At 61.6% G+C, this 51,109-nt stretch carries 39 protein-coding genes, 1 tRNA gene, 1 pseudogene and 3 riboswitches (1 of these 44 cut by a window edge); of the genes and pseudogenes, 11 read left to right on the top strand and 30 right to left on the bottom strand.

Features of this window, described 5'->3' with window-relative positions; genetic code table 11:
- From HHL24_RS19230 to HHL24_RS19190, 9 genes are all read right to left on the bottom strand, one after another.
- Positions 1-1,548: OTU domain-containing protein (locus tag HHL24_RS19230; protein ID WP_169487008.1), on the bottom strand; the 1,548-nt coding region annotated here is incomplete at its 3' end.
- 402 nt (positions 1,549-1,950) lie between these two features.
- Positions 1,951-3,666 carry a thiamine pyrophosphate-binding protein gene (locus tag HHL24_RS19225; RefSeq protein WP_169487007.1) on the bottom strand — a complete coding sequence of 572 codons (1,716 nt, stop codon included), beginning with the start codon at positions 3,664-3,666 and terminating at the stop codon, positions 1,951-1,953.
- A 58-nt stretch (positions 3,667-3,724) separates the two neighbouring features.
- The gene (locus tag HHL24_RS19220) at positions 3,725-5,113 is read right to left on the bottom strand and encodes an L-serine ammonia-lyase (RefSeq protein ID WP_169487006.1); all 1,389 of its coding nucleotides are present in this window, start codon (positions 5,111-5,113) and stop codon (positions 3,725-3,727) included.
- 28 nt (positions 5,114-5,141) lie between these two features.
- On the bottom strand, positions 5,142-6,272 hold the full coding sequence (locus HHL24_RS19215; RefSeq protein ID WP_169487005.1) for an alginate lyase family protein: 1,131 nt from the start codon (positions 6,270-6,272) through the stop codon (positions 5,142-5,144).
- Between the two features lie 116 nt (positions 6,273-6,388).
- A complete protein-coding gene (gene gcvP, locus HHL24_RS19210; RefSeq protein WP_169487004.1) occupies positions 6,389-9,319 on the bottom strand; it encodes an aminomethyl-transferring glycine dehydrogenase in 2,931 nt (976 codons plus the stop codon).
- Positions 9,320-9,413: 94 nt separating this feature from the next.
- Positions 9,414-9,794 (bottom strand): glycine cleavage system protein GcvH, encoded by a 381-nt coding sequence (gene gcvH, locus HHL24_RS19205; RefSeq protein ID WP_169487003.1) that lies wholly within the window; start codon positions 9,792-9,794, stop codon positions 9,414-9,416.
- 174 nt (positions 9,795-9,968) lie between these two features.
- Positions 9,969-11,087: a glycine cleavage system aminomethyltransferase GcvT gene (gene gcvT, locus HHL24_RS19200; RefSeq protein ID WP_169487002.1), complete on the bottom strand. Its 1,119-nt coding sequence runs from the start codon at positions 11,085-11,087 to the stop codon at positions 9,969-9,971.
- An 80-nt stretch (positions 11,088-11,167) separates the two neighbouring features.
- Positions 11,168-11,339: riboswitch (glycine riboswitch) on the bottom strand.
- 34 nt (positions 11,340-11,373) lie between these two features.
- Positions 11,374-11,474: riboswitch (glycine riboswitch) on the bottom strand.
- Positions 11,475-11,616: 142 nt separating this feature from the next.
- Positions 11,617-11,970: a hypothetical protein gene (locus HHL24_RS19195; protein ID WP_169487001.1), complete on the bottom strand. Its 354-nt coding sequence runs from the start codon at positions 11,968-11,970 to the stop codon at positions 11,617-11,619.
- A gap of 195 nt (positions 11,971-12,165) precedes the next feature.
- Positions 12,166-13,215, bottom strand: coding sequence for an oxidoreductase (locus HHL24_RS19190; protein WP_169487000.1), 1,050 nt, complete (start codon positions 13,213-13,215; stop codon positions 12,166-12,168).
- A gap of 467 nt (positions 13,216-13,682) precedes the next feature.
- On the opposite strand from HHL24_RS19190, the gene HHL24_RS19185 reads away from it, so the two are divergent.
- The gene (locus tag HHL24_RS19185; RefSeq protein ID WP_169486999.1) at positions 13,683-15,773 is read left to right on the top strand and encodes a UvrD-helicase domain-containing protein; all 2,091 of its coding nucleotides are present in this window, start codon (positions 13,683-13,685) and stop codon (positions 15,771-15,773) included.
- A gap of 82 nt (positions 15,774-15,855) precedes the next feature.
- Here HHL24_RS19185 and HHL24_RS19180 read toward each other — a convergent pair whose 3' ends face one another.
- The gene (locus tag HHL24_RS19180) at positions 15,856-16,752 is read right to left on the bottom strand and encodes a c-type cytochrome (RefSeq protein ID WP_169486998.1); all 897 of its coding nucleotides are present in this window, start codon (positions 16,750-16,752) and stop codon (positions 15,856-15,858) included.
- Positions 16,753-17,037: 285 nt separating this feature from the next.
- On the opposite strand from HHL24_RS19180, the gene HHL24_RS19175 reads away from it, so the two are divergent.
- A tRNA-Arg gene (locus HHL24_RS19175) sits at positions 17,038-17,113 on the top strand.
- Between the two features lie 65 nt (positions 17,114-17,178).
- On the opposite strand, the pseudogene HHL24_RS44080 reads toward HHL24_RS19175, so the two are convergent.
- From HHL24_RS44080 to HHL24_RS19145, 6 genes and pseudogenes are all read right to left on the bottom strand, one after another.
- Positions 17,179-17,330 (bottom strand): annotated as a pseudogene (locus tag HHL24_RS44080) (tyrosine-type recombinase/integrase); the annotation flags it as partial.
- On the bottom strand, positions 17,314-17,589 hold the full coding sequence (locus tag HHL24_RS19165; protein WP_169486997.1) for a BrnA antitoxin family protein: 276 nt from the start codon (positions 17,587-17,589) through the stop codon (positions 17,314-17,316). The gene HHL24_RS19165 and the pseudogene HHL24_RS44080, both read right to left, overlap by 17 nt.
- Positions 17,561-17,842 (bottom strand): BrnT family toxin, encoded by a 282-nt coding sequence (locus tag HHL24_RS19160; protein ID WP_169486996.1) that lies wholly within the window; start codon positions 17,840-17,842, stop codon positions 17,561-17,563. The genes HHL24_RS19165 and HHL24_RS19160 overlap by 29 nt, the downstream gene beginning before the upstream one ends.
- Positions 17,843-18,109: 267 nt before the next feature.
- Positions 18,110-18,364 carry a SymE family type I addiction module toxin gene (locus HHL24_RS19155; protein WP_169486995.1) on the bottom strand — a complete coding sequence of 85 codons (255 nt, stop codon included), beginning with the start codon at positions 18,362-18,364 and terminating at the stop codon, positions 18,110-18,112.
- A 117-nt stretch (positions 18,365-18,481) separates the two neighbouring features.
- Entirely contained in the window at positions 18,482-18,898 is a 417-nt protein-coding gene (locus HHL24_RS19150) for a helix-turn-helix domain-containing protein (RefSeq protein WP_169486994.1), read from the bottom strand.
- A 275-nt stretch (positions 18,899-19,173) separates the two neighbouring features.
- Positions 19,174-20,193 (bottom strand): NADP-dependent oxidoreductase, encoded by a 1,020-nt coding sequence (locus HHL24_RS19145; RefSeq protein ID WP_169486993.1) that lies wholly within the window; start codon positions 20,191-20,193, stop codon positions 19,174-19,176.
- A gap of 165 nt (positions 20,194-20,358) precedes the next feature.
- A riboswitch (yybP-ykoY riboswitch) is annotated at positions 20,359-20,530 on the top strand.
- Between the two features lie 100 nt (positions 20,531-20,630).
- On the opposite strand from HHL24_RS19145, the gene HHL24_RS19140 reads away from it, so the two are divergent.
- On the top strand, positions 20,631-21,641 hold the full coding sequence (locus HHL24_RS19140; protein ID WP_169486992.1) for a sodium:calcium antiporter: 1,011 nt from the start codon (positions 20,631-20,633) through the stop codon (positions 21,639-21,641).
- A 104-nt stretch (positions 21,642-21,745) separates the two neighbouring features.
- On the opposite strand, the gene HHL24_RS19135 is transcribed toward HHL24_RS19140, so the two are convergent.
- The gene (locus tag HHL24_RS19135) at positions 21,746-22,804 is read right to left on the bottom strand and encodes an HAD family hydrolase (RefSeq protein WP_169486991.1); all 1,059 of its coding nucleotides are present in this window, start codon (positions 22,802-22,804) and stop codon (positions 21,746-21,748) included.
- Between the two features lie 622 nt (positions 22,805-23,426).
- Between HHL24_RS19135 and HHL24_RS19130 the strand changes: the two genes are divergently transcribed.
- From HHL24_RS19130 to HHL24_RS19105, 6 genes are all read left to right on the top strand, one after another.
- Positions 23,427-24,221: a hypothetical protein gene (locus tag HHL24_RS19130; protein WP_169486990.1), complete on the top strand. Its 795-nt coding sequence runs from the start codon at positions 23,427-23,429 to the stop codon at positions 24,219-24,221.
- 24 nt (positions 24,222-24,245) lie between these two features.
- Positions 24,246-25,661, top strand: coding sequence for a DUF1254 domain-containing protein (locus HHL24_RS19125; protein WP_169486989.1), 1,416 nt, complete (start codon positions 24,246-24,248; stop codon positions 25,659-25,661).
- A gap of 28 nt (positions 25,662-25,689) precedes the next feature.
- A complete protein-coding gene (locus tag HHL24_RS19120) occupies positions 25,690-27,177 on the top strand; it encodes a DUF1254 domain-containing protein (RefSeq protein ID WP_169486988.1) in 1,488 nt (495 codons plus the stop codon).
- 100 nt (positions 27,178-27,277) lie between these two features.
- A complete protein-coding gene (locus HHL24_RS19115; RefSeq protein WP_169486987.1) occupies positions 27,278-28,249 on the top strand; it encodes a SphA family protein in 972 nt (323 codons plus the stop codon).
- Positions 28,250-28,255: 6 nt separating this feature from the next.
- Positions 28,256-29,458 carry a BamA/TamA family outer membrane protein gene (locus HHL24_RS19110; protein WP_169486986.1) on the top strand — a complete coding sequence of 401 codons (1,203 nt, stop codon included), beginning with the start codon at positions 28,256-28,258 and terminating at the stop codon, positions 29,456-29,458.
- A gap of 254 nt (positions 29,459-29,712) precedes the next feature.
- A complete protein-coding gene (locus tag HHL24_RS19105; protein WP_169486985.1) occupies positions 29,713-32,085 on the top strand; it encodes a carbohydrate-binding family V/XII in 2,373 nt (790 codons plus the stop codon).
- A gap of 141 nt (positions 32,086-32,226) precedes the next feature.
- On the opposite strand, the gene HHL24_RS19100 is transcribed toward HHL24_RS19105, so the two are convergent.
- The 13 genes from HHL24_RS19100 to HHL24_RS19040 all read right to left on the bottom strand — a co-directional run bounded on the left by HHL24_RS19100 (position 32,227) and on the right by HHL24_RS19040 (position 47,776).
- On the bottom strand, positions 32,227-33,009 hold the full coding sequence (locus tag HHL24_RS19100; RefSeq protein WP_169486984.1) for an FkbM family methyltransferase: 783 nt from the start codon (positions 33,007-33,009) through the stop codon (positions 32,227-32,229).
- Between the two features lie 296 nt (positions 33,010-33,305).
- Positions 33,306-34,145, bottom strand: a complete 840-nt coding sequence (locus HHL24_RS19095) for a phytanoyl-CoA dioxygenase family protein (RefSeq protein WP_169486983.1) — start codon at positions 34,143-34,145, stop codon at positions 33,306-33,308.
- A 111-nt stretch (positions 34,146-34,256) separates the two neighbouring features.
- Positions 34,257-34,964 carry a phytanoyl-CoA dioxygenase family protein gene (locus HHL24_RS19090; RefSeq protein ID WP_169486982.1) on the bottom strand — a complete coding sequence of 236 codons (708 nt, stop codon included), beginning with the start codon at positions 34,962-34,964 and terminating at the stop codon, positions 34,257-34,259.
- 12 nt (positions 34,965-34,976) lie between these two features.
- Complete coding sequence (locus tag HHL24_RS19085; RefSeq protein ID WP_169486981.1) at positions 34,977-35,927, bottom strand: glycoside hydrolase family protein; 951 nt, start codon at positions 35,925-35,927, stop codon at positions 34,977-34,979.
- Positions 35,928-35,936: 9 nt separating this feature from the next.
- Entirely contained in the window at positions 35,937-36,596 is a 660-nt protein-coding gene (locus HHL24_RS19080) for an acetyltransferase (RefSeq protein WP_169486980.1), read from the bottom strand.
- A complete protein-coding gene (locus HHL24_RS19075; protein WP_169486979.1) occupies positions 36,596-37,228 on the bottom strand; it encodes a class I SAM-dependent methyltransferase in 633 nt (210 codons plus the stop codon). Before HHL24_RS19075 ends, HHL24_RS19080 begins: the two co-directional genes overlap by 1 nt.
- Entirely contained in the window at positions 37,221-37,934 is a 714-nt protein-coding gene (locus HHL24_RS19070; RefSeq protein WP_169486978.1) for a WbqC family protein, read from the bottom strand. The genes HHL24_RS19075 and HHL24_RS19070 overlap by 8 nt, the downstream gene beginning before the upstream one ends.
- Positions 37,924-39,057 (bottom strand): DegT/DnrJ/EryC1/StrS family aminotransferase, encoded by a 1,134-nt coding sequence (locus HHL24_RS19065; protein ID WP_169486977.1) that lies wholly within the window; start codon positions 39,055-39,057, stop codon positions 37,924-37,926. Before HHL24_RS19065 ends, HHL24_RS19070 begins: the two co-directional genes overlap by 11 nt.
- Before the next feature lie 238 nt (positions 39,058-39,295).
- Positions 39,296-42,280, bottom strand: coding sequence for an O-linked N-acetylglucosamine transferase family protein (locus tag HHL24_RS19060; protein WP_169486976.1), 2,985 nt, complete (start codon positions 42,278-42,280; stop codon positions 39,296-39,298).
- Between the two features lie 190 nt (positions 42,281-42,470).
- Complete coding sequence (locus HHL24_RS19055; RefSeq protein ID WP_169486975.1) at positions 42,471-42,818, bottom strand: flagellar protein FliT; 348 nt, start codon at positions 42,816-42,818, stop codon at positions 42,471-42,473.
- Positions 42,819-42,824: 6 nt separating this feature from the next.
- A complete protein-coding gene (gene fliS, locus HHL24_RS19050; RefSeq protein WP_169486974.1) occupies positions 42,825-43,259 on the bottom strand; it encodes a flagellar export chaperone FliS in 435 nt (144 codons plus the stop codon).
- Between the two features lie 46 nt (positions 43,260-43,305).
- The gene (gene fliD / locus HHL24_RS19045; protein WP_169486973.1) at positions 43,306-45,687 is read right to left on the bottom strand and encodes a flagellar filament capping protein FliD; all 2,382 of its coding nucleotides are present in this window, start codon (positions 45,685-45,687) and stop codon (positions 43,306-43,308) included.
- A gap of 217 nt (positions 45,688-45,904) precedes the next feature.
- Complete coding sequence (locus HHL24_RS19040) at positions 45,905-47,776, bottom strand: flagellin N-terminal helical domain-containing protein (protein ID WP_169486972.1); 1,872 nt, start codon at positions 47,774-47,776, stop codon at positions 45,905-45,907.
- 546 nt (positions 47,777-48,322) lie between these two features.
- Here HHL24_RS19040 and HHL24_RS19035 point away from each other — a divergent pair.
- Together HHL24_RS19035 and HHL24_RS19030 are read left to right on the top strand one after the other, a co-directional pair.
- A complete protein-coding gene (locus tag HHL24_RS19035) occupies positions 48,323-50,185 on the top strand; it encodes a tetratricopeptide repeat protein (RefSeq protein ID WP_169486971.1) in 1,863 nt (620 codons plus the stop codon).
- A gap of 414 nt (positions 50,186-50,599) precedes the next feature.
- A protein-coding gene (locus HHL24_RS19030; RefSeq protein ID WP_169486970.1) for an ATP-grasp domain-containing protein crosses the window boundary here: on the top strand, positions 50,600-51,109 show its 5' portion. 732 nt of this gene lie beyond the right edge of the window; only the first 510 of its 1,242 coding nucleotides appear in the window; the start codon lies at positions 50,600-50,602; its stop codon lies off the right edge, out of view.

Genomic DNA, 51,109 nt, shown 5'->3' with positions numbered 1-51,109 from the left:
CAGCACGTCGTCGATATATCGTTTTGTCTCCTCGGCGATGGCAAATAGCAGCGATTGTGGAGACAGCAACTGATAGGGAAGTGCCAACAGCACCTGGATGAGTCCGCCCACCACATCGCGCTGCCGCACGGCGTTCCACAGATTCCACACGGTGGTGCCACCCGCGGCTACGCCACTTAACATGGGCGAGACTTTCGCGAGCGCCCAATACCCACATGTCAATAATCCGCTGTAGGCAAGCCATCCACTGGTCTGGGATCCGGCTGAAAAAAGCACCCGCTGGAATTCGGTGTGGCAGGTATGCGCAATGGGACGGTATTCAACGAGCGGCGTATCCCATTTGACTCTTGTCGGCGTGCGGAGCAACGCCGCCATTTCATCCCGGTCCGATTCGGCCAGCCCCGCATCCTGTCGGGTGTGAGGCAGCCAGTCTGCATCGCAGGCAGCGTCCTCGAAACTATCGGGAATGAGAACCGGAGACAGGGCTTTCAATACGTCATCGGCACCCAGCGCGTGCGATATCTCCTGCCCCTTCCTGTAGACGCGACTGGTCACAACCGTGTCGCCTACCTGCTCGCCCGCCCGCTTGGCAAGCTGCGCGGCTGCATGGAAGAAGCCACCTTCTGACGTCGCCTGGTCAGTGCCTGGAGCACTGCGATACGGGTTGGCGAAGGGGGTGAGCCGCCGGACCCGTTTCTGCGGGCGGGACGTTTCATTAGAGCCGGCCCGTTGTGGTTCACGTTGTGGTTCAAACGCGGGCTTGTCTCGCCGCTCCGGTTGCACCAGCCAGTCGGCGCTATCCGAGGCATCAAGGAACTCATCCGTGTCCGTTTCGCCGACCTCTCCCTGGAATTCCGGGAGCCCCCTGACATGTTCAGGTGTTGCGCCAGCGTCGATTTCCATCGCGGCATCGCGCGCGCTGCGCGATTCACGCTCCGGAATGCAGAGCGGCTTGCAGAGCGGCTTGCGCGCCTCGCAGCGGTTTTGCGGCCGACTCCGTTGCGCGTCTGAACGAGCATCATCGTCACCCAGCAACATCGCCTCGAACTCCGGATGACCGAGTGCGTAGTCCCGGATCTCGCGACGGAAGTAATCGGCGGCCTCCTGTTCATTTGCAGGCACGCGCCCCCGGAAAATCCGCTTGACCGCATCCACATCCCCGCACCCTTGCAGGGCCTTCCAGATGGCGTTGAAGAAACAGTTTCCGTCAGGTCGAACCCAGACTCTTTCGCCATCGATCAGCGCCCAGTAGTGCTCTTCCTCCACCTCGATACATACGTCGTTAGCGCTGTATTCCGATGCACCAAAAGACTCATGGTGCCGACCGTTCCAGACGTGAAGTGCCAGCCGGCCCGCCTTCCAGCAAGGAAGTTCGGAAACCAGAAAGGGCATTGAATCCGCCAGGTCAAAATCCCATTCACCATTGCGGCCGATACGCTCTACCTGGTCGATCCACCTCGATTCCACAACATCGGGTTGCTCGACAACTTCATCGTGCCGGCGTCGCTGATTTCTGGTTGCGGAATCGTTCTCTGCGTAGGTGTGCATAAGCCGCCTCGGAATCGGACAGTTGTCTTTGAGCAGAACCGTGCGTTGCCAGGTCGTGACGCGCGCCGTTTCTGGCAGCAGATCATCACTACGTGGCGACGCCAGTCACAAGGGACGCGGTTCTATCTGGAAAAATCTGCACAAGCGATTGCCGGCTCACACCGTGTAACCGCACGTTGGCGAAGACGCACCTGCCGGTGCTTCGCATGGGTCGCACTGAACCCTCGACATCGTCGAAGATGAGTGGATATGAATTTCAATATAGCCAGTGCAATAGACCATCTACATGATGGCTGCATGACAATTCCGTCATGAGACGGTTCAGTGGCCCCGCACCGTCTCAACGGTGCGACATCGCGCGCAGCGCTGTCGCCCTTGAGTGACTGTGAAAGTGGATCGCCACTAAGCTCCGGTGGGTCGCAACTTCCTGCCTTGCTCGCGAATCTGCTCCAACGTAGCGCCCGGCGTGCTCGCCTCCTGCGGCATGCGAATCTCGATCACCGCCGCACGCTTGGCTTCCATCGAACGCTGCAAGGCAGGCAGAAAGTCTTCAGTCCGCTCGACCGTTTCCCCATGCGCGCCGAACGACCTCGCGAACGCCGCGAAGTCCGGATTCGTGAGACCCGTGCCATGCACACGATTCGGATAGTGCCGCTCTTGATGCATCCGGATCGTGCCGAAGTGGCTGTTGTTCACGACGATAAAAATCACATGCAGGTCGTACTGCATCGCCGTCGCGAGTTCTTGCGCGGACATCATGAAGCAGCCGTCGCCGGCTAACGCGACCACTGCACGTTGAGGATATATCGACTTCGCCGCGATCGCCGCCGGTACGCCGTAGCCCATCGCGCCGCTGGTCGGAGCGAGCTGTGAGCGGAAATGCCGATACGAGAAATGTCGATGCAGCCACGTTGCGTAGTTGCCCGCGCCGTTTGTGAGAATCGCGTCTTCCGGTAGATGCGCGCGCAACTGCTGGATGACTTCGCCCATTTGCACGTCACCGGGAATCTGACGCGGCTTGCGCCAATCGAGATACGCTTGATGTGCATCCTTCGCTGCGCCGTCCCATGCGAGCTTCTCGGCGGAAGGCTTTAACGCTGCAAGCAGCGCCGCCAACTCAGGCATGCCGGAGACGACTGGTAGATCCGCTGCATAGACCCGCCCGAGTTCTTCCGCGCCTTGATGCACGTGCACCAACGTTTGCTTGGTCTTCGGAATGTCGAGCAGCGTATAGCCGTTCGTCGTTGCTTCGCCTAGCCGGGGGCCGAGCGTGAGGAGCAGGTCCGCATCGCGAATACGTTGCGCAAGCGCCGGATTGATACCGAGGCCGATGTCACCCGCGTAATTCGGATGCTCGTTGTCGAGTGTGTCCTGGAAGCGGAACGCGAGGCCGATCGGCAATTGCCAATTCTCGACGAAGCGTTGCAGGTCGGCGCATGCCGCAGGTGTCCAACCGCTGCCGCCGGCAATGACCATCGGTCGTTGCGCGGCTTCCAGCAAGCGACGCAGCTCGTCCATCTGCCCTGCGGACGGAGATGCGGCCACACGCTTATATCTCGGCGCACCGGCGACCGCGTCACACGCGTCGCTCAACACATCTTCCGGCAGCGACAACACGACCGGCCCCGGGCGCCCCGACGTCGCCGTGTGAAACGCATGGCTCAGATATTCGGGAATGCGCTTCGGATCGTCGATTTGAGCGACCCACTTCGCCATCTGCCCGAACATGCGTCGATAGTCGATTTCCTGGAAGGCCTCGCGGTCGAGATGCTCGCGCGCGCATTGGCCGATCAGCAGGATCATCGGCGTGGAGTCCTGAAACGCGGTGTGCACGCCGATCGATGCATGCGTCGCGCCGGGTCCACGCGTGACGATCGCGATGCCCGGACGCCCGGTCAATTTGCCGACGGCTTCAGCCATGTTCGCGGCCGCCGCTTCGTGTCGGCAGACGATGGTCTGGATGCGGTCGGTTTCGTCGTGTAGCGAATCGAGGACGGCGAGAAAGCTCTCGCCTGGCACGCAGAAAACACGATCGACACCATGCGTCAGCAAGGCATCGACGACGAGACGCGCGCCAGTGGTCTGGGCGGTGGAAGAAGATTCAGAAGCGAGCGGCATTGCGATGAAGCCTCCAGGCCTTGCGATGGGTGCGATCGGTGCTGTCGGGTCGTTGTTCTCAACACTCCACAATATTCACCGCCAACCCACCGCGCGACGTTTCCTTGTACTTCGTCTTCATATCGGCGCCGGTCTGCATCATCGTTTTGATCACAGAGTCCAGCGATACGTAATGGGTGCCGTCACCGCGAAGCGCCATGCGCGCGGCATTCACGGCTTTCACCGAGCCCATTGCATTGCGCTCGATACACGGAATCTGCACCATCCCGCCGACTGGATCGCACGTCAGCCCGAGGTTATGTTCCATGCCGATTTCGGCAGCATTCTCGACTTGCTCAGGCGTGCCGCCCATCACCGCCGCGAGGCCACCCGCGGCCATCGAACAGGCCACGCCCACTTCACCTTGGCACCCCACTTCCGCGCCTGAAATCGACGCGTTCAGCTTGTACAGAATGCCGATTGCCGCCGCCGTCATCAGGAAGTCGATCACGCCCTGCTCGTTCGAGCCCGGCATGAAGCGTGTGTAGTAATGCAGCACGGCGGGAATGATGCCGGCCGCGCCATTGGTCGGCGCCGTAACCACGCGCCCGCCCGCAGCGTTTTCTTCATTCACTGCGATTGCGTAGAGATTGATCCAGTCGACCATCGACAGCGGATCGCGCAGCGCCAGCTCAGGATTACCCGACAACGCGCGATACAACTGCGGCGCGCGACGCTTCACCTGGAACGGTCCGGGCAGATTGCCGTCAGCGTCGGGATTGTTGATGCCGCAACCGCGCGACACGCACGACTGCATCACATTCCAGATCTTCAGCAAGCCCGTACGCGTCTCTTCTTCCGTGTGCCAGACGCGTTCGTTTTCCCACATCAATTGCGCGATGCTCTTGCCGGTCGATTTGCACAGCGCGAGCAATTCGTTGCCGCTGCGAAACGAATGCGGCAATTGTTCGACCGCGCTCAGCACCTTCGTGTTCGGCGCGCCGGCGGTCACCACAAAACCGCCACCGACCGACAGATACGTCGACTCACGCAGTGTCTCGCCTTGCGCATCGAACGCACGCAACTTCAGGCCATTCGGATGCTCAGCCAGCGCCTGGCGATAAAACGAAATGTGATCTTTCTGCACGAACGGCACCTCGTGCGTGCCGAGCAAGGCGAGCTTGCGCGACGCCTTCACCGCTTCCAAACGCTGCGCGATCGTGTCCGGATCGACCGTGTCAGGCGCATCGCCCATCAAGCCGAGCATCACGCCGCGATCGGTGCCGTGGCCCTTGCCGGTGGCGCCAAGCGAACCGTACAAATCCACTTTCACCGACGCCGTCGCTCCAAGCAGCCCGTCACGTTCGAGTCCTTGCGCGAACATCAGCGCCGCGCGCATCGGCCCGACCGTATGCGAACTGGACGGACCAATGCCGATTTTGAAGAGGTCGAACACGCTGACTGCCATTTACTGCTCCCTGCTGATAAAAGTTAGTTTAGCGCGCCGGCAGCGGCAAACACACGGCGAGCCACGCGGGCGGCGTCGGTGCAAGCTGTAGCGCGATCGGCGTATAGCGTCCGTCGAGACGCGCCGCGAGGTGAAACAGTTCCGTTGCGTTCTTCGGATCCCATTGACCCGAATAGCCGGGCAAACCGGCCTCGCGACGTTTGGCATCGAACGGGACGTTCGAATGCACGAATTCTTCATGCGTCTTGCTGCCGTCCGCATAGGGCGTCAGCCAGTTCAGCGCGGCCTCCAGTGAGGCGCCGTTCGTGCCCTTCTCCGGCAACCAGTTGCGGTTGTGGCGGCGCGCGGCGAGCGCGGCGGTCACGAGCGGCTGCAAGTCGTAGGTCACGTAGTGCAGCGCGTCGCGTTCGCCGAAGTCGAACGTCGAACCGTCCGGCGCAATGTTGTCGCCGATATGCTCGTCGAACAGGCGCTGCGCCGCGTTAATCATCTTGCGGTTGTCCAGCGTGAATGCGGCCATCGAGACCAGCTTGATCCGGTGGCTCTGCCAGTTGTTCCTGAACGTGCCCTTGAGGGGGCGCGGCTGCGCGTCGATCTGTGCGATGTAACCGTTCGCGAGCTTCGTCAGGAACGCCATCGATGCATTGCGTGTCTTCACCGGCAACGCGCTCGCGGTCATGTCGTAGGCGAGAATCAGGCCTTCGAAACGGGTTTCGTCGATCGGATTGAAACTGGGTTGATAGGTCGTGACCCACGCATACAGCAAGCGGTCGACCAGCTTCAGATAACGGTCGTCGCTGGTCGCGCGCCAGGCGAGCGCGGCGTCGCGTAGCAGATCGAGATCCTTCTCCGCCTCGACGCTTTGATCGTAGATGCCCTCGTGTGGCAGCGTGCCTTCGGTATGCAGTTTCGCCAGCGCGTGCGGCGGGTCGTTCAGATGCGCCTGCACGTTGCTCACCAGTGCTTTGACGCCTGGATCGGCATTCGTGCGCTCGCTGGTTTGCAGTGCCGGCGCCGCGCAAAAATTCATCGCGGCTTGCGCCTGCCGCAGCGGCAGCAGCACCGCCGCGCCGGCCAACAGCATGGTGCAAGCCTGCTGCCACGTCTGGGCTCGCCTTGCTTCGGTCCGGCTTTGCATCAATCGCACCTTTCGCGCCATGCGAAACTCCTCGTTAGGCTGATTCGGTGTGTGATGTTAGCCGTTTGCGGACATGAACGACAGAACCGCGCAACGCCTGCTTACAACCTTCAGACGATGCGCGGTCAGGGCCACGCTTACTCGTAGTCGGCGATCGGCACGCAGGAGCAGAACAGATTGCGGTCGCCGTACACGTTGTCCGCACGGCCGACCGGCGGCCAGTACTTCTTGGTGATCAGCGTCGGCAGCGGATACGCGGCGGTTTCGCGCGCATACGCATGCTTCCATTCGTTCGCGATGACCACCGCTGCCGTATGCGGCGCATGCTTGAGCGGGTTGTCTTCGCGGTCCGAGCGACCTTCTTCCACGGCGCGAATTTCCTCGCGGATCGCGATCATTGCTTCGATGAAGCGGTCGAGTTCTTCCTTCGACTCCGATTCGGTCGGCTCGACCATCAGCGTGCCCGGCACCGGGAAGCTCATGGTCGGTGCGTGAAAGCCGTAGTCGGCGAGACGCTTGGCGACGTCGTCGACGGTGATGCCGCTGGTTTCCTTGATCGGGCGCAGATCGAGAATGCACTCGTGCGCGACCAGTCCGCCCGGGCCCGAGTACAGCACCGGATAATGCGGCGCGAGTTTGTTCGCGACGTAGTTGGCGTTGAGGATCGCGGTTTCGGTTGCAGCCGTGAGGTTCTTCGCGCCCATCATCGCGATGTACATCCACGAAATCGGCAGGATCGAGGCGGAACCGTACGGTGCGCCCGACACGGCACCGATACCGTTCGGCGCGCGCTCATAGCCCGACGCGATCTGATTCGGCAGGAATTGTGCGAGATGCGCGCCGACCGCGACCGGACCGACGCCCGGTCCGCCGCCGCCGTGCGGAATGCAGAAAGTCTTGTGCAGATTCAGGTGCGAGACGTCGCCGCCGAACTGGCCCGGCGCGCACAGGCCGACCATGGCGTTCATGTTCGCGCCGTCCACATAGACCTGGCCGCCGTGCGCATGCACGATCTCGCAGATCTCGCGGACGTTCGCCTCGAACACGCCGTGCGTCGACGGATACGTGATCATGATCGCCGCGAGCTTGTCGGCGTGTTGATCGGCTTTCTTCTTCAGGTCTTCGATGTCGACGTTGCCTTGCGCGTCGCAAGCCACCACGATCACTTGCATGCCGGCCATTTGCGCCGACGCCGGGTTCGTGCCGTGTGCCGAAGCGGGAATCAGGCAGACGTTGCGGTGACCTTCGCCGCGCGATGCGTGATACGCGTGGATGATCAACAGACCGGCGTACTCGCCTTGCGAGCCGGCATTCGGCTGCAGCGACACGGCTGCGTAGCCGGTAGCCGCGACCAGCATCTGTTCGAGCTGGTCGATCATTTCGCGGTAGCCGACGGTTTGCTCAGCCGGTGCGAACGGATGGATCTGACCGAATTCAGGCCACGTGACCGGCAGCATTTCCGAGGTCGCGTTCAGCTTCATCGTGCACGAGCCGAGCGGGATCATCGAGCGGTCGAGCGCCAGATCCTTGTCCGACAGGCTGCGCAGATAGCGCAACATTTCCGTTTCAGAATGATGACGGTTGAACACGTGGTGCGTGAGGTACGCGCTGGTGCGTTCAAGTGCGGCGGGCACCGTGCTCTCTGCAGGGAGTTCTGCGTCGAGGGCGTCGATTTGCGGGACTTCGTCGACAAATGCCGCCTGCGCGAACGCCGCGAGAAGATCGGCCAGATCGCTGCGCGTGGTGGTTTCGTCGATCGAGATGCCGACGCGCGTGTCGCTCACGCGGCGCAGATTGATGCGCTTGGCCGTCGCCGCATCGTGCAGCGCCTGGGTGCGTGCGCCGGTTTCGAACGTGAGCGTGTCGAAGAACGTGTCGTTGACGAGCGTGTAGCCGAGCTTCTTCGCGCCGGCTGCGAGCAACGCAGCGATACGGTTCACACGCAACGCGATCGTCTTCAGACCGTGCGGGCCGTGATAGACGGCGTACATGCTGGCCATGATCGCGAGCAGCGCTTGCGCGGTACACACGTTCGAGGTCGCCTTCTCGCGGCGGATATGTTGTTCGCGCGTTTGCAGAGCCAGACGCAGCGCCGGATTGCCTTGCGCATCGACGGTTACGCCGACCAGACGGCCCGGCATCTGACGCTTGAATTCGTCGCGCACGGCGAGGTAAGCCGCGTGCGGGCCGCCGAAACCAACCGGCACGCCGAAACGCTGCGTGTTGCCGACGGCCACGTCCGCGCCCCATTCGCCTGGCGGCGTGAGGACGGTCAGCGCGAGCAGGTCGGCGGCGACCACCACGTGGCCGCCTGCTGCGTGGATCGCATCAGCGAGCGCGCGGTAGTCGCGCACATCGCCGTTTACGCCCGGGTATTGCAGCAGCACGCCGAACGCATTCGCGTTCGCGGCGTCCGCAGCCTGGCCCACTTTCACTTCGATGCCGACCGGCGTGGCGCGCGTCTTCACCACTTCAATGGTTTGCGGCAACACGTCGTCAGCGACGTAGAACACATTCGATTTCGGCTTGCCGACCCGTTGCAGCAGCGTCATCGCTTCGGCGGCGGCGGTGGCTTCGTCGAGCAGCGAGGCATTCGAAATCGCCAGACCTGTCAGGTCGACGATCATTTGCTGGAAGTTGAGCAGCGCTTCCAGACGGCCCTGCGAGATTTCCGGCTGATATGGCGTGTACGCGGTGTACCACGCCGGATTTTCGAGCACGTTACGCAGGATCACCGCCGGCGTGTGCGCGTTGTAATAGCCCTGCCCGATGTACGAGCGGAACACCTGATTCTTGTCCGCCAGCTCACGCAGCGCGGCGAGCGCTTCCGCTTCGCTCTTCGGCTGCACGAAGGGGCCGAGCGGCAGTGTTTCGCTGCGGCGGATCGTCTTCGGAATGACGGCGTCGATCAGCGCGGCGCGCGACGCGAAGCCGAGGGCTTCGAGCATCGCATGCTGGTCGGCCGAATCCGGGCCGATGTGCCGTTCGGCGAAGGCGTCATGCACTTCGAGCGCGGCGAGCGAGAGAGGAGTGCGGTTCATCAGACGATCCGGGTGTTCGAGCTTCATGAGGTGTTCCTGCCGGTGCGGGCGTCCGTTCGACGATTGAATCGGACGCGCCGCGCCTGTCGGGTTTAAACGTAATGGTGCAACTTGCGGTGAATCAGGCGCCGATTGCCTTCGAGTAGGCGTCCGCGTCGATCAGGCGATCCAGCGATGCGTCCGCGGCCGGCTTGATCTTGAAGAGCCAGTTCTCGTACGGCGCGCTGTTGACGCCATCCGGCGTGTCGGCGACGGCCGGGTTCGCTTCGATGATTTCGCCCGAAACCGGCGCGTAGATATCGGAGGCGGCTTTCACCGACTCGATCACGGCGACGGTGTCGCCAGCGTTGACGGTCTTGCCCAGTTCCTGGACTTCGAAGAAGACGATGTCGCCGAGCGCTTCCTGCGCGTGGTCGGTGATGCCGACCGTCAGCGTGCCGTCCGCTTCGGTGCGGACCCACTCGTGCGATTCGGTGTATTTCAGATCGGCCGGGATGCTCATCGGATGCTCCTATGCGGTGTGATTCGGTATGAACTTAATAAAATGGCCCCCCAAACCTGTCGCTTCGCGCCAGGCCCCCCGAGGAGGTCAATCCCCCAGGGGGACTTCCTGCCGGGCGGAAAACTTGGGGCGGCCCAGCGTTTTCTTGAGGGGTTAGGCGTACGCGCCGGCTGCTTAAACTGCGAGCACCTTGCCGTTGCGTACGAACGGCAGTTTTACCACGCTTGCAGGAACGTTTTTGTCACGAATCTGGACGTGAACGGTGTCGCCCGGCTGCACGCCTTTCGGCACGCGCGCAAAGGCGATCGATTCCTGCATCGTCGGGGAAAAAGTGCCGCTGGTGATTTCGCCTTCGCCCTGCGGCGTGACGACTTTCTGGTGAGCACGCAGCACGCCTGCCGCCTTGCCGTTTTCCTTCAGCAGGATCAGACCGACGAACGCGGCTTGCGAGCCGTCGGCTTCGAGCTTGCCCTTACCGACAAATTCGCGCGGCGAGGTCAGATCGACTGTCCATGCGAGGCCGGCGTCGAGCGGCGAGACGTTGTCGTCCATATCCTGGCCGTACAGGTTCATGCCGGCTTCAAGGCGCAGCGTGTCGCGTGCGCCGAGGCCTGCCGGGCGCACGCCTTGTGCTTGCAGCGCGTTCCACAGCGCTTCGACGTGATCGGCCGGGACGATGATTTCGAAGCCGTCTTCGCCGGTGTAGCCAGTGCGGGCGACGGTGAGTTCGCCGAACGGCGTGTCTTCGACGCGCGCGGCGTTGAACGGCTTCAGTGCTTCAGTGGCGGCGCGCGCGGCCGGCACGGTTTGCCAGACTTTTTCGCGGGCGTTCGGGCCTTGCACGGCGACGATCGCGTAATCGCGGCGCGGCGTGATGGTCAGGCCGAAGCTGCCTTCGGCGTTGAGCTGGCCGAACCAGGCGATGTCTTTATCGGCGGTGCCGGCGTTGACGACCACGCGGAAGTGATCTTCGCCGAAGTAATAGACGATCAGATCGTCGATCACGCCGCCATTCGGGTTCAGCAGACAGGAGTAGAGCGCGCGGCCCGGCGTTTGCAGCTTGGCGACGTTGTTAGCCAGTGCGTATTCGAAGAAGGCGCGCACGCGCTCGCCAGTGAAGTCGACGACGCACATATGCGAGACGTCGAACATGCCGGCGTCGGTGCGCACGGCGCGGTGTTCGTCGATCTGCGAGCCGTAGTTGACGGGCATGTCCCAGCCGCCGAAATCGACCATGCGGGCGTTGAGCGCACGATGGGTGGCGTTGAGCGGGGTGTGTTTGAGTTCAGTCATGGGGCCTCGGGCATCTCGCGAAACAAAAAAGGCCATGCGGCGCTACGCCTCGCGGCTGACGCCTGCGAGCGATTGCGTTGCATGACCCCTCTGTCCTCGATACCTGAGAGATTGCGCCGCCGGGCGATTTAGATGCTGCAATCGCTACGGTGAAACGCGCGCCCCTTCGGTGGGCAGCCTGCCAGAATCTGCTCGACGTACGTTCGATGTACGCGATACAGACGGCTACTGCCGCTCTCCAGAGTGCGAAAAACCGATGCCTTGATGTTGTCTGGGCGCGGGTTTTTCGACGCGGTCGGTCCTTTTGCCTGAGAGTTTGCGGGTGTGCCCCTTCGGCGGCGCGGCCTGCGATTTTCTGCGGCCAGCACGCTCTCCCGACGCGTGCGGCGAATGTACGCGAGGGCCGGGGGCTTGTCAAATAAAGGCCCGCAAGCGGCATGGCGGTTGGCGCTGCGGGTTCATGAATGTCAAAAAAAAGCGCGGGACGTGATGCCCGCGCTTCTTTGCTTCAGTGCCTGAACCGGCGCGATTATTCGCCGATGGCGTGCGCCGCGTTGTCCAGTTCCTGGTTCAGCACGCGCTGTTCGTCGCCAGACAGGCCGCCGCCGTGTTGCGCCGCCATGTCATGAGCTTCCTGACGGATCACGTCGAGGCGATGGTGCAATGCGCCGCCTTGCGGGGGCGGGTAGTAGCCTTGGTTGACGTGAGCGTCGATGCGGCGGCTCAGGTTGTCGATACGGCCGTTGACCTGATGGAGGCGCTCATCCGCGATCTGCTGCGGGTTAGGGCGCGGCGCCGGCGCGGGTTGCTGGGGGGCCACCACGCAGGCGGCCAGGGAGCTGAGCAATGCGCATGCTGCTACTGCGCGGACGATACGGGGCATGGACTCTCCGGAAGTCGTTGTCGTTTTGTGGTGCTACTGGGTAGCAACGGATTGCCGCGGATTCGCGCTGACCGCGAAGACGGGGTTATTTGTAACGTTATGTTCCTTTCGGGCTTGTCAGGCTCTTTGCCATTGGCGGCGGCATGCTTCGTATGCCACCGCCAGAGAGCCAGAAAGCGCCCCGTAGGAAAAAAGTCAGCGAATACGCTCAAACGGCAGCCGGACGCCTTCTTCCGAACTTCGGGCGGCAAGCTCGATAATCGTCATCACGTCGACGGCATCCTGAGCGCTGACAGGAAATTTCACGCCATTCTGAATGGCGTCCGCCAAGGCAATATAGAAGCCGACGTATTCCCCATTGCGCGTAGGCACCTCCCGCTCCACTTCCTGATCGCCTTCGAGCACACGCAGTACGCCTGCGGCATTGCCGGCGCCGAATCCCTCATCGCCAGGACGCAAGCCAGCTTTCAACTGATCTTCCTGGGTATCGAGCCCGCATTTCACATAACTCCCGTGGGTGCCGTGAATCGCAAACCTCGGCGCGACCAGCGCGGTCAACGCGCTTGCATGCAACACCACCTCGAACTCGCCGTACCCCAGTTGAATATGCACGTAGTCCGGCGCGCTGGCCTGCTCGCGATGTGTCCGGACCGTCGCGGACACGGTCTGCGGCGCGCCGAACAACGCCAACGCCTGATCGATCAGGTGCGGTCCAAGATCGAATAGCAAACCGCCGCCGCGCGAAACCTCTTCGCGCCAACGCTGCCGAACTTCCGGACGGAAACGGTCGAAATGCGATTCGTATTGCGTGATGCGTCCCAATTCTCTGCTGGCAAGCAGGTCCCGCACGGTCAGAAAATCACCATCCCAGCGGCGGTTGTGGAAGGGCACGAACAGCTTGCCCCGGGCGAGTGCAATGTTGGCGAGCGTGTGGGCATCCGCGGCGGTCAGCGTGACCGGCTTGTCGACCACGACGTGTTTGCCCGCCTCAAGGGTGCGGCGCGCCAGGTCGAAGTGCGTGTCATTGGGCGTCGCGATCACGACGCAGTCGATTTCTTCGAGCGCCAGCAGTGCGTCGAGATCGGCCACGACCTTTGCGTGCGGATAATCGGCCAGCGCGTGCTCGGGCTGACTCGTCGCGATGGCCGCGATGCTTGCTCGCCCGCAGTGCTCGATCACCGGCGCATGAAAGGTCGCGCCAGCAAAACCGTAACCCATCAATCCAATCTTCAGCGATGCGGACATGCGTGTCTTCCTGCAAAAACGGCGCGCCGCTTTGCCACCGCGGCGACGGCGCGCAACAGCGTAATTGTGGCATGTCCCGAAGGCGGACTGTCAGCGTTGTCGAGGGTGGTTGTCAGTGACAGTCTGTCGGGCCGTCAGTTTTGCCTTCCGGTGCGGCAGCTTGCGCCGGGCCTGTCGCTCGCATCTGCCGGAGTTGCGAGCGGGGCCATCAGCCGTGCATCTGTTGCAGGGATCCGTCGCAGGCGTCTGTTGTAGTCATCCGTCGGGGGCGTCCGTTGCATTCATCCGTTGCATTTATCCGTGTTAACATCGCTCCTCTCGCGCGGGAACGCAGCGGGCCGGAACACCCTCGCGCTCCGCCGGGCGTCTGTTCCAGCCGTTGGCACCGCGCAGCATGCCCCCGGGCCTTCTCGCGCCAGTTACTTGGCGCCGACGCCGCCCTCAACCGCATTACCCATCCACAGACGATGTCCGCAGGCCTAAACCCCGCTCAAAATGAAGCGGTCCGTTATCTTGACGGTCCGTGTCTCGTGCTCGCCGGCGCCGGCAGCGGCAAGACGCGCGTGATCACGCAGAAAATCGCGCACCTGATCGAGGCTAAAGGCTTCGAGCCGCGCCACATCGCCGCCGTCACGTTCACGAACAAGGCCGCGTTGGAAATGCGCGAGCGCGTCGGTAAGCTGCTCGAAGGCAAGACGCTCACCACGCCCGGCAAGGAAGGCCGCAAAGTGCCCGTCAACCAGTTGACGGTCTGCACCTTCCACTCGCTCGGCGTGCAGATTCTGCGGCAGGAGGCGGAACACGTCGGCCTGAAGCCGCAGTTCTCGATCATGGATTCGGACGACTGCTTCGGCATGATCCAGGAGCAGGTCGGCTCGACGGATAAGGGCTTCATCCGCAAGATCCAGTCGATCATCTCGCTGTGGAAGAACGGCATGGTCATGCCCGAGCAGGCGATCGCGATCGCCGCGAACGAGGACGAGCATCAGGCCGCGATCGTCTACCGCAACTATGTGGCGACGCTGCACGCTTATCAGGCGGTCGACTTCGACGATCTGATTCGCCTGCCCGCCGAGCTCTTCGAGAAGAACGAGCAGGTGCGCGACCGCTGGCAAAACAAGCTGCGCTATCTGCTGATCGACGAGTATCAGGACACCAACGCGTGCCAGTACGAACTGGTGAAACTGCTGGCCGGCAAGCGCGCGGCGTTCACGGCGGTCGGCGACGACGATCAGGCGATTTATGGCTGGCGCGGCGCCACGCTCGAGAATCTCGGGCAGCTCAGCAAGGATTTTCCGAAGCTGCATCTGATCAAGCTGGAACAGAACTACCGGTCCACGGTGCGCATCCTTACCGCCGCGAACAACGTGATCGCGAACAACCCGAAGCTGTTCGAAAAGAAGCTGTGGTCCGAACACGGCATGGGCGACACGATCACCGTGACGCCTTGCAACGACGAAGAACACGAGGCCGAGTCCGTCGTGTTCCGCCTGTCCGCGCACAAGTTCGAGCGGCGCGCGAATTTCCGCGACTACGCGATCCTGTACCGCGGCAACTTCCAGGCGCGCATCTTCGAACAGGTGCTGCGTCGCGAGCGGATTCCGTATGTGCTGTCGGGTGGCCAGTCGTTCTTCGACAAAGCCGAGATCAAGGATATCTGCGCGTATTTGCGCCTGATCGCGAACGCCAATGACGACCCCGCGTTCATCCGGGCGATCACCACACCGCGCCGCGGCGTCGGCAATACGACGCTCGAAGCGCTCGGCTCGTTTGCTGGCCAGGCGAAGGTGTCGCTATTCGAAGCGGTGTACATGGGCGGCATCGAGGCCCGCTTGTCGCCGCGTCAGATCGAACCGATGCGCGTGTTCTGCGACTTCATGCAGCGCCTCACCGATCGCGCCGAGAAGGACGCCGCCGGCACCTTGCTCGACGAACTGATGGACGCGATTCACTACGAAGCCTATCTGTACGACGCGTTCGACGAACGTCAGGCGCAATCGAAGTGGCAGAACGTGCTCGAGTTCATGGAATGGTTGAAGCGCAAAGGCACCAAGGCTGAGCCCGCGGGCTCGGAGAATAGCGAAGCAACCGGCTACGACACCGCCGACGGCCTCGGCGACACCGGTAAGAGTCTGCTTGGCTTGATCCAGACCGTCGCGCTGATGTCGATGCTCGAAGGCCGCGAAGAAGATCCGGATGCGGTGAGGCTCTCGACCGTGCACGCGTCGAAGGGGCTGGAGTACCCGCACGTGTTTCTGGTGGGTGTTGAAGAAGGCATCATGCCGCACCGTGGCGGCCCCGACGACGAGCCGATCGACGACGCGCGCATCGAGGAAGAGCGCCGTCTGATGTACGTCGCGATCACGCGGGCGCAGCGCAGCCTGCATTTGAACTGGTGCAAGAAGCGCAAGCGAGCGCGCGAAACCGTGGTGTGCGAGCCGTCGCGCTTCATCCCCGAGATGCTGCTCGACGATGCCCCGCCACCGACGCCCGAAGAAGCGCCGATGTCGCCGAAAGACCGGCTCGCGAGTTTGAAGGCGCTGTTGCAGAAGCCTTGAATGAAAAATCCCTGCCCGTGTCGCCACGGTGCAGGGATTTTTCTGTTCTGCGACAACCGCCGGAAGCGGTCCCGGAAACGCCTTATTTCACCGCGCTGACCATGTAATCGACGGCGGCCTTCACGTCCGCATCGGAGGCAGTCGAGCCGCCTTTGGCCGGCATTGCGCCCTTGCCGTGCAGGGCATAGTTGTAGACCGTGTCCATCGGGTCTTTCAGGCGCGGCGCCCACGCTTCCTTGTCGCCGAACTTCGGCGCGTTCAGCACGCCGGCCGCGTGACACGCCTGGCAAACCTGCTGATACAACGCCTTGCCGGCTTGCGAGGCATCCGCGCTTGTCCCGCCTGCTACCGGTGCAGCCGCTTGCGGCACGCTTGCCATGGCGGCCATCGCGGCAGCAGCTTGTGCGGCCCCGGCGTCCGAAGCACCCGCCGGCGCCGCGGCGGCAGCGCCCGAGGCGGCAGCCGCCGCGCCCGCTGCCGGTTGCGCCGGTTCAGGGAAGCTTCCGCCGGAATTGTTCGCCATATAAACCACCGCGCGGGCGATTTCGAAGTCGCTGTAGTCGTCCGGGCTGGTGCCGCCGCGCGGGGGCATCGCGCCTTTGCCGGTGAGCGCCGTGTGCCACAGCGTGTCGAAGCCCTGCGCAATGCGTGGCGCCCAGTCGGCGGTATTGGTGAATTTCGGCGCGCCTGCTGCACCCGACGCGTGACACGCGGAGCAAACGGCCTTGTAGACCTCTTCGCCGGATTTGTAAACGCGCGGCGCATTGGCGTCGCGAATGTCGACTTGTGCGAACGGCTTGATGCGCGCACTGACCTCTGCTTCGGAAAGACTGTCTGTGCCGGCGCCGGTGCGCGTCGAATTATCGACGTAGATCACGAGCAGAACAATGATGACGATCGGTACCGCAAAGCTGGCAATGATCGCGGCAACGAGCTGGCCGGGGGTTTTGATTGGGGCTCCGTGTGGTGCTTCGCTCATGCTTGTCTCGTCTCCGTGGGTATGTGAGCGGTACAGCGTGACGGCAACTTCTTATTCTTTAATCAGGCACGGACGATTATAGACGCAAGGTTTCGACGGCGGCGAGGGGCTCGGCGAGGTGTTCAGCAGGCGTTTACCCGCATCGTGGGGCGCGGCCGGCAGCGCGTGGAGAGCGCCAGATCGCGCCATGCAGGCCGTCCGGTGGACGGTTTGGTTGAAACCGGGTATCCTTTCGGTCTCGCTTTGGCGTCGCTCCTGTTCAGGTTGCCGCGCTTTCGTGTTGAAGCGCCCGTAGCTCAATGGATAGAGTACTGCCCTCCGAAGGCAGGGGTTGCTGGTTCGATCCCAGCCGGGCGCACCAATAGCCGTAAGGCTTTCAGCGGTTTCTCTGCTTCATCGTTTACTCCCAGTACAGTGAAAATACAGTTAGCCGGCGGCCGACTGTAGGTCGACGACCTGTGTGTGCGCGTGTACCCAACGTGCTAGGTGATCGACCGACAGATGCGCGTAGCGTTGCACCATTTCCAGCGTCTCTCCCATCCTCCCAGCTCCTTTAGCACCTCATGCGTGGTGTGTCTTGAGCCAGTCGCGCAGCGCGTCGTTCATGCGCGTTTGCCAGCCTTCGCCGCTTGCTCTGAAACGCTCGACTATCTCAGCGTCGTATCGAATCGTTACCGCGACTTTCGGGTGCGCGAGCTTCGGCCGGCCGCCGCGCGGCTTCATCTGTGCGAACTGCTCATCGGTCGGCTCGAACGTGTCAGGGTCGGCCGCGATGCCGCGAGCAATCGCGGCTTCTTCTTCGGGCGTGTTACGGATCAATTTGGGTTGCCTTTTCATAGCGGTCTATCTCCCGGTTGTTCGCCTTGCGCAGACTGATAACCCGAAAGGTTTCGCCGCGCTGCGTGAACACGACGCAGTAGAGGCGGGCGTCGATCACGGCATAGCCAATTTCGCGCAACTCGCCGTAATCCTTGCGGTTGTCGGGTGCGCACCATACGGACGACCAATCAATCGCTTCGGCGATGGACAGAGATACGCCGTGCTTCTGTTCGTTGGCGTTGCTCTTGGTTTGGTCGTGAGTTGTTCTCATATGGTTATTGTAGTTACAAAAACTAAGGGCCGTAACAGGTTTTTGTAACTACGTTTACCTGCCTGCCTGGCGAAAGTGGTTTCGGTGTCGGTCGCGCGTCGGGGCGTCGCGCGTTTTGAGACAGAGGCTAAGGCGATACGTACGGTCACAAAGCAATACAACGTCGCTTATCTGGCGATCGATACAACAGGCATCGGCCAAGACGTCCATCAACTCGTTAGGCAGTTCTATATGAAGGACCGCTACTGCGACCCTTCATCGCGTCTGTCATCCGAGGAATGGCCTGATGATCAGTTGGGCGTGACGGTAGTCAATACTGAAGCTGACGTGGTCACCGGGTTTGAACCCGGCGGAAGCGAGCCATCGGTCGGCAATTTCCATCCACGGGAAATACGGCTGTCCGTCTGACGCCATCGGCCCCGGATCAGGGGTGTTGCGCAGGATGCCGCTGCGATGCTCGTACTCAGGTTGACGAGCTTTACGGGGTTTTCGTGGTTGTGCTTTAAGATTGGCATTAGCCATGATCAACTCCTTCTCTGAGTTGGTTGCGGTCAGCGGGCGGTGAGTGTTGGCGCACCCATTGCCCGCGCTTCTTTTACGTCTACATCTGCACTACTAACTCTACTTCATGGCTCGCCATCATCGGCGATTCATGACTTTCTGAACCTGCGTCTTCCTGACGAAACTGTCTATCACCAGGATCAACGCCTGCTGCTCTGCGTCGGGCAAGCTGTCTACCTGGTGGTAGAGGTTCGATAACTCGTGATTGTGAATCTTGGGCTCCGCTGGAGCGGCCGTTCGCCCCGCAAGTTCATCGAGCGTGACTTGCAATATGTCGGCGATCCGCACGGCGGTGTCGAACTGCGGCGTTGCAAGACCACGTTCCCATCGGTTATAGACACGAGGGTTCACTTCAAGCAACTCCGCGAGTCGCACCTGGGTCATCTGTCGTGCGGAGCGCAACAGACGAAGTCGTTCAGCAAAGACAGACATATCAACGCATCCCAATGAAAAAGAGATCGGCGGCTCTAAGTTCTCTTTCGGTTTGCTTTCCATAAATCCACTATACAGGGGATTAATGGCTCCATCAATTGGTGTATTGATGAATTTTTAGCATCAGAGGCGAGCTATAGCCCACATCCCCGATTTCGAGATTGAGCGTATGAAGGCCGAAGTAGAGGTGGAGCGCTTCCAATGGTGCGTTGGAAGCGGCCATCCAGAAAGGACGGTGGCAAGCGTAACGCGTTGGGAGTGAGACGTTGCTGGTTCGCCGTCCGTCCCGCGCAGCCCCGCTGCGAACGACAGCCTGCCATCCGCTTCATCTCACCCGATCACACCCTGACCAGCAGCTTCCCGAGATTCTTCCCTTCGAACAGGCTATTCAGCGCATTCGGCAACGCCTCAAACCCATCGACATACGTCTCCTGATAAACAATCTCCCCATTCTTCACCCACGGCGCGACGGTCTGCAGCATCTCGTCCATCCGGTGTGTGAAGTCGCGCGCCAGAATCCCCTGGATCGTCGCGCGCTGAAACAGCATGTGCTGCAAGAAGCGTGGCGCGAGGTCCGGCGTATCCAGCCCCCCGTCGTATTGCGCGATCGCGCCGCAGATCACGATCCGCGCGCGGCGCTTGATGAGTGGAATCACCGCATCGGTGACCATGCCGCCCACGTTGTCGAAATAGACATCGACGCCGCCGGTCGCGGCTTGCAGCGCTGACTGCAGGCCTTCGAGCGTGGGATGCGCACGGTAGTCGACCGCGCCGTCGAGCTTCAGCGTGTCAGTCAGAAACGCGCACTTGTCCGGGCCGCCCGCGATCCCGATCACACGGCATCCGGCGCGTTTGCCGAACTGCGCGACCAGCGAGCCGACCGCGCCCGCCGCACCGGACACGACCAGCGTGTCGCCCGGACGGGGCTTGCCCGCTTCCATCAAACCGAACCACGCGGTGCGTCCCGGCATGCCGAGCACGCCGAGCGCAGTCGAAACCGGCGCCGCGTCGGGATCCAGTTTGGCCAGCTCGCTGTGATGGCACTTGGCGTACAACTGCCAGCCGCTATAGGCCGACACCCAGTCACCCTGCTTGAACAGCGGGCTCGCCGACGCCACCACTTCACCCACCACGCCTGCCCGCTGCACGATGCCGAGCGGATGCGGCACATCGTAGGTATTGCGTTCGTGCTGCTGGATTCGAATGTACGGATCGACGCTAACAATGCGTGCTCGAATGAGCACCTCATTGGATGACAACTTGTCGTCGAGTTCGCTTTCGCGCAACTCGTAATGCTCATCGCCAACTCGTCCTTCAGGACGCTTGACGTAAAACCACTGGCGATTCTGGTAGTTCATGTGAGGACTCACTGCTGTCGTAAACGATGAGTAATCTTACCAGTGGGGCCATCACACGCTCCCTCACCCTGACGTCGCATCGCCGGACGGGCGCTATGAGACCGGGCGGCGTCGGCGCATCCGCCAGATCCCAAGCTTGTTGAAAGCTACCTATCCCGTTAGAATCCCCCGGTCACTGGGGAGTAGCCTTCCTTCATCCATTGAAGGAGAGCGCGTCAACATACTTGGCCTGCGGGTCATGGCGCGTTCGACCGGGTCGGTTTGGCGAGACCATTGGCGCACTGCTTCGTTCTGGTCGGACGGGTCGCGGTGCGTCATTGGTTCGTCACTTACGTCCGACCGCGGAGTTGCCTTGTGAAACATCGTTGTGCCCTGCCAGTCTCCCTGCTTGGCTGTCCGCTGTGCTGCTTCCTCTCTGGATTTGCAAGGAGTCGCGCATGACCGGTCTCCTGTTCGAACTTGCCATCATGCTGGTCGTCATTCTGGTGGCGGCCGAGCTCTTCACCAATGCACTCGAACATCTCGGCGAGCGCCTGAAAATCTCCGAGGGCGTGACGGGTTCGCTGTTCGCGGCGGTCGGGACCGCCTTGCCCGAAACCCTCGTCCCGCTGCTCGCGATTGCCGGCGGCACGGCTGATAGCGCGGTCAATCAGGAGATCGGCGTCGGTGCGATTCTCGGCGCGCCGCTCATGCTCTCCACCCTCTCCACCTTCCTGATGACGCTCGCGATTCTCGGCTCGCGCGGCGCCGGCGGCTGGGTCACGCCTGAACGCACGGGTTTCACGCGCGATCTGAACTACTTCCTGTGCGCCTTCGTGCTGGCGGCCGCGGCGATGTACGTGCCGCACGAACATATGGTCGTGCGGGCGCTGTTCAGCGCGGCGCTGGTTGCCGTGTACATCACCTATGTGGTGATGACGTTCCGCGCATCGAACAATCTGGTCAACGCCGGCCACGGCACCGAAGCGCCGGGCAAGATGCTGCTGTCGCGTCTGGGCTTGCCCACCAACCTTGCGACCATCGCGGCGCAGCTGGTGCTGGCGGTTGCGTTGCTGGTGTGGGGCGCGGAAGGCTTCATCCACGGTGTGCGGGGCGTGTCGCAGGTGCTCGGCGTCTCGCCGCTGCTGCTCTCGCTGTTGATCATTCCGATCGCCACCGAGCTGCCGGAGAAGGTCAACAGCATCCTGTGGATTCGCCGTGGCAAGGACACGCTGGCGTTCGGCAACATCACCGGCGCTATGGTGTTTCAGGGCACCTTGCTGCCCGCCATCGGAATTCTGCTGACGCCGTGGACGCCGCGCATCGAAGTGGTGACCGGCATCGTGATTACGCTTGCCGCCGCCGCGTGGCTGCGGATCAACGTGCGTGAGCGCGGCGTGCCGGTGTGGGCGCTGCTGGTGTGCGGCGTGCTGTACGCCACCTATCTGGTGATCACACTGACCCGCTAGGCGAGTGATGAAAGTCTGGGAAGACCGCGCAAGAACCGCAGCCACGACGGCAGCCAAGACCGCAGCGAACGCCGCCTAAGCGCGGCCTTCCCAACAAGCCGCCTTTAATTGGACGGCGCCGCAGCCGTGGTCGCGCTATCCGGCTTGAACACCGTCTTCCAGTCATCCTTCATATCGACGACGAGCCAGCCTTTCGCGCCGGCTTCGTCCAGACCCTTGTCGAGCTTGCCGCTTTTCGCCGTGCGGTCATACGCGTACTCCCGTTCGCCGTCGGTGTGATGCAGCAGCGCCGCGAAGCGCGGGCCGTCGCCAGCCGAGGTCCATTCGAGCATCGGCACGTCGCCGTCCGCGTTGCCGAACGCGATCACCGGACGCCTGCCGATCACGCGGTCGATGGCGAGCGGTTTGGCCGCGCCGTCGATGAGCGTGTCGACCTGCGCAAGCCGCGTCAAAGCAACGGCCCCGTTCATCTGACCGTACTTGTATTTAACGGTGCTGCCGATCACCTGCTCGGGCGGAATGCCATACACGCGCTGCGCCATGTCGCGGACGAACTCGACATCGCTGCCCGTCACCAGATAGGTTTTGAAGCCGTTGGCGCGCAGATACGCGAGCAACTCGAGCATTGGCTGATAAGCGAGGTCGGGGTAAGGGCGGTTAAAGCGCGGGTCACTCGCGGAGTCGAACCATTCGTGCACGAGCGCCGCGAATTGATCGCTGGTCATGCCGGCATGCGCTGCCGCCAGCAGTCTCATCGAGCCGGCGTCGCCGCTCGCCGCGACACTCTTCAGATTGCCTTTCAGAATCGAGCGGAACGGTTCCTGCCGCTTCCATTCCGGATGCCGTCCGGCCACCGTCTTCACCCGCTGCAGCGCGAATACCAGTTGTACCGAGGCGGGTTGTTCCGGCCACAACGTGCCGTCGTTGTCGAATACGGCGATCCGGTCAGCGCGCGCGATGAAATCCTTCGACTCGGGCGTGGTGACCAGCGTGACGAAATCGACAATCGAGCGTTTGGTCGCGGTGTCGTTCCATGACGCAAGGGCTGCGGCGGTCGATGCGCTAGCCGGCGACTCACTCGCGTCGTGCCGTGGCGTAACGGTGCAAGCTGAAAGAACCATAACGGTCAAAGCAATGCAGTACCGGTGCATCGTGCGAATCATGAAAGCCTCATCAAAAGCGGTTGGTCAAACTTTGAGCGAGCGCCAGTCTAATGGGACGCGGTGATTGTTGCAGCCCGTTCTGTTGCTTTTTCGAGCGGTGGCGTCAATGCCGGTAATTTGCAATGGCATATGCCGCTACGCGGTTTCTTATGAGTCGAGCGAACAAATGCCCAAAACTATGGCAAAAATATGCAATGGGAATGGCTATAAAAATCTAATTGGGGCTCGAAACTGCCGAGCTTTCGATCGTGTTACAAATTTATCTCTGTAATTTTCGGAAACGTTTGCTAGTATTCCGCAACGGTGGCCATGTTGGGCACTTTGTACTTTCCGCATGCCTCGTTTGGTGAGGCGTCTCTTTAGTTTGAAGGAGCGTCCATGCAAGCCCTGTATCCGGCCGTACCGTCTTTCCAGCTTATCCGAGAGACTTAGCGCGATTTAATCGCGCGCCTTATCTGCTTTGCATATTTCCCCGGCTGCGCGTGGCTGCCGGGTGGACAAACACACGTCTGCGGCTAGTGCGATTTAACTAAAAAGTACGAATGCTATTTCTTTGGCTTTATTTGCGTTGGGCAAAGGAATGCATTCGCCTATAAGAAATGCCCATGGACGAGGTGCGGGAATGGGTTGTAAATGCGTGGTTTGGTCGGCAGCGTTATACGCCGCCTCGGTGTTGTTGTCGCCGGCGTTCGCACAGGCTTCTGCCGACGAAGCCAATAAGAGTAATAACCCGCTCAATCTGGCGGCCTCATTCAACATCCAGAATTACTACACGCCGAGCGTGTTCGGCGCGAGTGCGCACACCAACGATCTGCTCTTGCGCCCCACTGTGCCGATCGGCCCAAACAGCCTGATCGGCGTGCCGGAAATTTTCCGCGCCACGGTGCCGGTCAGCACGCGGCCGGATCCAAGCGGCGGTTATAACACCGGCCTCGGCGACCTGAATCTATTCGACATCTTTCTGCTCTCCCAAGGCGACGTGCAGATCGGCGTGGGTCCGCTCGTGACCATGCCGACCGCCACCGATCCGAGCCTCGGCACAGGCAAGTGGCAAGCGGGTCTTGCTGCTGTCGCCGTCAGTGCGACCAAGGCGAGGCTCCTCGGCGCGCTGGTGCAATGGCAACACTCGTTCGCGGGGCAAAGCAGCCGGCCGACCACGCAGTCGCTCACCGCGCAACCGTTCGGCATCTTCAACCTGCCGGGCGGCTGGTACATCCGCTCGACCGGCACCTGGACTTTCGATCTGCAGCACGGCAGCTACTACATTCCGGTCGGCCTTGGCGCCGGCAAGGCGTGGAAGGGTGGCTCGACCATCTATAACGCGTTCATCGAACCGCAGTACTCCGTCGCCCATTCTGGCGCGGGCGTGCCGAAGTTCACGATCTTCGCCGGCCTGAATATGACGTTCGGCAAATAGACCAGAACCTGAGAGAAAGCAGACATGACATTAATTAAACGCCTGCAAATCGGCGCAGTCGTCGCCGGCTTGTCGTTGACGATATTGCCGACCATGCAAGCCGGCGCCCAGACCGCCGCATCATCCGCGAGCGTCGTGGCATCACCGGACGAAGCGCGCGCGATCGCAAAGGATGCGTTCCTCTACGCGTATCCCATGCTGTTCAACTACAAGACTTTGTACCAGCAGGCGCTCGACTCCCGTTCGAAGTCTTATGTGGGCGGCTTCGACAAGTTCCGCAATTACTCGCAGCCGTACGGTCCCGAGAACAAGGAAATCGTCACGCCGAATAACGACACGCCGTACTCGTGGGCATGGCTCGATTTGCGTCGCGAGCCGTGGGTGCTGACGGTGCCTGCGGTGCCGAAACAGCGCTACTACGTGTTCCAGTGGATCGACCTGTTCACGTACAACTTCGCGTACGTCGGTTCGCGCACCACAGGCAACGGCGCGGGCCACTATCTGTTCGCCGGACCGAACTGGCACGGCGACACGCCCAAGGGCATCGACAAGGTGTTCCGCTCCGAGACGGACTTGATCCTGACGCTCGGCCGCACGGCGCTCAACGGCGCGAGCGACGTCAAAAACGTTCAGGCGATCCAGAAGCAATACAAGCTCACGCCGCTGTCCGCTTTCGAGCATACGGCTGCACCGCCGCCCGTCGCGAAGCTCGATTTTCCGAAGTGGGATGAAGCGAAGGCGACCTCGGTCGACTTCATCGCCTATCTGAACTTCCTGCTGCAGTTCACGCAACCGCCCGCGCCGTCGGAGAAGGAATTGATGGCGCGCTTCTCGAAGATCGGCATTGCGCCGGGCGCGCCGTTCGATCCGGCTGCGTTGCCGCCGGAAACCCGCGCCGCGCTCGAAGCGGGTGTCGCCGACGGCAAAGCCGCCTTGGCCGACGCCGAAAAACACACCACCAGTTCGTTCAACCTGTTCGGCAGCCGGGCGGAGTTGAAAGACGACTACACCACGCGCGCGGTCGCCGCCGCGATGGGTATTTACGGCAACACCAAGGAAGAAGCGGTGTATGTCGGCACCCACGTCAATGCGGAACACCAGCCGCTGCTCGGCTCGCAGCCTTACGTGCTGCACTTCGACAAAAAGAATCTGCCGCCCGCGAAGTTCTTCTGGTCGATGACGCTGTACGACCTGCCAGCACGCCATCTGGTCGCGAATCCGATTAATCGCTACTCGATTGGCGATCGCACCAGGGGGCTGAAATACGGCGCTGACGGCTCGCTGGATATCTACGTGCAGAACACGTCGCCGGGCGCGGACAAGGCATCGAACTGGCTGCCGGCGCCCTTAGGCGCATACGACCTCATCATGCGGATTTACGGCCCCGACCAGACCGTGCTCGACGGCACCTGGAAATTTCCCGAGCCGCAAAAGCAGTAAGCCGCGCATGGACGAACCGGAGAACAATATGAATAAGAAAACCGCGACATGGGTCACCGCTGCCGTGCTGGCGTCCGTCGCCGCCCCCATTCTGGCGAAGACGCAGCAGGACCAGCCGGCTCATACGACGGCCACCGCGCCGTCCGCGCCGGGTCCCGTGGCCGGCTACGCGATCTCTGAAGAATACGCACGGCTGGTGGCGCGCCAGACCTACTTCTGGGCGTGGCCGATGGTGAACGTCTACGGCCGTCTGCTGGCGATGAAGCAGGTGCCGCAGCCGGGTCTGAACGGCGGCATCGTGCCGGTCGCGCCGCCCAATCACCTGTCGATGCTGCGCGACTATATCGAGCCGCAGGAGCGATTTGTCGCGTGTCCGAATCAGGATGTGGTCTACGGGTCCGCGATTCTTGATCTGAACCAGACGCCGGTGGTCGTGCAGGTGCCCGATTTCGGCAAACGCTTCTGGGTCTATCAGGCCGTCGATCTGCGTACCGACGGCTTCGCGAGTCTCGGCAAGATGTACGGCACGCGTCCGGGCTTCTATCTGTTAGCAGGTCCTGACTGGCACGGCCAGGTGCCGAAGGGCATCCGCCAGGTGTTCCGCTCGTCGACCGGCGTCGGCAGCTTCATCCCGCGCGTTTTCATGGACGACACACCTGAAGATCGGGTGGCGGTGCAGACGGTGATCGCGAAGGTTGGCCTGTATCCGCTTGCCGAGTACGACGGCAAGGTCAAGGAGACCGACTGGTCGAAACTGCCGAGCTTCGGTCCGGCCGGTGGTGGCGCGGGCGGCAACGCCGAAGAGATCAAATGGGTCGATCCAAACCGGTTCTGGGACGAACTGCCCACGGTGCTCGACGCGACGCCGCCGCAACGCGGCGAAGAAGCGCTCTACGCGCAGGCGCGTGCGCTGATCGCGGCAGCGCAGAAAGATCCGGCGATCAAGACCGCAATCGTCGATGAAGCGGCCAAGGCCGAGGCGGATCTGGTCACGCCACTGTTCAACTTCAACACCTTCGGCAAGCGGCTACCGGCCAATTGGAACACCATCAGCAACGGCGCCGCATTCGGCACGGACTACTTCACGCGCACGGCGGTGGCGAAATCGAACATCTTCGTCAACAAGCCTAACGAGACCAAGTATTTCTACGCCGATGCCGACGCATCCGGTCAGCGTCTCGACGGCAACGCGCACTACACGGTGACGTTTGCTAAAGACAGTTTGCCGCCGGTCAAAGGGTTCTGGTCGCTGACGCTGTACAACGCGCATCACTTCTTTTCGCCGAACGAGCAGCACCGCTACTCGCTCGGCACCAAGAACAAGAACCTGAAGTTCAATGCCGACGGTTCGTTGACGCTCTACGTGCAGAACACGAGCCCCGGCGACGACAAACTCGCCAACTGGCTGCCGGCGCCGGCCAATGAAGCGTTTTCGCTTTATGTACGCGCCTATTGGCCGCAACAGCCGGCGCTCGACGGCAGCTGGACGCCGCCGCCGGTTGTACGCCAGCCGTGAGGGCCACACCGTCGTTCGCCGGTGCGGTTTGGCGCCGCACTTCGTTCACACCTTGGTCCGCAGAGTGAAAATGCGGAAATCTGTTTTCATGAGGATGACTATGAGTCGCCCCAACCGTTTGTTCGCAAGCCGGTCGCTCACCAGGTTGTGCACGGGTGCGCTTCTTACTACCGCCGGCCTGGGTGTCTCCCAGCAAGGGTGGGCTACTGAAACTGGCATCGGCAGGCCGATCACCGGTATGCAGGTCTCACCCTATGCAGGCGTGGTGCCGCCCACCAGCGATTGGATCGTGTCGGCCAACACGATTTATTACGAGGGCTCACTCGGGGCGAGCAAGACGATCCCGATTGCCGGTACCGTCACCGCCGGCCTCGACTATTCGATCGTGTACACGCTCGTGAACGCGGTCAAGACCTGGGGTATTACCGCAGGCGGCTGGAACTTCGCTTCTTCGTTTGGCGTGCCGATCCAGTACACCGACGTGTCGTCGTTTCACGGCCACTTGCCGAACGACCACAACACTCAGTTTGCTGATCTCTTCTTCACGCCGGTCGTGGCCGGCTATCACCTGACCAAGACCGACCACATCGCGCTGAGTGTGCAGATCTATGCGCCGACCGGCGCGTACAGCACGAGCCGGCTTGCCAATGCCGGCCAGAACACGTGGACCTTCACGCCGACGGTCGCCTACACGAAGCTGTTCCCGAAAGAAGAGATCGAGCTGTCGTTGAACTACGGCGTCGAGTTCTACACGCCGAACAACGACACGCACTATCACAACGCGCCGGTCAGCGTGCTCGATCTGCTGGCGCTTAAGCGCTTCGGCAGCGGCTGGGGCGTGGGCGTCGTGGGCGGTTATATCCAGCAACTCGGTCACGACAGCGGCGGTCTGGCCGATGTCACCGGGGGCAACCAGGGGCATTCGGTGGGTATCGGGCCGATGGTCACGTGGTCGGGCAAGGTTCAGAAGACGCCGGTGTCGGCATCGCTGCGTTGGGTCAACGAGTTCAACGTCAGCAACCGGCCGAAGGGTAATGCAGTCGAGCTGTCGCTCAGTGCCACCTTCCAATAACGGAGCATGCGTTTGGTGATCCGTTGTGGTTTGCGTAAGCCGAATTCCGTCGACGCCGAGGTCGACGCTGTTTCGCCCGTCGAGGTCGAAACACCCCGCAGCCGCGGCCTGCGCGCCTCGGCGGTGGTCGCGGCGTTGCTGTTGTTGCCGGTCCACGGGCACGCGCAGTCGAAATTCACCGATCCCGAAGACGGCGCATTCGATCTGAGCAATCTGCTGCTGACGCATCGCGGCGTGTTACCGGTGCCGACGCTGATCACCGAGCCCGCGGTCGGCTACGGCGTGGGCCTCGGCCTGCTCTATTTCTCGCTGCCGAAGAAAAGCGCCGATGCGCCCGACGATTCGAAAGCGCCGCCGAACATCACCGGCCTCGGCGGCTTCGCGACCGGCACGCATAGCTGGGGCGCGGGACTGATGCACTTCCACACATGGGACGATGACCACATCCGCTATCTCGGCGTAATCGGCAAGGTTGGACTGCATCTGAACTATTACGGCATCCTGAATCAACCACGCGCCTATCAGCTCGACGGCATCGCACTCGTGCAGCAGGTGTTGTTCAGGCTCGGCAATAGTCACTGGTATATCGGCCCGCGCTATACCTTCTTCGACGCGAGCACGCGTTTCGGTCCGATCATTCCGGAAGGTATTCATCAGTTCGAGAAAGATCAGCGTGTTGCGAAGGGCGGCGTGGTGGTCGACTACGACACGCGCGACAACATGTTCTATCCGTCGAGCGGCACCTATGCCGAGCTCGAAGCGGACCTCGCGCGCGGCGGCCTCGGCAGCTCCACCAACTTTCAGGAGCAGACCGCACGCGGCTATCAGTGGATTCCGCTGTCGAAGAGCTGGGTGCTCGGCCTGCGTGCCGACACCGGTTTCTCGCAAGGAAACATTCCGTTTTTCGCGCAGCCGTATGTGTCGTTGCGCGGTGTGTCCGATGCGAAGTTCCAGGACAACAACCAGCTCACAGCGGAAGCCGAAATCCGCTGGAACGTCACGCCGCGCTGGTCGGTGCTCGGATTCGGTGGTGTCGGTAAAGCCTATGGTCATCTGCATTCGTTTTCGGATGCGCCCACCGCGTTCGGCTTCGGCACAGGTTTTCGCTATCTGATTGCTCGCAAGCTCGGCGTGACGATGGGTATCGACGTCGCGCATGGGCCAGGACAGAACGCGTTTTATGTGCAGGTGGGCAGCGCGTGGCGTTGACCCGAACGATCGGCGTTGCCCGATCGAGGTTCACAAGGAGACGGCTTTTCTGCCCGGTATCCGTTGATGCTGCCGAATGCGGACGCCACGCTGACCATGAGCGAGGATGGGTTCGCCTCGTTCAGCTTTAATCCGATGTTCAACATCGCGACGCCGTAACAGTCTGCATTGCAGAGGGCGCGGACGGCGTATAGCGAGCCGCCCGCGCTGACGGTTTCCGATTCACCGATGTTTATGCTGAAGGACCGTGCATTATGAAAACCACGATGAAGCAATCCTTGCTGTTGCTCGCCGGCGTCTGCACGTCGCTGGCGGTGACACTTGCTACGCCCGCTCAAGCGCTCGCCGCCGCAGCGGTGCAACCCGCACTGCAACCCGTTCCAACCGCGTGGCCGCGCGATTTCGATAGTGCCGAGCAGCGCATCGAGCTGTATCAACCGCAGGTGGAAGTGTGGCAGGGCAACCGGATCGAGGGTCGTGCGGCTTTCGCGGTCGGTGCGAAGAGCGCTACGCCGAACTACGGCGTTGCTCATTTCACGGCGCGCGCTGAAGTCGACAAACCCAGTTCGACGGTGCAATTGCTCGACATCGTCTTCGACCAGGTCGATATGCCGGCTACGCCGGGTGCCGCCGCCGGGGTGAAAACGGCCTTGCAGGCGCGGATTCCGCAAGACGGTCTCATCACCTCGCTTGAACAACTGCAGGCCAGTTATGCCAGCACCCACGAAGGCGGCGAACCCGGGCTCGCGGTGCAGAACAACGTACCCAACATCATCTTTGCCGAACGGCCCACGTTGCTCGTGCTGGTTGACGGCGAACCGAACTGGCGTGCGCTCGGCGACACACACTATCAACGCCTGATCAACACGCGCGCGATGCTGCTCAAAGACGCAAGCGGCACGTTGCATCTGAATGCTGCGGGCTACTGGTACGAGGCGACAGCGCTCGACGGTCCGTGGCATCTGAACGCGGCGCCGCCGCATGAGCTGGTCGCCGCGGCGAACAAAGCGCAAACGAATCTCAAGTCCGACCCGATGTTGCCCGCCGACGGCAAGAAGCCTGCGCAGGCGCCTGACGTAGTGGTTGCCGCGCAGCCGGCCGAACTGGTGGTGACGAACGGCAAGCCTTCGCTGCAACCGGTGAAGGGCGTGAATCTGCTCTCCGTCACCAACGCCGACCACGCGCTCTTCGTCGAGCCGCGCGACAACCATTACTACCTGCTGCTGTCGGGCCGCTGGTTCAGCGCAGCGAGCCTCTCCGGCCCCTGGACCTTCGTCGACGGCAAGAGCCTGCCCGCCGACTTCTCAAAGATCGCCGCCGACGACGCGCATGCGAACGCGCTCGTCTCCGTGCCGGGGACGCCGCAGGCGAAAGAGGCAGCGATCGCTGCAACCATCCCGCAGACGGCGACCGTGTCGCGCAAGACCACCACCTTGCAGGTCGTCTATGACGGCGCGCCGAAGTTCGTCGGTATCGCCGGTACTTCGCTCTCGTATGCGGTGAACACCGCGACGCCGGTGATCCAGACAGCGCCTTCCCAATTCTTTGCTGTCGCCAACGGAATCTGGTTCACGGCGAGCGCGGCGGGTGGACCGTGGCATGTTGCCGATACCGTGCCGGCGGCGATCTATACGATTCCGGCGGCGTCGCCCGTGCATTACGTGACCTACGTTCACGTCTATTCGGCGACGCCGGATACGGTGGTAGTCGGTTATACGCCGGGCTATATGGGCGTGGTCGTCAATGCGGACGGCACCGTCGTGTATGGCACCGGGTATGTGTATGCGCCGTATGTCGGCGACGTCTATTACGGCTATCCGGCTACGTATGGCTACGGCGCGGGCTTCGCGCTCGGCACGACGGTGGGCTTCGCCTTCGGCTTTGCGATCGGCGCCACGTGGGGCGCGCCGTCGCCATACTGGGGACCGTATTGGGGCGGTGGCCCGTGGAGCTGGCAATACGCGAACGTCAACCAGGCCAATATCTACGGCCGCTGGGGGCAGGGCACCGTGACCCACGCGAGCGGCTGGAACGGCTGGACAGGCAATAGCTGGGCAGGGTCGGCGGCGTCCGGTTTCAATCCGTACACCGGCGGTCACTTCCAGGCGAGCCGAGGCGCGGTCGAGAATGCCTACAACGGTAACTTCGCAGCCGGGCGACAAGACTCGTTCAGCAATCCGTCGACGGGACGCAGCGGGGTGGCGCGCGGCGGCGTGGTGGGCAATGAAGGCACCGGCGATTATGCGGCGGGTCGGCAGCGCGCGGGCTACAACGCGCAGACGGGGCGCTACGGCGCCGCTGAAGCGGGCGTGACCGGCAATGCGTACTCAGGCGATCACCAGGCGGGCACGAAAGGCATCGTGGGCAACAAGGACACGGGGCACGCGGTTGCGTGGAATAACGGTAACGTCTATGCGGGCAGCGACGGCAATGTCTACCGGCATGATCAGGGCGGCGGCTGGGAGCAGCGTAGCGCCGGCGGCTGGCAGCCGGTGCAGCCGAACGCGAGTCAGACCCAACGACTCGACTCGCTCAGGCAGGGGCATGATCTTGGGAATGCTCGGGCGAGCGGGCAGTTTCAGCCGGGGCGGCGGTTTGGTGGGGGGGGCGGGAGGTTCAGGCGGTGACGTTGGGGCAGGCGTAGCGTGCGACAACCGCTGTTGCGCGCACGCCAGATCGTTTCTGGGCGACTTAGCATTCCCGCCGCCCTGAAACGCGAGCCTGGCAGTCGAAGAATGAGTGACGGTCCTGACGCCCATGTGTCGCGGTCAACGAGCGAAAATGCAGTTCCAGAGGCTCTCGTATTTCTGGACCTGATGCTTGGCGACCATCCCAAAGCCGAGTCGGCGGAACATGCTGCCCAATTCATCCAGTCGTGTGTCTTCGATCTCGATGAAGACCTCTTTGCAACCGCGCAGCGATTCCATCGCACCGTTGATCGCGGGCACTTCGTGACCGTCCACGTCTATCTTGACGTACTCGGGTTTGGGCAGGCCGAGCTGGGTAACCCACTTGTCGAAGTGCACTAACTGGATCGCATGCACGTGTTGCGGGACAAAGGCTTCACCGGACACTGCCAGCGGCGCATCCACGATCTTCTCGTGCGTGCCCAACTCCATTTTGTGAATATACAGTTTGCCCGCTGCGAACCGGTCCGACACCGCGACATTGAATGCCGAAATGTCGATGTCGTCGCCGCGATTGAGAAAGGCGTTCCAGGACAGCAGGAAATAGTTCGAAGGATCCGGCTCGACGGCAACAACGTTAAGATTTCGTTTGGCCGCGTAGAGCGCGTATATCCCGTTGCTAGCGCCAAAATCGTAATACACGGAAGACTTGGGGATGCGGTCGATCCAGTCCAGCAGCTCGGGTTCGATCTGTTCGATGCCGGCGGCCATCCACAGAAGCCTTTTGTTAAGCGCAAGCCAGCGAAGGCTCAGGCCGCGAACCTCAGTGTCGTAGCAGTATTTGCCCAGATCGAATGCCTCTGCCTGCGCCAAGACTTCCGGGCTCACCAGGCTTTCAACGGGGACATGCTTCCAGGTTTTCATTGACTCAATGCCTTAGGAGAATGCAGTTCGATTTTGCGGAATGACGATTTGCCCCCGTCGCGCGCCTCGAGGCGGTCATTGAGCGTCCGTGCGCGATTCATCGGATATTTCAGCAATTCTACAGAGCGGTGACCGTCTTCAAACTGCGAAAAGGTACCGTAAGAGGCCGCAATTCGATTCTACGTTTTCGGTCGCAACGGTCAGTCATCGATTGACAGCCCCGTATAACGTTGGCGGCGGAAACGGGGCTGGAATCTCCAAAAAGGTCGCCGTACATCGACGCGGCCCCGGGTTTTTCATGCTCCAACCTTGCCGCTGCGATAGGCGGCCACCGTGCTCTTCAATTGATCATGTCCCGTCTTCATGTCAGGCCGCTCCATTTCATCTCGCGGAGGCAGGGAGCAATAACCTAGGACGGCTTTCTCATCGTCGGTGAGAACTTCGTAAATGCGCTCCGGCAATGTTCCGGTAATGTCGAAATTCTGCTTCATCCACCAACGGACAAAGGTAGCAATAAGCGACCAACGGCTGGATCCCGTCGTGTTGCCAAGGGCACCGTGCCAGAGACGGCTATCCCAGATGACGATATCGCCGGCTCGCGTCTGAATCGGTACGGCGTTGGCTATCGCAGACTGGTCGGCATAGTCGTCTGACCGATGCGATCCAGGCACAACCACCGTGCAACCGCGCTCCGGCGTCTGGTCCTCGAGGATTACAGCAACCTGGCAGGCGATACAGTACTTGCCGTTGCTCGGGACGAACGAGTCGATATGCAACGGCATCGCGCCCGCGCCGCTACTACGTCCCGACAGCGAGCGCAAAATGAAATTCGGCTGCTCCTGCGGAATCTGTCGATACCAGGAATCGTTAAGCAAGCCGCGAAGGATCGTCATGACGAGCGGGTTACTCGTGAAGATCCGCGTAAAGCGCACGTCCTCGCGCTGGACGTTGTAAATCGTGTCGTGACCACGATTCAGAAATGGCTGGTCGATCTGCTCAGCTTGCGTCCTTATGGTATTCAGGCGCCGCATGTCGGACAGAAGAGTCTCGACCTCGTGACGTGAGACGGCTTGGGTGAGGACCGTATATCCCGTATCGGCAAGCGCCCTGAGATGCAGATCTGCGGATTGATTCATGATGGATTCGCGTGTTCGATGATGGTTTCGAGGCAGCGGCGTCTGCGTGCAATGTCTGGGCGATGGAGGTTGAATCAGGCCGTGTGCTCTATTTGCTGCGCGACGGTTTAGTCATCGGAGACCAGCGAGGTAGACCTGTCGATCGACGGTGGTTCGGTACGCACTGACGAAATTGCGCCGGTCCCAGTCCCTGCATTCAAAATCATCGAACCGGCAGGACAGCGACAGCTTCCAGTCGCTACTGGGGGACGTTCTGGTTTTGTGAACAAGGAACGGCGACATGAAGAGGATCTGCCCGGCTTCGATCTCCACATCCTGGAAGCCGTCAATCTCCTGCTGGTTTAGCACATATCCGGTATCCGTCTGCATGCCGGGCCAAAGGCCGTGGAGATGACTGCCTGGAATAATGCGCAAGCCGGGTCCGCTCTGGCCAATGTCGGTGATTGAGGTCCACGCGATCACACCTCTCGTCGAGGTGCCCATGCTCGGCCAATCCTGGTGATACGGAAGGCCGTAGCTATTGCCCGTCGCGTCGCTTGCCGTGTAGTGCGTGACGATGGGGCCGGTTTGCACCGGGTCCTCGATTTTCAGGGGATCGTTCAACACGCCCACGATATCCGCGGAGCAAAAGAAACGCTTCACCGCAATGTCTTCGGCGAGCAGTTTGATGACGTTGCGATTGCGCAGCGGATCATCGCGGAACCTGACCAGGAACCGGGTTTCGAACTTGGCCCGGATCGATCGCATCGACGCCTGCACGTCGGCTGAGGAGGCAATCAGGAAGCCCTGCTTCTCGAAGTTTCCGGCGATAATTTGCATTCCGCTCTCCATCTATTCTTCGCGGATGGCCTCGGCATATCCGAAGCCGCTGGCCCCGAAACCGTTGCCGTTGTAAAAGAGGTACAAATGGCCGTCCACGCTGACGACTTCCGGATAAGCGACCATGAACGAATCCCAACCCGTCGCGCTAGTGTCGATTCCCGCAAGCTCATCCAATCGGCGCCATTCGATGCCGTCAGAAGACTCCGCGTACCCAATGCGATAACTGTTCGCCCGGTTTTCGCGGTAGCCCGCATGGCTGCGGTAGCAGTACCACATCCGGTATATCGCGCCGTCCTTGTAGACTGATGCACGGACGATGCCGCCTTCTTCAGGGTTGGCGTAATCGATAGCGATCGTGCCACGGCGTTCCCAATGTATGCCGTCGCGCGACTCCGCGTATTTGAGGTGATAGCGCGGCTCCGCCTTGCCGTCGATGTGCTCCCAGCCTGTGCACGACAGGTACCAGTTCCGCCAGATGCCGTTTTCGATGCGCACGCACGTCGTGGCGCAGAAGTACGGTTCTTTGGCTGTACGATCCATGATCGGGCCTTCGAACAGCCGCCGGTAGCTTTCGCCGCCGTTCTCGCTAATCGCAAGGCCGACGGAGTTGTGATATGGAACCGTGTTGCGCACGTTCCAGCCAATGTAATAGAGGTACTGCGCGCCGCCGTGCTCGACGACGGAGGACGGCATCATTCCATAATCGTCGAAGGTTCCAGGCAAGCCGAGCGGCAGCACGGGATCGGATTGCACCGAAATGACCTCGTTCGGCGCGTCGCCGCGAACCTTCAGCTTTGCGATCAGGCTGCGATTCTTGTCGTCGCGACTGCTGAACAAGATCTTCAGCGCGCCGTCATCCAGACCGGCGAAGGTCGGAATTTGCGCGTGCGAACGGGCCCACGGCACCCGTTTGTCGACCGTATAGATCAGGCCGCGTTTTTCCCAGCGAATGGCCGACATCGACGACTCCTAGACCTTCAGGTCCTTGCTCGACATCGAGAGCTTTTGCGCGGGATTGCCCTTGTAGACGGACCATGGCTCCGTGTTCTTCACGATCGCTGACGCCATCGCGATGAAGCTGCCCTCGCCGATCGTGATGCCGTCACGCAACGTTGCGTTTACGCCGAGAAAGCTATATGCGCCGATCTCACAGTGGCCGGACATCACGACGTGCGACGTCATCGTTACGTGGTCGTGAATGCAGCCGTGGTGGCCGATATGATTGCCGCTCCACAGCACGACGTTGTTGCCGATTCGCGTGAAAGGCTGAATCGTGTTGTCCTCGAGGATGAAACAGTTCTCGCCGATTTCGTTGCCGAAAGTCGTCGCTTTCGAGCTGACGTAGCTGATCATCCGGTAACCCTTTTCCTTGATGTCGCGGAAGATGCGCTCGCGATCGGCATTCATGTGCTTCGGCGACATCGGCGCGAAGAAATGGAAGTCGGAAGCCGGGTATGCTTCAGCCACGTCTTCGTAGGCGACGACCTTGACCCCCTTGAACTGGCCGTTTGCCGGCATGTACGCGCGGTGGACGCAAAACGCCGCGACGTGGTGCGGCGAATCGTGTTCAATATAGTAGTGAGCAAGCTCTGCATAGTCATGCAAGCCGAAGATGAGCACGTTATCCATTAGCTATGCTCCTTGTGCACATAGGTGGTGTACTCGTACAGACCATAGTCGTTTCTCACGACATAGTGACGAGACAGCTCCTTCGCGAGGAAGTCGGTCAGACTGCTGATCGGAAGGTGGAACAGGTCCGCGCGCTCCCAATCGACTTGCTTAGACATCACATTGAATGCGATGCCGCGCCGAGCTTTGCGGAACACGATCCGCAAGACCTCCTTGAAGTAGTCGAACATGTCGTCGAACGAGAGTCCGCGCTTTTCGGTGAACACGCCGTTCATCACGATGTAGTCGAACTCGCCGACCCGCTCGGGTTCGCACAAAACGTCGACACACAGGTACGGATTCTGCGGATACTTTCGCGCTGACAGATCACAGAACGCGGAGGATGCATCGAGTCCGGCATATCGCAGCCCCGTTACGTTGTGTTCAAGCATGTATTGATACAGGTGCGAAGCACCGCACCCAAAATCGAGCAGCGTTTGTTCCGTCGCCGACGGCTTGATGAGCCCCAGCATGACCTGGTAGCGCGTCGCGGCATCGGCTTCGTTGGGCCAATCGACGCCGCGGTGCGAATCGCCGAATTTCCCGAGGCAGTCTTCGTAGTGGCGGATGATCGTATGGTAGGTGTCAGTCATCGCAGCGTCCGCTTTTCAACATGTTCGCGACGGTCCGGTCGTCGTTGCACATCAGCACGTCGATGATCGACAGGCCGGGCATGAACTCGGCTCCGGATTGGTCGTACAGCGGCAATGCCGGCTGCAGGAACTGCAGTTTCACGCCGGCCAGCTCGAAAGCAGCGTTTTCATAGAGCTCCCTGCCGCCGATTGCATTCACATAGATGCCTATGTGCTCCCGCAAGCAGATGTCAACGATCCGTGACTGCGCCGTCAGGTTCGAGTTTTCGTACCGTCGCGACGAGCCGATGATTTCCGTTCCAAGGCCCAGAAAATCGCGCAGATTGACTAGGCCGTGGCGCAGATAGTCGGCCAGATTGGCGGCCGGATGGCGGACGATCCTTTCGACTAGCGGGAACACGCGCGCGAACTGCGGGGCGCGCGAATAAGCCTGGCGAATGGTCTTGAGAAGCTTGTCGCGCCATAACAGATCGTTGTTCACGCTGATTTCGCAGATCAGCTTGTTCTGGCTCGCCTGCTTCAATGGGACGGTGATCAGGTGCGGCGCGCCGTTGATGTTGATCCGGTTACGATTGATCCAGCCGCGGTTGATGAAGTTGACGTCATCAAATATGACGAACGCGTCGACTTCGGCCATCAGCTGGAAGTAGCCGAGATAAGGAAAGAAGTAAGGCTGCATGATCGCAAGCCGACGCTCAGCTCGCATATTGTTGCAGTCCTGCGGCGGCGAGCACGATATCGATGATCTTGTCCTGCGTGCGCATAGCAAGCCCCGGAAAAATCGGCAAGCAAAGCACTTGGCGCGAGATTTCGGTTGCGACCGGCAGGTTCGCCTGCGACGCCGAAGGCAGGCCGCGATACGTCGGGAACTCGCTGATCAGCGGATAGAAGTAGCGCCGCGCCGCGATCTTTTGGGCGCGCATTTCGTCGTACAGCGCATCGCGGCTAACCGGGAACTCGCGCTCGATGCGCAGCGGCACGTAAGAGTAGTTGCGCGTGCAGTACGGAGGCACGTCGAGCATGCGCAGGCCTTTGACATTCTGGAACGCGAGCCGGTAGCGCTCGTTGATTCTCGCGCGCTCGGCAAGGATATGGTCGATGTGCTTCAGTTGCAGCAGACCGAACGCAGCCTGGACCTCGTTCATCTTACCGTTGATGCCCGGTCCGACCACGGTCACTTCGTCGACGAAGCCGAAGTTCTTCAGGTGGTCGATGCGGCGCTTGGTCTTCGCGTCGCGGCAAATGATCGCGCCGCCCTCGAAAGTATTGAACACCTTGGTGCCGTGAAAGCTCAGCACCGACATATCGCCGAATTCGAGCACCGAGCGGCCGTGGCGCTTGACGCCAAACGCGTGCGCAGCGTCGTAGAGGACGCGCAGACCGTAGTTGTCGGCGATGCGTTCGATCTCCTCGACCGCGCAGGGATTGCCGTACACGTGGACCGGCAGGATCGCGGTGGTCTTCGGCGTGATGGCGGCTTCGATCTTCGTCGGATCGATGTTCATCGTGTCCGGATCGATATCGGCGAAAACGGGGGTGATGCCGTTCCAGTGCAGCGCATGTGTCGTCGCGACGAAGCTGAACGGCGTGGTGATCACCTCGCCCGTGATCTTCATCGCCTGCAGCGCGGTAATGAGCGCGAGCGTGCCGTTCGAGAACAGCGACAGATGCTCGACCCCGAGGTATTCGCACAACTGCGCCTCGAGCATCTCGTGGAACGGCCCGTTATTTGTCACCCATTTGCGCTCCCAGATCTGCTCCAGATACGGAAGGAATTCGTCCAGCGGCGGCAGGTAGGGCTGCGTGACGGGAACCAGCTTGTTGTCCATGGGAGCCTTCCTTTCGGCACTCGATAGCCAATGTTGCGAACGTATCGTCGTTCGCCGTGCGGACCGATTCAGGCTATCGCTCTGTTGGCCACACGCCGGACTTCGAGAACTAGTGTGCCACCGGCTACGCGCGTTCGATCGGCCGATCAGATGGGTGAATTTGGGTCAATTCAGGTTAGCCAAGGCGGGTGCCGGCAGCGGTCGATCGCATGGCAAGAACGTTGCCACAGGCGCACCGTCAGAGCACTTCTTGTCCCAGCGGCAACGAGGAATCGAAGGCCACGGGAGGCTTGCCTTCCGTCCACCGTTGCCACATCAGGCGCAGTGCGCGTGACATTCCCTCGGCGATGACGCCCGGCAGGAAGTAAGCCGAGTGCGCGCAACGCTCACGCATGCGCGCGCGCAACTCGGCAAGCGTGGAAAGATTGTTCGCCCAGTCGACAGCTTTTTCGACGAAGTCGGTTGGGTCAGATGCAATGAACCCCTCCAGCGCCAGGTGTGACATGGTCACTGCACCGCCGCGGCTAGCAGCGGATCGGCCAGGGAGCGTGAGCGTTGGCACACCCATCCAGGCGGCATGCAAAGTTGTCGTTGCGCCCGCATAGGGAAATGCGTCGAGGCAGATGTCGACGGCATGGTGATGCTGCAAATAACCACGCATTTGCAGGCGAGGGCGCGATTCCAGGCGAGTGCGGTCGATGCCCTCCTGCTCGAACCAGTCGACGAGCTTGTTGTAGCCATCCTCGGCTACTCCCGCGATCAGCATGCGTGCTGTCGGCACTGCGTGCAGCACTTGTGCCCACAGCTTGATGACCTCCGGGCGCAGCTTGTTCATCCGGTTAAAGCTGCCGAATGTGATATACCCATTGGCGAGGGCAGGCAGGCGGTTGGTAGGCGGTGCCACCTCTGCGGGGGCGAAGGGCGCTGGCGCGGGCAGGTAGACCATTTTCTCGACGAATTGATTTTCGGCCTCGCCGGGGGGCACGAGAAAACGGTCGCCAAAAAAATAGTCCATGGTGCGCATCCCCGTCGTAGCGGGGTAGCCCAGCCAGCTGACCTGGATCGGCGCCGGCTTGCGCGCGAAGGTCTGCAGCCGATTTCGCCCCGTATGGCCGGACAGGTCGATCAGGATGTCGATGCCGTCGGCTCGGATCTGGTCCGCTAGCGCGGTGTCGCTCATGCGGTACACGGAAGCCCAGTTGTGGAAGTGCGAACGCAGTCGCACTGAGACGTCGTCGACGATTGAGTGGTTATAGTACGCGTACAGCGCCAGGCCAGGATCGCGCGCCAGGTCCACGAGCAGAGGCTCGAGGAACGAGGCCACCGCATGTTCAAATAAATCCCCCGAGACAAAGCCAACTCGTAAGGTGCGCTGCGGATCCTGCGAGTTGGTGTGGCGCTTGTGCTGCGCAGGGAGCTTGCGCTCCAGGCGTTCGCCAAAAGCGCGATGCTGTTTCGCCAAATCGTCCGGATCCACGTCCTCACTGTGGGACAGGCAGAACAGGAGGTTACTGCGCGCCGTGTCGTAGTCGGGGTCGATCGCCAGAGCGCGGTGGAAGGTGTCCACGGCTTCGGCAAGTCGACCTTGCAGCTGCAGCATCAGGCCGAGATCGTTGAGCGTTTTTGCGTTGCCGGGAGCGAATTCGAGTGTGCGCCGAAAGACCGCCTCCGCTTCGCCCAAGCGAAACTGCCAGTATAGGGTCTGGCCGAGCATGTTGTGCGCCAGCGCGTGCTCCGGCTTCAACGCGATCAGGCGCCGGTATGCTTGTTCAGCTTCGGCGACACGGCCCTGTTCCTTCAGCAATTCCGCTAGCACTAGCATGACTTCGTGGTCTTCGGGCGCCAGTTCGATGGCTTTGCGCAAACGGTCCGTGGCCTCGCCTGCCTGCCCTTGCGCGCGCAAGGCGAGACCCAGCATTTTCCAGCCAAGTGGATGGCGTGGGTAGCGATTGGCTACGCTTTGTGCGAAGGCGGCGGCCTCGGCCATGCGACCGCTATTGAACAGCGCCGCCAGCCGTTTGGTTTCGGTCATTTGCGGCGCGGCAGCCGCCTGCTTGCGTGCCCTCGGGGCGACGACCGTTTCGGACGCGTCGGGTGCCGGGGCTGGCGTGGGTGTCGCCTCGGGATGCGGTGCCTCGGGGCTTGCGGCTGCGTGATCGCGGGGCGATAGCTCGGATGCTCGCTGGAGTGGGGCGAGCGCCTGATCGACGAGTCCTTGCTGCTGAAGCGCCTCGCCCAGCGCCTTCCAGCCGAAACCGAGCGTCGGGAAAATCGCCGTCATCTGCCTGGCGACGGCTTCGGCCTGCTGATGTTGCCCCAGCGTGGACAGCGCGTTCAGCGTGGCGATGAACTCGCTCACCAGCGCTTCGGCCTGATCCGCAGTCAACGCATCCGCGGAGGCAGGGTCGGCGGTGCCAGGATCGTCCAGCTGAGCAGCGGGTGCAGCGTAGCGCACCTCGCCGGCGTTCGAATCGGGCTGGGGTGCTTCGGCGAGGGGACTCGCGGTCGCGTGCGCTGCCCGCATGGCGTCGTCCTTCGCCTGTTGCAGCTCGGCCAGCACGTCAAGTGCGCGCCCCTCGTCCGCGGCCAGATCAATCAGAAATGCCTTGCGGTGCTGCTTGAGCCAGTCCAGCGGCATGTCCCACCAAGCGAGTTGGAGCAACTTCTCGCGTACTCTCTCGGAGAAACGGAAGCCCGTGAGGCGGGCCGGCGATCCTTCGTAGATGCCGTAAGGCTCGCCGAGAAAGTGCGGCGGCACGACGGATCGCGCGCCGATCACACACCCGCTTTTAATGACGCTGCCGCCGAGGAGCATCGCCTCATCGCCGATCGACACGTCGTGGTGGATGACGGTGTCCGGATAGTTCGGCGCGGGCGCATCGTCGATGCGAAAGCCCGGCGGCCCGAACGGTACGGCGCACAGGGTGTGCGTGCTTTGCGGATCGCTCAGCAAGAAGCGCAGCCGCAATCCACCGGCGACGTGCTTGCCGATCACCAGCCGTTGAGCGCCCTCGCCGCATTTGACGATCGAACCGGCGCCAAGCATGGAGCAGCGACCGATCTGCAGCGAGTCCACCTCCACAGCCTCATCGCGCGCATTGCGGAACAAGTCTTTGGGAATGGCGGAAACGGCGCCGTCTTTGTAGCCGATTACAACAAATTGATTTGACGACGGGTGATTGGTAAGTACGCCAATACAATCGTCGGAAGTCTTCACATTCATTTGTGTCCGCCATGGTGCTGTGGGGTCCGCTTCGCTCAAGGACTGGGTGCAAGCGGGAACAAGCGCATGCTGTGCGAGCGCAGTTTAGGCCGCAGTGTATATGGCGGCGGCATGTGTAGACGCCGCAAAATGAACCGCAAATTGGCTTCTGTTCGCGGGAAGGACTAAGCGTTGGCTCCCGGCGCTCAGGTCAACCGTAGCGCGGCAGCCCGTACGTGTTGTGCAGGGCCAGGGATTGCCGATTACTTGCAATCAGCGCGGAAAGACGCGCAAGCCGCGGCGCCACACGCTCGCGCACCTCTGTCTCGTCCGAAAGAATGCGGCGAAGCAGCGCGTCGAGGCGTGCCCGCTGTGATACGTCGAACGAGAAGCGGCCATGTACTGGCCGAAGCGTATCGACGAGGGCGGAATAGTGTTGTTGCAACGCGATGACCCTATCCCAGTCGTCTTGTCGGGCTGCCTTCAACATGTTGTCCGACAGGTGCGCGATGGTCTCATAGCGCTGGAACAACTGCTCATGCGTGCTGGGAGCATCCATATTCCGTCACCTCGAGGTCGACACGCGGGCCGGCGATGCGGCACTGGCGACCTGATCTTTGATGCCTTTCCAACCGTCCTCGATCGTACCGAGCAGATTGTCGACTTCCTCAAGCCGTGCCGGGTCATTGTTCAGATTGGCTTCGAGCAAGCGACGCTTCATATATTCGTAAAGACCGTCGAGGCGTTGCGCGAGTTCGCCGCCTTTCTCGAGATTCAACCCTTGCTGCAAGCCGCCGCCGATGATCACGATTGCATGCGATATCAACCTGCCTTTCTCGGCGATGTTGCCGTTAAGCATATGCAAACGGCTCATGCGGACGGCGCGACGCGCCCCTTCGAAAAGCTGAGCGACGAGTTCGTAAGGGCTCGCGCCTAGTACGCCGCTTTCCACACCGATGCGCGCGTAGCTATCTGCGCCGAATTTTTGAGGCGAATACATGATTGCTCCCTTCCTTATATTAGCGGGCCCTGCATGACGAACGTCCTCAGGAGGCTGACGTCGGCGGGTTGAACGTCAACTGCAGGAAGCTTGCGGTCGATTGCATCTGCACTACTATGGCGTTCAATGCAGCGAACTGCGTGGTGTACTGCTGCTGCACCTGCGAAATGTAGGTCTGTAAGCTGGTTTCCTGGGTCTGCAGCGAGGTGACCTGGGTGTTCAAGGTGTTGGTCGCACTAGCAATCGAACCGCTCGTCGGCGCGGTCGCACTTGTCACGATCGAGTTGAGAAGCGATGCGAAGCCTTGCGAATAGTTCACGTTACCGAGCGCTCCGGTGGCGTTGCCTGTCACCTGGATCATCAGCCCTGCCGTGGGACCGCTGTTACCCGCCGTCAGTATTTGACCACTTCCGGTCGCCGTAACGCCGTTAATAGTCCCGGCCACGTTGAATCCGCTCGTGGACGTGGCCGAACCCCCGAACAGTTGCGTGGCGCCCGAACCGGAAATGTTGACCGACGAAGTCGAGCCGTAACTTGCCGAGGCGATGCTCAAGATGCCGTTGGCTTGCGTCACATTCACCGACACGCCCGCCTGCTGCAGCGTGCTGTTGGTGTTGATGGCTGTCTGCAGTGCCGTCGCGAGTTGCGACGACGTGTAGATTCCCTGGGGAACCGTGATGCTGGCCGGGGATCCGTCCACCGCCACCGCGAGCGACATGCCGCCAGTGGGGATGGTGGTCGAGTTGGCTTGACTGATGCTACCGCCAAAGAGCTGCGTTGCGCCGTTGCTCGTGCCGTCCGCGATCGAGATCGTCTGGCCGGACGGCGGCGTCACGCTCAACACGCCGTTGTTCTGCGTAACGGTGGCTGTCAAGCCAGCGCTACTGAAATCCGATTGCAGTTGCGCCGCAACGGCGGCTGGAGTGGCGTTGGTGAGTGGCGTCAAATTGACGGTCTGTTGCGTGCCGTTGATCGTCACCGTCATGCTGGTTCCGGATGCGATCGTGGTCGAGCCGCTCAACGCAATCGAGCCGGTCGCCGTGTCGTAGGTCGGCGTCGACGAGCCGGCGAACGTCCCGTTCGTCGCGGGTTGCGTGATGTTGACGGCGTACGAGCCCGGCTGCGTGTTGGTGCCGCCGACCAGGAACGTGACATTGCTGTTCGTCGCCGCACCGGCCGTGCCGAACAGCGCGGAGAACTGGCTCGGGTTGCTTTGCAGGGCTTGCGACAGCGCCGTATCGTCGACCGACAGCGTGCCGTCGGAGTCGAGCCCGATTCCGACGGCGGCGAGAGACGAGTAGCCGCTTCCCGTTCCGGTCAAGCCGCTGGCGAGCACCGTTTGCAGCTGGTTCTGGATCTGCATGGTGGTGGCGTCGCCGATCAGGGGGCCGTTGGTGCCACCCGGATTGTAGGCGGTCAGTTGGCCGATCGTGCTGTGCAGCGTGTTGTAGGCTGACACGAAGTTGTCGATGTCGGTCTGGACCGAGCTCGTATTGGCGGCTACCGAGACCGTCGACGTTCCTGTCTGCTGGAGGTTCAGCGTCAGCCCCGGCACGGCGGTGCCGACCGAATTCGACGAGCTGGTGAGCGACAGACCGTTGACCGTCAGGTTGGCGTCCTGGGCCTTGACGGTCTGCGTCATCGTATCGCCTGTGCCCGGCGGGTAGGTCAACATGGAAGCCAGACCGGAGTCGCCTTGCACCGATACCTGCATGCTTTCATTGGCGCCGGTCTGATTCGAAGTCAGCACCAAATGGTATGGGGTGTTGCTGCCGTCGTTGACGATCGTCGCCGTGACGCCGAGGTTGGCGCTGTTGATGGCGTCGCGCAGGCCCGCCAGCGTGTTGTTGCCGCTGTTGATCGTGATGCTGCCACCCGGTTGCGCCGCGTTTTGCGTAAAGGTCGAACCGTTCTGTGTGCCGAACGCGATGGTGACCGTCGACGTGGCGCTGCCCGACGTGAGGCTCGTGTTCAGGCTGGCCTGGCCGGCCGTGGCAAGCGATTGCGCCTGCGCCAACTGCGTCGTGTTGACCGTATAGGTGCCGGCCTGCACGCCGATGACGGCGCTCGCGGTGACTGCGGCCGTATTGCTGGACGTGGCAGTGTACGAGTTGAATTCGGTCGGCCTCGTCAGCGCCGCGAGCGACTGCTGGAATGTAGAGAGTGCCGAGTTCAGCTGGCCGTACGCCGAGATCTCGGTGTTCACGCCGGTCACCTGATTTTGCAACTGGGTGAGCGGAATGCTCTCGACCTGCATCAGGCCCGTCAGCACCTGGCTGATCGGCACCGTAGTGCCGATGCCGAGCGCGGCCGACGAGATGATCGACGACGCGGACGGCACCGTCGCGTTACTCGTCGTCGCCGACGTGCCTGTGCCCGTGGTGGCGGTCGTTGCCGTGCTGCCAGTCGCAGAAATCGGGGTGGACATAAGTAGCCTGTGCCTTCTAGTGTGGTGCGTCGCGCCTTACTCGCTGCAAGCATCGCCAGCGCGTGGGCGCGGGGCGCGCGTCGCGCCGGAGGTGCGTCGGTTTTGGGGGCGGCGCGAAAACGCTGCGAGAGGGCCGCAAAAACGCCGCCTCCAAAACCGGCCGGCGCGAGAGCGCCGGCCTTGTACTACGAGGTTACTGCTGGATTGCTATGTTGCCTTACTGGAGCAGCTTCAGAACCTGCTGCGGCAACTGGTTCGCTTGCGCGACCATCGCTTGAGCAGCTTGCGACAGCACTTGGGCACGCGAGAGCGACGACGTTGCCGCGGCGTAGTTCGTGTCCTCGATCGACGACTGCGTCGACTGAGCGTTTTGCACCGACGAGGTCAGGTTCGAAATAATCGACGTGAAGCGGTTCTGCACGGCGCCCAGCTGGCCTTGAAGCGTGCTGACCTGGTTCAGCGCAGCATCCACGGTCTCGATCGTCTGTTGTGCGCCTGCCACCGTCAGTACGTTGGCGTCTGCAAGCGAGCCGCTCGCCGAAGCGACGTAGCTGTTTTGCTGGACGCCGCCGCCGGACAGACCCGACACAGAACCGCCGCCGTCCGAGATCGTGAGGTTCGAGCCCGGCGTGGCCTGGCTGTCAGTCAAGACCAGCTCACCTTGCGTGTTCACGCTCGCGCTGATGCCTGCAGCTTGCAGTTTCGCGTTCGCGTTGATGCTTTGGGAGATCGTCGTTGCCGTATCGTTTGCGTGGACGGTGATCGCCACGTTGGCGCCGAGGTTCCCGCCGGAAATATTCAGGGTACCTGCAGTGGCGTCGGCCGGTGTAGCCGTTGCCGTGTACGTCTGGATCGTTTGCAGATTGTCGGCGGTGTTCGTGGAGTTGTCAGTTTGCGCCGCGATGTCGTCCGCACCCTTGCCGGAAAGCGAGATCGAGCTGGCCGATGACAGCGTGACGGAACCATACAGCGTGCCCGTCGATTCGGCGCTGCCGCCGGTGGTCGCAACCAGCGCGGAAAGGGTGCCGTTGGCGGTGGCGCTATTGATCTTCTGCGCCGTATTGCTCAGGCCGCCTGCAATGTCAGCGCCGGTGGTGCCCTGGCTGATCGAGATGTTGCTACCGTCCGCTGCGTTGAAGGTGAACGTCTTGCCGTCAGCGGCGAGCGACGCCGTCACACCGGTGGTGCCCGACGCAGCGTTGATCGCGTTGAGCACGGTCGTTGCGCCCACCGAGCCGCCGGCGGCGATCGAAACACCTGCCGAGCCGAACACATTGGTGCCGTTGATCGTCAGGTTGAAGGTTTCGGTGGCTGCAGTGGTGCTGCCGTTGGCGATGCTGGTGAACGTCGCAGTCTGCGTGTTCGTCGCGCTAGCCGTGAGGCCGGTGATGTCCGTATTGTTGATCGCTGTTGCTGCGGCGTACGCGCTGTCTGAACTCTGACCAGGGTTGCCGCTGCCCGCCACGGGGGTGCCGACCGTGACGGCAGGCGATCCGCCCAGGGAGATGTTCAGCGCTTCGGCCGAGAGGCCGCCGGTTGTCAGGCCTTGCAGCGAGAACGTGGTGTTTGAGGTCTGGCCAATTTGCGAGGTCTTCGCGCCCTGGCTCAGGTTCACCCCGATCGTCTGGCCGGCGTTCGCGCCGACCTGGAAGTTCTGCGTGCCAAACGAGCCGTCAAGCAGGTTCTGGCCGTTGAAGCTCGTGGTCTGCGCGATCGTGTTGATCTGCGCAAGCGACTGCTGGACTTCCTGGTTCAGCGCCGCGCGGTTCGCAGCCGAATTCGACGCGTTCGATGCCTGCACGGCCAGCTGACGGATCGTCTGCAGGTTGTTCGTGATTTGCGTGAGTGCGCTTTGGCCGGTTTGCGCGAGCGAGATGCCGTTGCTCGCGTTCTGCTGGGCAACGGTCTGGCCGTTGATCTGCGCTTGCAGCGTGGTGGCGATCGCTTGGCCGGCGGGGTTGTCCGCTGCGCTGTTGATCGAGAGACCCGACGACAACTGGGTGATCGCGGTGGTTACCGCAGCCTGGTTGTTCTGCAAATAGTTCTGCGCAATTTGCGACGCAATGTTGGTATTGATAACCGTAGTCATTCAATTGCTCCTAGATTCAATAGTTTGCACATTTCGGCAAGTCCGCCGTAACGTACGGCCGTGCATCGCGATGTCAATTCGCCGTCGTTAAATGGGTTATCGGATAGGTTCTCGAAATCTTTAGTACTGATAGTGAGCGCGACAACGTTTCACCTTTCCGAACGCGCTTGATTCTTGAGTGAAAGCCACTCCATCGTCAGTCAGACCAGCCAGCGGAACGGCCAGACCGCACCATTAGCGCGCGTTCGCTGCCGGTTGGGTCGGGTACTGCGACGGGGGCGCCCCTCCCGAATCGGTTTTCGCTCGCGCGAAGGGTTGCCGGCCGCCTTGGCGCTGCACCCGTGCATCTACGCGAAGACGTGGCCGCTCGCGTCATCGCCTCGTTCAGCCCCCGCCGAACCGGTCCGCGTGTAATTCGATGCTGCAGTGCAGCAAAACGGCGATTCCCCAAGTTAGCCCTAACTTAACCCGCTGTTTCGACCATTGCCGCCCATCGACCTGATTAAGAATGACGGCATTCACTTGTCATTACCTTTGATTACGCTTATGACTGACCCGCTTTGTCGAATGTGCGCCGGCCTGCATCCCGGTCTGGAAGTCGATGCATACGCCGACGCGCACGCGAGCGCGTCCGCATTGTCGCGGCTCGCCGCGATCCTCGATGCCCAATGCCGCCATGCGGACGCCGCCACTCTTTTAAAGGCGGCACATATTGCCGCACCGGCGTTGCCCGGCTTGCAGGCGCGGCTCGCGCTTTCGCTTTCGGCCGCTGGCGAACATGCCGCGGCGCGTGAGCAGTTCGAAGCCGTTGTGGGGGACGATGCATCCGCGGATGCATCTGGCGTGGACAATCCCCCGGTAGCGTCGCGACTCCAACTCGCTTATTCGCGCACGCTCCTTGCGCTTGATGCGCCGAAAGAAGCGCTGGCGCAAGCGGACAATGCCGTCGCGGGCAATGGCGACGACGCATGCGCCCACGCCGCGCGCGGCGATGCATTGGCTGCGCTGCTCCGACCAGTCGACGCGCTCACCGCCTACCAACGCGCGGCCATGCTCGAACCGTCATTGGCATGGGCGCACTATGGCATTGGCGAAATATTTATTGAACTCGGCCGGCCCATGGCCGCGTTGGAGGGGCTGTCGCGCGCCCTGGCGCTTTCGGAACGCACGCAGCAGGACGCTGACGCCGCGGCGCAGACTCTCACGCCGCCGGCGCCGCTCAGCTTTCCGTGTTTGCCGGTCCACGCTTTATCCACGTCCGCTATTTGCGAGTCGATTGGACTGGCATGGGCCAAAGGCTGTCAACTCGCGCAAGCGCTGCCCTGGTTCGAACGTGCGCTGGAACTCGAGCCGAACCGAGCGACTGCTCTGCGGCATATGGGTAACACGCTGGCGATGATGCGTGCGGACGACGCTGCGCTGGCGTGCCTTCAGGCGGCCCGTCGCGTGCGTCCTGACTGGGATAAGGCCTGGCTCGACGAGGCGGGCCTGCTGCTGCGTCGAGGCGACTATTCGGGAGGCTGGCGTGCGTATGGCAAGCGCGAAGGGCAGCGGCTGCTCGAAACTCTGCCGTCCTGTTGGTCCGGCGAAGAGCCGCTCGCCGAAAAGACGATTCTGCTGATTGCCGAACAGGGCCTCGGCGACACGATCCAGTTCGCGCGTTATGCGCCGCAGGTGGCGGCTCTCGCGCAGCGCGTGATCCTCGAGGTTCAACCGCCGCTGCGGCCATTGTTCGACGAAGTGAGCCGGGACTGGGGTGTCGAAGTCGTTGCGCGCGGCGACGCGCGACCCGATGGCGACCATCAATGCTTGCTGCTCAGTCTGCCGCGCGTACTCCGGACGGCGCTTGACACCACCCGTGAGCCGACCGGCTATCTTCGCGCCCCCGCGGAGCGGCGAGCGCTCTGGAGCGAGCGGCTTGCGGCCCGCAGCGCGACGGGACGATTGCGGGTTGGTCTTGCATCGGCCGGCAATCCGCAGTTCAAGAACGACGCACTGCGCTCGATTCCGCTCGCAGCTTTCGAAACCTGCTTTGACTTACCGGGCATTGACTGGGTGATCCCGCAGCCGGAGATCCGCGACGCGGATCGCGCGGTGTTGGAGCGGCATGCCGGCGTCATCTCGTTTGGTGCCCAATTGGAGGACTTTGCCGATACGGCGGCATTGCTCGAACAACTCGACCTGGTGATCTCGGTCGACACTTCGATCGCTCATCTGGCGGGGGCACTCGCGCGCCCGGTGTGGATTCTGCTGCCGCACTTTCCGGATTGGCGCTGGATGCACGATCGCGCCGACACGCACTGGTACCCGAGTGCGCGGCTTTTTCGCCAGACGGCAGCGCATGACTGGGGCAGTGTGATCAAGCGAGTGCGCGACGAGCTTTCGTTACGAGTCGCGCAGTTCGCATGAATAGGCGGTTATTTCGTCCTCTGTTCCTTCTTTGTGTTCCGTCCGGTTCCAGTAACCTACGTTGGGGGCTCGATTTGAAGTCTCCGCGCAGGCAGCTTCGTGGCTCCGCTTATGCCGGACTATTTTTCTACGACAGGACATAGACATGTCGCCCATCAACCGCCTGAAGTTGTCCTTGGTTGCCAGCACATCGACTCGTGTCCCGCCTCACGCGAATCAAGCAGATGCAACGTCAACGGCGACGATGCCCGAAGGATGGTTCTGCGAGGAAGTAGGTTATGTGGGCGAGACCACTGGGGACGCTCGTGCCCTCACGCTTGCCCGTCCAGCGCGGCTTGACTGAACCGTGCGTAAGAAAACGCACGTGAAGCTAACTCCTCTCACCGTGTATCACTTTATCGAAGCGTCTCATCCATGAATCCTGTTCAAACACCGCTCACTGCGGAGGCAGGGCACCCACCGGCTTATCAGCCGTTGGGTCTGGCCGCTTTGCTCAGAGCAGCGACGGCGGGAAATGATCTCACGCCGCTCGGGGAGCGCTTGCTCGCGCATAGCCAGCGCTATGAGGATCCGTACGCCCTACTCGAATTGTCCCTGGTGCTGCAACTCAAATACCAGAAAGCGTCCGCACTCACCGTTCAAAACCTGGCACTTCAAATGCGCAGGCATTACCGGCTAAAGAGTGCGCGCTCGGCCGAGGCGCCGGTAAAGGTGCTCGTGCTCAAATCCCCTGGCGATCTCATGGCGAATACGCCGTTTGAATGCCTGGTTGAGAGCGCCGATCTTCAGGTCGACGTGTTGTACGTTGATGGAGATTTGCCTCAGGACGCGAGTTTGCCGGAACACGATGTCATTCTCGTCGCGGCGTGCGCGTTGGATGAAAACGCTGACCCGCTCGCTCGAATTGCAGCGCTAACCCGTCGC

It is taken from the genome of Paraburkholderia polaris (assembly GCF_012927345.1).
Classification (GTDB): domain Bacteria; phylum Pseudomonadota; class Gammaproteobacteria; order Burkholderiales; family Burkholderiaceae; genus Paraburkholderia; species Paraburkholderia polaris.
This window is presented reverse-complemented; position numbering and strand designations above follow the sequence as displayed.

Bases quoted from the DNA above. Each gene is read 5' to 3' on its own strand.
- HHL24_RS19225 (WP_169487007.1), bottom strand. From the start codon at position 3,666: ATGCCGCTCGCTTCTGAATCTTCTTCCACCGCCCAGACCACTGGCGCG.
- HHL24_RS19220 (WP_169487006.1), bottom strand. From the start codon at position 5,113: ATGGCAGTCAGCGTGTTCGACCTCTTCAAAATCGGCATTGGTCCGTCC.
- HHL24_RS19215 (WP_169487005.1), bottom strand. From the start codon at position 6,272: ATGGCGCGAAAGGTGCGATTGATGCAAAGCCGGACCGAAGCAAGGCGA.
- gcvP (WP_169487004.1), bottom strand. From the start codon at position 9,319: ATGAAGCTCGAACACCCGGATCGTCTGATGAACCGCACTCCTCTCTCG.
- gcvH (WP_169487003.1), bottom strand. From the start codon at position 9,794: ATGAGCATCCCGGCCGATCTGAAATACACCGAATCGCACGAGTGGGTC.
- gcvT (WP_169487002.1), bottom strand. From the start codon at position 11,087: ATGACTGAACTCAAACACACCCCGCTCAACGCCACCCATCGTGCGCTC.
- HHL24_RS19195 (WP_169487001.1), bottom strand. From the start codon at position 11,970: ATGCCCCGTATCGTCCGCGCAGTAGCAGCATGCGCATTGCTCAGCTCC.
- HHL24_RS19190 (WP_169487000.1), bottom strand. From the start codon at position 13,215: ATGTCCGCATCGCTGAAGATTGGATTGATGGGTTACGGTTTTGCTGGC.
- HHL24_RS19185 (WP_169486999.1), top strand. From the start codon at position 13,683: ATGTCCGCAGGCCTAAACCCCGCTCAAAATGAAGCGGTCCGTTATCTT.
- HHL24_RS19180 (WP_169486998.1), bottom strand. From the start codon at position 16,752: ATGAGCGAAGCACCACACGGAGCCCCAATCAAAACCCCCGGCCAGCTC.
- HHL24_RS19165 (WP_169486997.1), bottom strand. From the start codon at position 17,589: ATGAAAAGGCAACCCAAATTGATCCGTAACACGCCCGAAGAAGAAGCC.
- HHL24_RS19160 (WP_169486996.1), bottom strand. From the start codon at position 17,842: ATGAGAACAACTCACGACCAAACCAAGAGCAACGCCAACGAACAGAAG.
- HHL24_RS19155 (WP_169486995.1), bottom strand. From the start codon at position 18,364: ATGGCTAATGCCAATCTTAAAGCACAACCACGAAAACCCCGTAAAGCT.
- HHL24_RS19150 (WP_169486994.1), bottom strand. From the start codon at position 18,898: ATGGAAAGCAAACCGAAAGAGAACTTAGAGCCGCCGATCTCTTTTTCA.
- HHL24_RS19145 (WP_169486993.1), bottom strand. From the start codon at position 20,193: ATGAACTACCAGAATCGCCAGTGGTTTTACGTCAAGCGTCCTGAAGGA.
- HHL24_RS19140 (WP_169486992.1), top strand. From the start codon at position 20,631: ATGACCGGTCTCCTGTTCGAACTTGCCATCATGCTGGTCGTCATTCTG.
- HHL24_RS19135 (WP_169486991.1), bottom strand. From the start codon at position 22,804: ATGATTCGCACGATGCACCGGTACTGCATTGCTTTGACCGTTATGGTT.
- HHL24_RS19130 (WP_169486990.1), top strand. From the start codon at position 23,427: ATGGGTTGTAAATGCGTGGTTTGGTCGGCAGCGTTATACGCCGCCTCG.
- HHL24_RS19125 (WP_169486989.1), top strand. From the start codon at position 24,246: ATGACATTAATTAAACGCCTGCAAATCGGCGCAGTCGTCGCCGGCTTG.
- HHL24_RS19120 (WP_169486988.1), top strand. From the start codon at position 25,690: ATGAATAAGAAAACCGCGACATGGGTCACCGCTGCCGTGCTGGCGTCC.
- HHL24_RS19115 (WP_169486987.1), top strand. From the start codon at position 27,278: ATGAGTCGCCCCAACCGTTTGTTCGCAAGCCGGTCGCTCACCAGGTTG.
- HHL24_RS19110 (WP_169486986.1), top strand. From the start codon at position 28,256: ATGCGTTTGGTGATCCGTTGTGGTTTGCGTAAGCCGAATTCCGTCGAC.
- HHL24_RS19105 (WP_169486985.1), top strand. From the start codon at position 29,713: ATGAAAACCACGATGAAGCAATCCTTGCTGTTGCTCGCCGGCGTCTGC.
- HHL24_RS19100 (WP_169486984.1), bottom strand. From the start codon at position 33,009: ATGAAAACCTGGAAGCATGTCCCCGTTGAAAGCCTGGTGAGCCCGGAA.
- HHL24_RS19095 (WP_169486983.1), bottom strand. From the start codon at position 34,145: ATGAATCAATCCGCAGATCTGCATCTCAGGGCGCTTGCCGATACGGGA.
- HHL24_RS19090 (WP_169486982.1), bottom strand. From the start codon at position 34,964: ATGCAAATTATCGCCGGAAACTTCGAGAAGCAGGGCTTCCTGATTGCC.
- HHL24_RS19085 (WP_169486981.1), bottom strand. From the start codon at position 35,927: ATGTCGGCCATTCGCTGGGAAAAACGCGGCCTGATCTATACGGTCGAC.
- HHL24_RS19080 (WP_169486980.1), bottom strand. From the start codon at position 36,596: ATGGATAACGTGCTCATCTTCGGCTTGCATGACTATGCAGAGCTTGCT.
- HHL24_RS19075 (WP_169486979.1), bottom strand. From the start codon at position 37,228: ATGACTGACACCTACCATACGATCATCCGCCACTACGAAGACTGCCTC.
- HHL24_RS19070 (WP_169486978.1), bottom strand. From the start codon at position 37,934: ATGCGAGCTGAGCGTCGGCTTGCGATCATGCAGCCTTACTTCTTTCCT.
- HHL24_RS19065 (WP_169486977.1), bottom strand. From the start codon at position 39,057: ATGGACAACAAGCTGGTTCCCGTCACGCAGCCCTACCTGCCGCCGCTG.
- HHL24_RS19060 (WP_169486976.1), bottom strand. From the start codon at position 42,280: ATGAATGTGAAGACTTCCGACGATTGTATTGGCGTACTTACCAATCAC.
- HHL24_RS19055 (WP_169486975.1), bottom strand. From the start codon at position 42,818: ATGGATGCTCCCAGCACGCATGAGCAGTTGTTCCAGCGCTATGAGACC.
- fliS (WP_169486974.1), bottom strand. From the start codon at position 43,259: ATGTATTCGCCTCAAAAATTCGGCGCAGATAGCTACGCGCGCATCGGT.
- fliD (WP_169486973.1), bottom strand. From the start codon at position 45,687: ATGTCCACCCCGATTTCTGCGACTGGCAGCACGGCAACGACCGCCACC.
- HHL24_RS19040 (WP_169486972.1), bottom strand. From the start codon at position 47,776: ATGACTACGGTTATCAATACCAACATTGCGTCGCAAATTGCGCAGAAC.
- HHL24_RS19035 (WP_169486971.1), top strand. From the start codon at position 48,323: ATGACTGACCCGCTTTGTCGAATGTGCGCCGGCCTGCATCCCGGTCTG.